The organism is Vreelandella titanicae, from assembly GCF_014697095.1.
Lineage (GTDB): Bacteria > Pseudomonadota > Gammaproteobacteria > Pseudomonadales > Halomonadaceae > Vreelandella > Vreelandella titanicae.
Genome location: NZ_CP059082.1, coordinates 4,420,569 through 4,478,239, shown reverse-complemented (window position 1 = coordinate 4,478,239; position 57,671 = coordinate 4,420,569). Strand labels below are relative to the sequence as shown.

Below are 57,671 nucleotides of genomic sequence, written 5' to 3'. Positions count from 1 at the left end.
ATCGAACCGAAGTGCCGTTTATGATTACCGAACGCTTCCCCGGCGAGAAAGAGCAAACCAAGCTTTATCGTGAGCAGCTCGAAGGCTTTGCCCCGTTGCCGGTGGTGATGCGCACATTGGATATCGGCGGTGACAAGGATCTGCCCTATTTCCCCATTGAAGAGGCGAATCCGTTTCTAGGCTGGCGCGGTATGCGGGTAACGCTGGATCACCCGGAAGTGTTAATGGTGCAACTGCGCGCCATGCTCAAAGCCTCGATCGACCTGGATAACCTCTACGTTCTCTTCCCGATGATTACCAACGTCGAAGAGGTCGATGAAGCGCTGCGCCTGCTGGATCGCGCCATTCTAGAGCTGGGCGAAGAAGGGATTACTGTCGTCAGACCTAAAGTGGGCGTGATGATTGAAGTGCCCGCCACTATCTATCAAATGGACGCGCTGGCGAAGCGAGTCGACTTTTTCTCAGTGGGCAGCAACGATCTAACCCAGTACTTGCTGGCGGTAGACCGTAACAACCCGCGCGTATCGAGCCTTTACGATGCGCTGCACCCGGCGTTGCTCGGCGCTCTGCTGGAACTTGCTAACGATGCCACGCGGCTCGATAAGCCCATTTCGCTCTGTGGTGAATTGGCCGGAGACCCGGCTGGAGCGCTGTTGCTCATGGCCATGGGCTTTACCAGTCTTTCCATGAATGCGCCAAGCCTGCCCAAAGTGCGCGCGGCCATTCGCCGGGTGCCGTTCAGCGATGCTGAGCAGTTGCTCAAAGAAGTGATGGAGCTAGACACCCCTGCCCAGGTGCATACCCATCTAGAGGGGCGCATGGATGAGTGGCAGCTATCGCATCTGATGCCGCCCCGTGACTAACTTTTTTTTGCAAATACTAGAAAGTGGATTCAAGCGAACTGCTGGGCAACGCTAAAGAGGTTTCACCCTCAAAGCGCCCCAGCGGCCCAAAGCGCTGTTCGGTAACTTCGATGTGCCCGTCGCTATCCAGAGTGAGCCACGAGGTGGCGCGGGTGCCATAGCGCTCGCCGACAATAAACGCCGCTGAAAGCTGGCGCTCCAATTCAAGCCCCACGCCGGTATCCGGCAACTCCTCGATAGCCGCTTCTTGTGGATTTTGCATAGCGCGCTGAACGCCACTAGGCCATGCCTGGAACGGGTCTGGCTGTAAAAGAGTGTGCTCAAGCGCAGTGCGTACATGTAGAAGCTTTGGCCAGGGTGAGTTGAGATCAGCGTTGGAGAGGCCATGAACCCCGGGAGCTACCTCAGTGAGAGCCAGACGATCTCTGCTGCGGTGTAGGTGCCAAAGCCGTTGGGGCGTGGCGACCAATAAATTAAAGCCCGCGTAGCGCATTGCCTCGCCCTGGCTGAGCGCAGTTAGCCACGCTTCTATATCGCTACATTGCAGGGCATCGGCGACCAGTTCCCCCCTGCTTGGCGCGCCGGGTGGTGTGCCCAATTGCGGGTCACGTACGTTGGTTAACGCGGCCACTACACCGCCGCGCTTGGCTGCCAGCCACGAGCCACCGGCCTCTAAATCGCGGCCACCGACAATGGCCGAGTTATCTTGCCACTCACCCAGCGGCGCGGTGGGGCGCGCATGGAACTCATCACGGTTACCCATTAGCCGCAAAGGCATGGGGGTGCCGGGTTGCCAAGCAAACGATATCAAGCACATAACAAACTCGCAGGCGATAAGGATGAAAAACGTTCAACGCAAGAGCCGCATGACAGTAACGAAGCGTAGACGTACACTGACATTAGTATCATGTTTGTAGCATAAATCGTCACACCGAATGGGTGTGGGGCCTTAAACAGCGGTCACGTTATCAGCGGCCATACGGCCAATAGGAAGGCGAGATCATGCAGCGCTATCAAAGGGAGCACTTTTGGAATGCCATTGTTTGGCCTCTGCTGTGGCCACTGCTGCTTGTGCAAGCAGCATTAATCGTGCTCTGCGTGGTGGTTGGCGCCATGATGTGGTGGATGTCGCCCAGCTACGTCTCTTGGAGCACCATGTTGTGGCTAATGGCGGCGCTGCTTATCGGCAGCAGTTTGAATGTCGGCGCCTTCCTGATGTTGGTTAAAGCGCATGCTCGGCGTCAAGATAATCGCTTTATGCAAGAACTCACCGAACTTGAACGGCACAGTCAAGCACTATGCGCTACCGCTGCGCGTTCACTGCCCGAGCATAAATGTTCCCCGCCGGATGTCGCCGACGAATCTCATCTACCCCTTCAGCGGCTGGCCAGCGTTAATGAAATCCTCGCCGGTCTTGAGCGCTGCATGCACTGCTCCCAAGTGGCCACTGCCGCTACTAAGAACACCCGGCAGGAGCATGAGCAAACCCTGCTGGACGATCTTCAGCACCAGCAACGGCAGCTCAAGCACTTGATTGCCGGTCGAGAAAGGGCACGGGAAGAGTCACGATTAAAATCAGGCTACTTAACGCTGCTGCAGCGTGAAACGGATAGCTTGTTAGACCATTTAAACAGCATGGTTGATAAAGAGCTCACCGATAACGGTGGGCAAAATATCATGGAAGTGTATGAGCACCTATCGGATATCCGCGCGCTACTGACCAATCTTGTTCAACAAAGCGCTGAGGGAGGAGTTGAACCAGGTTCTGAACAAAATTCTTTGAGTGGTGAGGCACAAGGGAGGAGTGGTGATCGCCCGGGGGCGCCGCGAACTTTACGCGTATTGGTCGTCGACGACGGGCCGGTAAATTTGATGCTGGCCCGGCAGATGCTGGAAACCCAGGGCCTACAGGTGGAAGGCGCTAGCAGCGGTGAACAGGCGTTGGAACGCCAGCAAAACGCGATATTTGATCTGGTATTTATGGATATTTTTATGCCCACTCTGGACGGGCTCGAAACCACCCGGCGCTGGCGCGAGTACGAGCGCAATCATGGCGTTAGTCAAAGCGTGTTGGTCGCACTAACGGCCAACGTCGACAATGCCGGGCGCGACGCCTGTCTAGCCGCCGGTATGGATGACTTACTTGCCAAGCCTTACCAACCCCAAACCCTCATGAATATGATTGCTTACTGGTTTCCAGGCACGATTGAAGCGGTTCCGTCTGAATGACCATCGTCACGGCGCTATCGATTTATTTAACCTTAGGCGCCGTTGCGGGCACCATGGCAGGTGTATTTGGCGTGGGCGGTGGGCTCATTATCGTTCCTGTCTTGGTCTTCGCGTTTGGTCTGCAGAACATCGCCTCTGAAATTGTCATGCATTTAGCCATTGGCACCTCTCTCGCCACCATTCTCGTCACCGGTTCATCGTCCACCCTTGGCCATTATCGGCGCGGCAGCATTCACCGTGGGTGGCTTAAAGCGTTGCTGCCTGGCTTAGTATTAGGTTCCATCGCTGGGGCGTTTATTGCCGACAACCTCTCCGGCACGGCGCTGGGAACTATGTTTGGCATCTTTGTTCTACTCATTGCCGCTAAAATGGTGTTTGGATTAACGCCTAAGCAGGGCAGTGCCTCACCCGGCAAATGGATAATGACGCTCGCCGGTGGCGTGATCGGCGCTGTTTCAGCACTGTTCGGGATTGGCGGAGGCGCCATGACAGTACCGCTACTATCACGCTGTGGCGCCAGCATGACTCAAGCGGTGGGCACGGCAGCGGCGGTAGGGCTACCCATCGCGCTGGTGGGGGCTCTGGCGTTTATCATGGTGGGCTGGGGTAATCCTCTGCTGCCTGCCTGGACAACTGGCTTTGTTATGTGGCCAGCGTTTTTCAGTATCGTGGTCACCAGCGTTCCATTTGCCCGCTTAGGCGTTAAACTTGCCCATGTTTTGCCCGCTCATGTGCTACGTCTCTCCTTCGCGTTACTGCTGGCAGTGGTAGGGGTGCGTTTCCTGCTCACCTAGGCTTTGTACGAAAAGTCGGCGAGCGAAGACTAGACAAGGCAAAAATCAACGAGAAAAGGACCGGGCTCGCGCTCGAGTTTACGGGGTGTAAATGAGCATTTTGAGTTGATTTTTAACGCAGTATTGTCGAGCGCAGTCAGTTTTCGTACAAAGCCTAGTCTGTGACCGTTTTACGTGCTGAGTGGGCGTCTTGCATATTTCCTTTGGTCAGATTAGAGAGTGTAAATGATTAATTACCCAACGATTGACCCAGTGGCTATCTCCTTGGGGCCGCTGCAAGTCCATTGGTATGGCCTTATGTATGTGGTGGGATTTGTCGCTGCCTGGTGGCTTGGCTGTCGGCGCGCATCGCGTATTGGTCTCAATAATGACGATATCGGTGATTTGCTCTTCTACTGTGCCATTGGTGTCGTGGCTGGAGGGCGCTTAGGGTACGCGCTGTTCTACGGGCTAGGGCAGTGGACAGCCGACCCGCTGTGGATCTTCCGCGTATGGGATGGCGGCATGAGCTTTCACGGCGGCCTACTCGGGGTACTCCTCGCCGCTTGGATATTCGCTCGGCGTAAGCAACTGGCTTTTTTAACGCTCACCGACTTTATCGCTCCTCTGGTACCGATTGGCTTGGGGGCCGGGCGTATCGGTAACTTTATTAATCATGAGCTACCGGGCCGCATGACCTCGCTTCCTTGGGGCATGCCGTTTCCCGGCATGGGGCCTGAGCCGCGTCATCCATCAGCACTCTACGAGGCGTTGTTAGAAGGCGTCGTGCTGTTCGCCATTCTGTGGTGGGTCTCCGCCAAGCCGACCGCACGAGGCTTTTTATCCGGGCTGTTTTTAGTCTGCTACGGCGTGTTCCGCTTTATGGTCGAATTTGTCCGCATGCCCGACGCCCACATTGGTTTTATCGCCTTCGGCTGGGTCACCATGGGCATGCTGCTCTCGCTCCCCATGATCGCGCTGGGCCTCGTCGTCATAGCATGGTCACGCTCCCAGCCTGTGGATGTTAAGGTTTGATGGGGTCATAGAGCCTTGCCTGATTCAGTTGGAAATAGCGGTATTACGTCAGGTTGTCATTAGAACCTATTGGGAAATAGTTGTTCATGACAAAGCCAAATTGAGTTAATACAGAGGTGTGGTATGAGACTCAGTGAAGAGCAGAAAGCTATCGTAAAGCAGGTAGGCCAGGAAGTTTTCGGTAATAATGTTCAGCTTGCGCTCTTTGGTTCCCGCTTAAACGACCATGTCAAGGGCGGGGACATCGACATTCTAGTCAAGAGTGACAAGCCAATGACGGGCAAAATGATCAAGATGTTGACCATGACGGCTCGGTTACAGATGCGCCTGGGCGACCAGCCAATCGACATATTGATTTATGATCCAGAAACACCCTTGTCACCTGTGTATGAGCAAGCGCTTACTAATGGAGAGCTAATATGAGTGGTCTTCTTCCGGTTGAGCGCTTCGTGGCGACGCTTAGCATAGTAAAGCGTGAAGGGAATCACTTAGCATACAGTTGGCTTACGCTATTTGCTGAAGGGAAGCTGATTACCCAAACATGGGTAGAGGTGCTAGACGAACAGCCAGAAGAGGCGGTTCTTTTAGAAGCTTTCGTTTCCAGGTTTGGCCGAATGCAAGATACGTTAGCCGACAAGTTATTACCTCGCTGGTTACAGGCGCTTGCGGAAAAGCCTGGAAGCCAAATTGAAACACTAAACCGGGCTGAGCGCTTAGGTGTAGTAGAAAGTGTTGAAGGGTGGCTGATTGCCAGAAAACTTCGTAACCAGTTGGTTCATGAGTACATGGAAAATGCATGCGAGTTTGCAGAGGCGATCAATATTGCGCGAGATTCGAGTCTTATGCTTATGGGTACCTATAACCAGCTCCACAATTATGCTGAAAGTAAAATGGCCTTAGCTGATTTGCCGGGGTTGTTGGATTTACCTAATAGCTAGTGTTCTTGGACGATGAAGGAACTCAACTATCTGATAATTGGGGGAGTACACCAGCGGGTGCCTCAAACGCTCGCTGAACTCGTACGGGGATGTGCACTCGCTCGCTTTCGGTGGTGTGATTACGTACCGCAGCCATATCATAATGTGCACAGTGCATTGGATCCCCCGTATTCATGTGCATGCGAGATTTAGTAGCGCGTGGTAAGCGAAGCGCACCCGCGAAAGCATCGCGAAGCGGTGCCGGGGTTAACTGGATAACGTTAACGGGGCGGCATTGCTAGACCGGGCAGCTATGGGCGCCTAGAATAAACCGCTACATCGCCTGTTAATTTGGAAATTCTGTGACTGCACCAACGCCCGCGCTTGAGCAACCCTATTTAGACTTGATGCAAACCGTTTTGGAGCATGGCGTTGACCGCCACGACCGTACAGGCGTCGGCACGCGCTCCGTGTTTGGCCATCAAATGCGCTTTGATTTATCGCGTGGTTTTCCACTACTGACCACCAAAAAACTCCACCTGCGCTCGATTATTCACGAACTCCTGTGGTTCCTGAAAGGCGACACCAACATCGCCTATCTAAAAGAGAACGGCGTGCGGATCTGGGACGAGTGGGCGGATGAAAACGGCGATCTAGGCCCCGTTTATGGCTACCAGTGGCGCAGCTGGCCCGACCCAAAAGGTGGCAGCGTTGACCAAATTGCCAAGGTGCTCGGTCAAATTCGCACCACACCCCAATCCCGCCGCCTGATTGTTTCTGCATGGAACCCAGCCCAGGTCGATGAAATGCAGCTACCACCGTGCCACTGCCTGTTCCAGTTCTATGTGGCCAATGGCAAGCTGTCGTGCCAGCTCTATCAGCGCAGCGCCGACATTTTCCTCGGCGTGCCGTTTAATATCGCCAGCTACGCTTTACTACTGACCATGGTCGCCCAGGTGACCGGCCTGCAGCCGGGTGAATTTATCCACACCCTAGGCGATGCGCACCTGTACAGTAACCACCTTGAACAGGCCAAAGAGCAGCTATCGCGTACGCCTAAAGCGGCGCCTAAACTGGTGCTCAATCCAGAGGTAGACGACTTGTTCGCATTCCGTTTTGAAGATATTCACATTGACGCTTACGAGGCGCACCCGCACATCAAGGCCGAGGTAGCGGTATGAGCCAGCAAAACGATACGAGTAACCAAAACGGCGCTTTCGACTCTCTGGTGCCGGTGGCAATGATCGTTGCCATGGCTAAAAATCGTGTGATCGGCGTAGACGGCAAGTTGCCCTGGTACCTGCCCGAAGATTTAAAGTTCTTCAAACGCATTACCCAGGCAAAACCGCTGGTCATGGGGCGTAAAACCTACGCTTCCATTGGCAAGCCGTTGCCTAATCGGCTTAATGTCGTTGTCACCCGCAACGCCGAGTTTTCCCACGAAGGCGTACGCGTGTGCCACGACCTGCCTGCAGCGCTAGAGCTAGCCGACCAGCACGCCACCATAGAAGCGGCGGAAGAGATCATGGTAATGGGGGGCGGAGAAATTTACCGCCAGGCGCTTCCCTTTGCCCAGCGGCTTTACATAACGGAAGTGGACATAGAGGTAGAAGGCGACGCAACGTTTCCTGACTTCGACCCCAGCGAGTGGCAAGAAGTACAGCGCGTAGCGGGGCAGCCAGCAGAAGGGCAGCCAAGTTATGATTTCGTCGTTTACGAGCGCATCGCCGACTAAAAAGGGCAAAGGAGAAGGCTATGGCCGCCAGCTTAATGAATATATTAGATGATTTAGAAGCGCGTCTTGAACGCACACAAGCTGAGCTACATGCCCTGCGTGAAGAAAACCAGCGGTTAAAGCAGCAATTGGCATTGAAAAGCGCCCAATCGCAAAGCGTGCCAAGCTCCGAAGCCACGACTAAAATAGACAATGAAAGACATAACGAAGAAGCTGTCGATGCAAAGGTTCTCGACCCAAAAGCGCCTGAAACGCCACCACCCAGCGAAGTAGCGCCAGATCAGGTCGAGCCAGTAGAAGCCAAGCCAGAAGAAACCAAACCAGAAGAAGCCAAACCAGAAGAAGCCAAGCCAGAAGAAACCAAACCAGAAGCAAAAGTTGAATCATCGGCTACCGCTGAAACGGCCAAAGCACCTTCACCGCACGCCCTGTTGAATCAATGGTACGAGCGCTACCCCAAGGCGTTTTTTAAAGGCCACACAAAGCCCTTAAAAGTGGGTATTCATCAACAGCTTGCAGAGCGCGAAGAGTGGCCTAGTAAGCTAATTCGTCGAGCCTTGGCCAACTACGTGAACCTCCCGCGCTATATAAAAGCAGTGCGCGAGGGCGCCGAACGGGTAGATTTGGATGGTCAACCCGCAGGCAAGGTAGATAAAGAAGCGGCGCTACACGCAGCAGAAAAACGTGGTGATCAGAAAGTAGCTGGGCAGCCAAAAAAAGCGCAACCTAAACCATCGTCTGCCGCTAAAAACACCCGTCAAGAAAAACCGAAACAGCCTGATTTAGCGCCGGATGCAGAACCGAAGGCAGAAAAAGGTGAGCCGCGTAAGTCGCTTAGCTTGGAAGATAAATTGTTAGATTTACAGCAGAAATTCAAAGGCCGCTGAGACCGGGCCCAGCAGCAGGGGTTCCATAAAAAAGCACAAATAGTAAAAAAACACTGTTTTTTTCTATTGCGTTCCCTGGAGTCCCGGTATAGAGTTTGTTCTGCGAGCATTGGACTATAACAAGGCTTAGTTGAGGACATGCCGCATACCACCGGGAAAAAACCGGCGGATGGCAAAAGAGCATGGCCCGCAAAAGCCAACTGCCAACTTATTAAGAGTTGAGCAGCAACGATCGAAACAGTATACGAGTTAAGGAACTTACATCATGAAAAAGACACTTTTAGCGACTGCTATCGTTGGCGCCCTGGGTGCCTCTGCTGCAGCCCAGGCAGCAACCGTTTATGACCAGGATGGCACCAAGCTTGACGTCTATGGCCGTATCGCCATGGGTGTTGCTGGTGGCGGCCCTGAATACAACGGTAATGATGAAAAAATCAATAACGACGCTGAGTTTGTAGACGTATACTCACGTCTTGGTCTGCGCATGAGCCAAGAAATTTCACGTGACCTGACTGCTTTCGGTCGTGTTGAGTGGCGTTTCGACGGTGACGAGCGTACCGGTCCTAGCGGTAACGGCAACACTGGCTTTAAAGAAGTTCGTCAGAGCTACATCGGTTTGCAAAGCGACCAGTTTGGTACTTTCCAAGCGGGTAACTTCGACGCATTCTACAACCAGTTCGTTTCCAAGCCGTTCGATGTTTACATCGACCGTGGTCTGGAATTCGCTGGTCACCCGACTCAGTCACGTGGCGACTCTATCGGTTACTACACGCCTGACCTGAGCGGCTTCACTGCCTTCTTGCAGCTGAAACACTACAGCGAGCGCGGCCTGACTGAAGCTCAAGAAACTTCTGAAGGCGACGTAATCGCACCGCAAGGTGGTGTTCGTTACGCACAAGGCCCTGTAACTGTAGGTCTGGGTTTTGTTGAAGACGTTGCACGTGGCGGCGGTAACGCTGAAATGCTGTACGGCCTGATCGGTTCTTACGACATTACTGACCAGTTCTCTGCACGTCTGGGTTACGAAACTCGCGACGACAACAATGTTCGCGGTGGCGGCTTCGATAAAGTTGGTCTAGGTGGTACTTTCACCACTGGTCCTTGGGCATTCGCTGCTGACATCTACGACGTAGATCCTGAAGATTCCGATAGCCGCACTTCTTGGGCCCTGGGTTCTTACTACAAAGTTTCCAGCAACTTTGACGTATTCCTAGAGCTGCAGCAAGCTGACCAGCAGTCTATCACTCTCCTGGATGATGATGAGATTGTTAGCACTGCCGATGGCGACGACATGTATTGGCTGACAGGCGCTCGTTACCACTTCTAAGCTTGGTTTAATTACCACGCATGAAGGGTTAACTGCCTAGCAGAATCAAATAGAACCGGCCTCTTTAGAGGCCGGTTTTTTTGCTTTTTGGTCAATATTATTTTTAATACAAATAAGAATTGTTTTCCTTTAATGCATCCTTGATATTGTATAACATTGGTTTGCTGCATATAGCTGAGAATAGCTGAATAGCTAAAGCAGCGAACAAGATTAGCGTATCAAGGGATTATTTCTAATGCAGAAGAAGCAGTTAGCGGTGGTTGTAGCAAGTCTGTTAAGTATCTCCTCGGTTCAAGCCACAACACTTTATGATCAGGACGGCACGAAGCTGGATATTTACGGCCGTATTGCCATGGGTATTGCGGGCGGTGGCCCTGAGTTTAATAGCGCTGGCAATAAAGTGGATGACGGCGCGGAATTTATTGATGTCTACTCCCGCCTAGGGTTTCGAATGAGTCATACGGTTACTTCAGACCTAACGGCATTAGGACGCTTGGAGTGGCGGTTTACTGGCGATGAGCGCAACACGGATCAAGGGTTCAACGAAATACGACAAAGCTACATCGGTTTATCAAGTAAGCAGTATGGCACGTTGCTGGCAGGTAATTTTAATAGCATGTATGCCCAGTTTGTCTCGCTGCCGTTTGATGTTTATCAAGACCGCGGATTACTGTTTAAATCATCGGGTTTGCAGTCTTGGGGTGATTCTATTGCTTACTACACGCCTGAGCTGAACGGCTTCACTTCTTTTCTCCAGGTTAAGCACTACAGTGAGCGGGGGTTAACGGCTTCAGAGCAGAGTAGTGAAGGTGAGGTTGTTGCCGCGCAAGGTGGTATTCGCTATCAGCAAGGCCCACTCAAAGTTGGGTTTGGTGCAGTGGAAAACGTAGTGCGTGGTGGTGGCAGTGGAAATGGTGAAACGCTGTATGGCCTTATTGGGGCATACTCGCTATCTGATCAGCTATCAATGCGCTTAGGTGTTGAGACTCAAGACAACAGCGATACTTATGGCAAAGGGTTCGAAACGGTCGGCCTAGGTGGTACCTACTCCACAGGGCCTTGGGCTTTTACCGCAGATTACTACAATGTAGACCGTGACGAAGGCGAGGAGAGTAACGCCTGGGCTGCAGGCGCTTACTATAAAGTCACCAGTGCATTTGACGTGTTCGTAGAGCTAGCCGATGGTGATGCGCCAAGCATGCGGAAAGAAAGTTCGGCAGACAGGACATATTGGCTGACAGGCGCACGTTATCACTTCTAACGTCGTTTTAAAGAATTTGTTTATATCAAAACGGCCACATTTATGTGGCCGTTTTTTTGCTTTTCAATGGCTGTTATTCTCACAATAAGAATGAATAGGTTGTACAAGAGCTGTCTATGTAGAGCCGCTGGCGGTATTCCCCTACAATGGGCGGCTGGCAAAAGTGCTTTGCGCTTGTGCCAACCACTTTCATCCACCCAGAGAAGTAGGGCAAGGGAATACGCCCGTTATAATCCCTGGGCGGTAGCGTGCCTTTTATTTGGAAATAACTATGTCGATATCTCAACGTTCAGTGGTCTCTCCAGCACGCATGCTGCTGGCAGCGCTGAGTTTAGCCGTGGTGAGTGGTTGTGCCTCGTACCCCTCCAGCTCAGCTCAGCAAGAAGCGCAGTATGTATTGAATAACGACCCGGCCACCTTGCTGCAAGACGACAACCTCAATGGCTTTTTAACACAAGCGCCCGCAGGTGCCGTGATTAATGTTTCAGACAGCCCATGGGGTAATAATGTCGAGATTGTGGCTGACGCCGCCTACCTTGCCGCCAGTGGGCGCGAGTGTCGCAAGCTAAGAGTAGTAGCCGTCGACTCCAATAACGCGCGTTCTGCACTCGTCTGCAAAACACCCAATGGTTGGGTTAATCAACGCGTTGTGGCACAAACAACACAGGGGCGCAATTAATGAAAGTGACCACACTGCTTGACCGCGCTACGCTAAATCGCTCGTTAGCCGTTGCTTCCATAGCGCTTGTCAGCGTTTTTGCAGTGCCCAACACATGGGCGCAGGCGCTAAGCCTTTCCGACAGCATTTTACCTGAGCAGGCTAACCAGCAAGGCAGCCTGCAGCAGCAAGAAGTCAATGATACGCCCCGAGCCAACTGGGATAGCGGCACATATGGCCCGGTTTCGCCCAAGGTACAAGATCCCGATGCGCTACCGCCATTTGGCGCCAACTTATTCACAGGTGGGTTTCGTGGCGCGATGGGGGATGGTCTCAACCCTGACTACCGGATTAAACCCGGCGACCAAGTCACGGTTCGCGCCTGGGGTGCATTTGAACTTGATCGCGTGTTACCCGTCGACGCCCAAGGAAATATTTTCATTCCTGGCTCAGGGCCGCTCAAAGTAGAAGGGCAGAGCAGCCAACAAGTTGATGCCAGCGTGCGTCAAGCCATTACCTCGGTATACCCAGATAACGTCCAGGTCTATACCAACCTGCAAGGTGTGCAGCCCGTAGCCGTCTACGTCACAGGCTATGTTGAAAACCCCGGCCGTTACGCGGGCACACCCAACGACTCCCTGCTCTATTTTCTGGATCAGTCCGGCGGCATAGATCAAGACCTAGGCAGCTATCGTCAAATTCGTGTAATGCGCGACGGTCGCAATGTCGCCACCGTCGACCTCTATGACTTCTTGATCAACGGCAATATACCCCGCCCGCAATTTCAAGATGGCGACACCATCGTAGTCGAGGAGCGTGGCCCCGCAATTGCGGTAGGTGGAGATGTTCACCGTGAATACCGTTATGAAATGACAGGCACAAGTTTGAGTGGCGCTGAGCTGGTAAATCTAGCGCGGTTAAGAAGCGGTGTTTCACATGTTCTGCTACGTGGTGACCGTGAAGAAGGGCCTATTGCTCAATACTTCCCCATTGATATGTTTGCCGGTCAAACGATCCGCAGTGGCGACGAAGTGCTGTTCAGCTCAGATAAGCGCAGTGAAACCATCGTTGTGGAAGTAGAAGGCAGCTATTACGGCCCTTCACGGTACGCACTGCCAAGGGATGCTCGTTTAAGCGAATTACTAGACGCCATCGCCGTGCCAGAAAACATGACCGCCGTGGAAAGCATCTCAATACAGCGTGAAAGTGTTAAAAAGCAGCAAGCGCAGTCCCTTGAAGAAAGCCTACGCCGTCTAGAGACCACCTACTTAGGCGCACCCTCCAGCACCAATGAAGAAGCTCAGATTCGTGTACAAGAAGCGGAGCTGATTCAGGACTTCATCTCTCGTGCCAGTGAGCTAGAGCCCAGTGGCCGTTTAGTCGTTGCTTACGATGGGCGCATTTCCGATATTCGCCTGCAGGATGGCGATGTGGTCACTATTCCGGAAGTGAGTGACTCCATGCTGATAAGTGGTGAAGTGCTTGTGCCCCAAGCCGCTGTTTATCGCCCAGGCATGAGCGTGATCGATTACATTGAAGGCGCAGGCGGCTTCACCGACCGTGCAGATGACGACCATATTCTTGTGGTTCGCCAGAATGGTGCCGTTGAGAACGCCCGTAACGTGAACCTGCGTCCCGGCGACGAAATCCTCGTTATGCCCGCTGCTCCCACGCACAACCTTCAGCTAGCCTCTACGCTAACGCAGATCCTCTACCAGATTGCCGTAGCAACCAGAGTAGCGGTTGATCTGTAATAGGAGAAGGGTGAGGAGTTAGGGGGTTGGAGTGAAGAGTAAGGAGTGAGGGGTGAAGAAAGTCCCTCTCACACCTCACAATTTACACCTCACCCCTTACCCTTCACCTCTCACCCCTTACACCTCACTTATTCAAGAAGTAGCGCTATGGATAACGTAAACAGTGGCCCACGGCGGAGTGCACGAACACCGTGGCAAGTCACGCGCAGCGTGTGGTACGCCATGTTCATGCGCGAAGCCATTTCGCGCACCATGTCGGATCGCATGGGCTGGTTTTGGATGATCTTCGAGCCAGTCGCCTTTGTTGTTATTGTGGTAGGCATTCGTAGCTTTGTTAGTGGCAATCGCCTAGTAGCGAATGCCGAATTTATCCCTTGGATGATTACGGGCTTAATGGGCTTTTTCTTGGTGCGGGAAGGCATGATGCGAGGGATGGGCGCCATTAATGGTAACAAAGCCCTGTTCGCTTACCGGCAAGTGCTGCCCGTAGACCCCGTGCTTGTGCGCAACTTTCTAGAAGGCATGTTGCGCAGTTTTATCTTCCTGCTCTTTATAGGCGGTGGGCTAATGCTGGGGTTAGATCTCTACCCAGATAACGTCATTAGGGTGATGGCTGCCTGGCTTTCGTTATGGAGTCTAGGGCTTGGTTTAGGGTTGATAACCTCAGTAGTGGCAACATTGGTACCCGAGCTTGGCCGGGTGATAACCATGCTCTCTTTACCGCTGCTAATAATCTCCGGGGTGATTTTACCGCTTAATGCCTTGCCCCACTGGTTGTTGGAATACCTGATGCTTAACCCAATACCCCATGGCCTCGAAACGCTGCGCCTGGGCTTTTTTGACAAGTACCAAGTCGTCCAGGGCACCAGCATGCTCTACCTCTGGCTCTTTACATTTACGCTAATCGCCCTGGGGCTATTGATGCACCTGCGCTTTATTGATCGATTGAAGGCACAATAAACTATGCAACGTTCTTTTCGTCATTTTATAAAAACATCGCCACACTGGGCCGTGGCGATAGTCGCGATAGCTTTGGTCTCGTTTTATTGGTTTGTATTGGCGGAAGATCGCTATGTATCCCGCGCAACCGTAGTGTTAGAAAGCCCGCAGGTAGCAACGCCAGAATTTAGCCTATCTTCAATTATGGGCAGTGGCGGTGGGGGAAATACCCACGACCTGTTGCTGCTGCGTGAACACTTACTCTCTGTAGACATGCTGCGCTTACTGGACGAAAAGCTGAATCTGCGTGAGCACTATTCTGAGAATGGAGATATCTTCGCCAAACTGCTTAACCGTGATGCCCCCATTGAAGACTTGCACCAATACTACTTGCGCCGGGTAGAGGTAGAGCTGGATGAGTATGCAGGCGTGCTCAATATCCACGTGCAGGCGTATACGCCAGAGTTTGCCCATGAAGTGGCTACGCTGCTGCTGGAAGCAGGTGAAGACCATATGAACGAAATGGGGCACCGTCTAGCAGATGAGCAGGTGAAATTTTTAGAACAGCAAATGGTTCGACTTGAAGAGCGCTTTGAAGAGACCCGGGCCAAGCTGCTTGAATTCCAAAACGAATATGGTTTGGTTTCACCAACCGCAACGGTGGAAAATATTAACCAAGTGGTGGCAACACTTGAGGCTGATCTAGCCCGCCTGCAAGCGCAGCGCAGCGCATTAGCCAGCTTCCAAAGCTCCCAGTCTTCTGAATTGCGCCAAGTCGAGCGTAATATCACGGCATTGCGCGACCAAATTATTGAGCAGCGTGATCGAATCGCCCAAGCTTCAGGCGACTCGCTCAACAGTGTGTCAGCGCAATATGAAACACTAGAACTGCAGGCACAGTTTGCTCAGGAAACCTACTCAAGTGCGCTGGCTGCGTTAGAAAACACCCGCTTAGAAGCTGCCCGCCAGCTCAAGCAGGTAAGCGTGCTGCAAAGCCCGCTATTCCCGGAGTACCCCACAGAACCCAATCGGCTCTACAACAGCAGCGTATTCGCCATCATCACCATCTTCCTAGCCTTTATCTTCAGCATGCTGATGATGATCATCAAAGATCACCGCGATTAAGGTTGGGGTGAAGGGTGAAGGGTGAAGGGTGAAGGGTGAAGGGTACGAAACGATTCACCATTTACCACTCACGATTCACATTTTTGTAGCGCGTGGTAACGAGTCTGCGAGGAACGAGCAAACGAGGCACCCGAGGGAGGCGTCGGAACGACGCCCAACGGCACGTAACCAACCCCGGCATGCGATCGCGGGTGTCGATTCAGTTGTCCAAACTAAGTATGTAGTTTGAGAATATGTACAGTCACCGTTTCAAGGTAGATATTTACATAACACGCCATGCCCGTGAGCGCATGGCTACTCGAAATATCACAGAAAGTGAACTGCTAGAATTGATAGAGCGGGGAACAGTAAAGTACAAAGATGCTACGCGGTTTTGGATAGCGATACATGTTGAAAGTCGCCAAGACAACCTTTTGTCTATCGCAGCTGTCTTAGAAGACAAACTGGTTGTCAAAACCGTTATGCATCACTTTGAGTGGGAGGATAAGTAATGCGTACAACCTACGATGAAGCGGATGACATTCTAGTTTTGCATCTTTCAGATAAACGTACGGTTAAAGAAATTTCTCAAGACTGGAATACGCATATTAGTTACGCGGAAGATGGCACAATTACTGAAATTGTCATCCTTGACGCTTCTAAGCAGGGGGCATGGCCGCTCTTAAAGAGCCAAGCAGCGTAACCCAACCCCCGGCACCGCTCCGCGCTGCTCTCGCGGGTGCGCCTGAGGCTTACCACGCGCTACTAAATCACGCATGCACAGAACATTGTGGAAGCACGACCCGTAGCGCGTGGTAACGAGAAAGCGAGTTCAGCGAGCGTTCGTGGGCACCCGCGAAAGGCGTCGGAACGACGCCCAACGGCACATAGCCAACTCCCGGCACCGCTCCGCGCTATTCACACGATTGCGCCGACACCAAACTGTTCACGATTCACGATTCACGATTCACGATTCACGATTCACGATTCACGATTCACGATTCACGATTCACGATTCACGATTCACGATTCACGATTCACGATTCACGATTCACGCCTCACACCTCACACCTCACACCTCACAATTCACCACTAACGGTTTACCAATGCTCGAAATAATTCACCACGGCGGGGCCACTGGGGTAACTGGCAGCTGTCACCAACTGCTACTCAATCGACACGAATCCCTACTGGTGGATTGTGGCCTCTTCCAAGGGGAAGACGCCGTGGAAGATAGCTTCGAGCAGCTGCAAATTGAATTCGATATCAGCACCGTTAAGGCGCTCATCATTACCCACGTCCATATTGACCACGTGGGCAGGCTGCCTTACTTACTGGCGGCGGGTTTCGCCGGCCCGATTATCTGCTCGATCCCCACGGCCAGGCTGCTGCCCCTGGTGATTGAAGACGCGCTAAAAATTGGCTTCACCCGCAATGCCCAACTGATCGAGCGCTTTCAAGCGCAGCTCGAAAAGCAAATCGTGAGCGTGCCCTACGGCAAATGGCACAACATAGGTAGGGTAAGCGAAGTAAGCGGTCACACCGGCGCTAGCGCAAGCACGACTGAAAACGCAGAGATAGGCACAGGCACCACACGGGTAAAACTAAAACGGGCAGGGCATATTCTAGGTTCCAGCTACGTTGAAGTGAGCTACCAGGATGTTGAGACCAGTGAAAAAGAGCGCATCGTATTCTCCGGCGATTTAGGCGCCCCATACGCACCGCTACTACCTGCGCCTAAATCCCCCTACGGCTGCGACCAACTGGTACTCGAAAGCACCTATGGCAACCGCCAACACCCAGACCGCCGCCAGCGCCGCGCCACCCTAAAAGCCGCCGTAGAGCAAGCACTCGCTAGCGGTGGCACGGTGATGGTGCCTGCGTTCAGTATCGGCCGCACCCAAGAGCTGCTCTACGAGCTAGAAACCATTATCCATCAAACGCGCTCACCGCAGTGGCAGTCACTGGAAATCATTGTCGACTCACCGCTAGCCGCGCGTTTTACAAAGGTTTATCGCGAGCTAAAACCCTACTGGGATAAAGAAGCCCAAGGGCGCCTGCGCAGTGGCCGTCATCCACTCAACTTCGCCAATATCTACACCGTGGATAGCCATGCAGAGCACGAGCAAACCGTTGAGTACCTGGCCAAAACAGGCCGACCGGCGCTAGTCATTGCCGCCAGCGGCATGTGTGCAGGCGGGCGAATCATGAACTACCTAAAAGCCATGCTCGGCGATGAACGCCACCAAGTGCTGTTTGTGGGCTACCAAGGCGCAGGCACCCCCGGGCGGGACATACAGCAATACGGCCCACAGGGCGGCTGGGTAAACATCGACGGCGAACGATTTGATATAAAGGCAGGCGTAACCTCCATCAGCGGCTATTCAGCCCACGCCGACCAAAAAGACCTGCTCAACTTCGTAAAACGCATGCGCCGCTGGCCCCAAACCATCCGCCTGGTACACGGCGAACAAACCGCCCGCGCAGCGCTCAAAGCTGAACTCGAAAGCCTCTATAAACGCAAAGGCAGAAGTGTAACGGTAAGGAGTTAGCTGATAGCAGTGAGGTGTTCCCCCTCACAAGCGAAGCGCTAACCCCTTACCCTTCACCAAAAAACCAATGATTGAAATCAAAAATCTCTACAAACGCTACCACAACCACCACGGCAGCGATTGGGTGCTTAAAGACATCAACCTCACGATCCCCAAAGGGGTGAGTGTCGGCTTGATTGGTGCCAACGGTGCGGGTAAATCCACGCTGCTGCGTTTAATTGCCGGTATGGATACGCCAGAGCGCGGCGAAGTCATTCGCCACACCCGCGTTTCCTGGCCTGTAGGGCTATCGGGCGGTATGCAAAGCAACATGACCGGTCGCCAAAACGTCAAATTCGTAGCCCGTGTTCAGGGCAGTGGCTCAGAAGAGGTTGCGCGAATAATCAAATTTGTCGAAGACTTCGCTGAAATAGGCGAAGCCTTTGACGAACCGATCCGCACCTACTCTTCAGGCATGCGATCGCGTATTTCGTTTGGCCTCTCTTTAGCGTTCGATTTCGACGTCTATATCTCCGATGAAGCCACCGCCGTTGGCGATAGATCTTTCAAAGCCAAAGCAAAAGAGCTATTCGAATCGAAAGTGGGCCAGTCATCGCTAATCATGGTGTCTCACTCAGAAGGCATTTTGAAGGATTTATGCCAAGCCGGTGTTTACTTAAAGCACGGGACTGCGCACTGGTACGATGACGTAAACGAAGCTATCGCTGCCTACCATATTGATGTAGATGCTAAAAACGACGGCACCGCACTGCCTACCGATGTGCCCAGTGCCAGAAAACACCTGCAAGAATGTCATCAGGTGCTTAAAGCCGCACAGGAAAACCTAGAGGATTATCGAGAGCGCCAAGCGCCTCAGCAAGACATTGCCATTGCTCATCAAGAAGTTCAAAAGGCGGTAAAAGCGTCGAAAATTGCGCGCGAGCACCTGGAAATGCTGGAAGAGCAGCAGCGCAAGGCAAAACGCAAATCTGCCTAGTGTTTAAAGATATCAGGCCACAGCGAAAAGCCCATTAACATCGGCTATTAAGAGAACTATGAACACCAAAACCTTTTTAATTACCGGTGGCGCAGGCTTTATCGGTTCTGCAGTAGTGCGGGAACTTATTCAAAACACTGCCCATAAGGTGGTGAACGTAGACAAACTTACCTATGCAGGCAATTTAGAATCCCTGGCAAGCGTTGAAGCCAATGAGCGCTACACCTTTGCCCAGGCCGATATTTGCGATGCACAGGCCATGCAACAACTGTTCGAGCAGCACCAGCCTGATGTGGTGATGCACTTAGCGGCGGAGAGCCACGTAGACCGCTCCATCGATGGCCCGGCAGAGTTTATTCAAACCAATGTGGTGGGCACTGCCGTACTGCTGGAAGCCGCACGCGCTTATTGGAATAGCTTGGAAGGCGAGCGTCGCAACGCTTTTCGATTCCACCATATCAGTACGGATGAGGTTTATGGTGATCTGGCTGAATGTGAGGAGTCAGGAGCGAGGAGTGAGGAGGAAAACTCACCCCTCACAAGCGCGCAGCGCGCTCACGCCTCACTGTTTACAGAAACGACACCCTATGCGCCCAGTTCGCCTTATTCGGCCAGTAAAGCCAGTTCTGACCACTTGGTACGCGCCTGGCAGCGTACGTATGGCCTGCCCACGCTAGTCACCAACTGCTCGAACAACTACGGCCCGTTCCATTTCCCGGAAAAGCTGATTCCGCTGATGATTCTCAACGCCCTAGCCGGTAAGCCGCTTCCGGTGTACGGCAATGGCCAGCAGATCCGCGATTGGCTGTATGTAGAAGACCACGCCCGCGCATTGATCAAAGTCGCCACAGAAGGGCAAGTAGGCGAGACCTACAACATCGGCGGGCACAATGAGAAGGCGAATATCGAGGTCGTAGAAGCGATTTGCGAAATCCTGGATGAATGGGTGCTAGGTGAGGGGGGAGGAGTGAGGGGTGAGGAGTTAGGAGTGAGGGGATCCTCCTTACCCCTCACAAGCCCGCAGGGCGCTCACCCCTCTCAAGCGAAGCGCTCACACAAAGATTTAATTACCTTCGTCACCGACCGCCCCGGCCACGACCTCCGCTACGCCATCGACGCCAGCAAAATCGAACGCGAGCTAGGCTGGGTACCAGAAGAAACCTTTGAAACCGGTCTACGCAAAACCGTGCAGTGGTACCTCGCCAACGAAACCTGGTGGAAACGCGTCCAAGACGGCAGCTACCAAGGCCAACGGCTAGGTAGTTTGTGAGGAGTAAGCGCTTCGCTTGTTAGTGGTAAGGGGAAGAGTTGTGAGAAAGCATCAGCAACTGCGGGTATGGCAAGAAGCAATGGATCTCGTTGTCGCTATTTACTCAATGACCTCATCCTTTCCTTCAGTTGAGCGATATGGGCTAGCTAGCCAAATGCAACGTGCTGCTGTATCTGTGCCAAGCAATATAGCCGAAGGCGCGGCTCGTGGCAGTAAGCCCGACTTTTTAAGATTTTTGCATATAGCACGTGGTTCGCTCAGTGAACTTGAAACTCAATGTCAAATTGCCCAACGCTTAGGGTATATGGATGATATTTCAGCACTGGAACTAGCGATTAACTCTGTATTTTCACAGCTAGGCGGGCTGATCAGGCATTTAAAGGCTTCACTATGACATCTGAACATGCACACCTCACACCTCACGCTTCACCCCTCACTATTTTCATCACCGGATCAAACGGCCAGGTCGGCTTTGAGCTACAACGCCAATTTTCCCTATTCGGTAATGTGTTAGCCCCTACACGGCATGAACTTGATTTAACAGATGCCAATGCAGTAGACGCCTACTTGGCTGAACACCAGCCGGCGTTGATCCTCAACGCCGGCGCTTACACAGCGGTTGATAAAGCCGAAAGCGAACCAGAGCAAGCCAAACGCCTCAATGCCGAGCTGCCAGCACAATTAGCCGAGTATGCGGCCAAGCACAATATTCCGCTGGTGCACTACTCTACTGATTACGTCTACCCAGGGGATGGTGAAACACCTTGGCAGGAAGACAGCCCCACGGCACCGCTGAGCGTATATGGCCAAACCAAGCTGGAAGGCGACCAAGCGGTTACCCAAAGTGGTTGCCAGCATCTAATTTTCCGCACCAGCTGGGTATACGCCGCCCGCGGCAATAACTTTATGAAAACCATGTTGCGTCTGGGCCGCGAGCGCGACGCACTGAGCATCGTTAACGACCAAATAGGCGCGCCCACACCCGCACGCCTAATCGCCCAAGTCACCGCGCTAGCGTTCACGCCTCACAATTCACCCCTCACCCCTCACATAACATCAGGCATCTACCACCTGGCGCCAAGAGGGGAAACCAGCTGGCACGGTTTCGCCAGCGAGATTTTCAAGCAAGTACAGGCACTTGGCGAAGAGTTAGCGATCCAATCCGGCACCGTGAGTGGCATACCCACCGTGGAATTTCCAACCCCCGCCCAGCGCCCGCTCAACTCACGTATGCGCCTGACTAAACTTGAGGCCGCGCTTGGTGTCACATTACCGGTTTGGCAACACCAGCTAGCGCTAACGCTTGCAGAATGCTGTGAGGAGTGAGGGGTGAAATGTGAGGAGTAGACCTCCCACCTCACCCCTCACTCCTCACAACTACTACTTGTTTCATCACGGATGATAGACCATGACCACCTCACACCTCACACCTAACCCTTCACAAAGAAAGGGCATTATTCTAGCCGGTGGCTCCGGCACTCGGCTGCACCCCATTACCCGCGGTGTATCCAAGCAGCTCCTACCCATCTACGACAAGCCGATGATCTACTATCCGATCTCGGTGCTCATGCTAGCGGGCATTCGTGAAATACTGATTATTTCCACGCCAGAAGACCTCCCCCAATACCAGAACCTACTCGGCAACGGTGAAGATTTTGGTATCAGCCTGCAGTACGCCGAACAACCAAGCCCGGATGGCCTCGCCCAAGCATTTATTATCGGTGAAGAGTTTATTGGCGAAAGCCCCGTCTGCCTGGTGCTAGGCGACAATATCTTTCATGGCCAGCACTTTTCAGACCAACTAAAGCGAGCTAGCCAGCAGGCTAGCGGTGCCACCGTATTTGGTTACCTGGTTAAAGACCCAGAGCGCTTTGGCGTGGTGGAGTTTAACGAAAACGGCAACGCGATCTCCATCGAAGAAAAGCCACAAAAACCCAAATCGGCGTATGCCGTTACCGGCCTGTACTTCTACGATAACGATGTCGTTGAAATTGCCAAAGCCGTAGAGCCTTCCGAACGTGGCGAGCTGGAAATCACCAGCGTCAATAACGCCTATTTAGAGCGTGGCGACCTGCGCGTTGAACGCTTGGGCCGCGGCTTTGCCTGGCTAGATACAGGCACTCACGACAGCCTGCTGGAAGCCAGCCAATACGTGCAAACCATTGAGCACCGTCAAGGCCTCAAAATCGCCTGCCTGGAAGAGATCGCCTGGCAACACGGCTGGATCGATGACGACCGCTTAGCCACACTCGCCAAGCCCCTCGCCAAAACCCAGTACGGCCTATATCTCCAACGCCTTTTAAAAGTGAAGGGTAAAACGTGAGGAGGGAGGAGTCTTGCTCCTCGCTTTTAACGCCTCACACCTAACTCTTCACCTTTCACGAGCTATCTATGCACTACGAAAAACTCGCCATTCCCGATCTAGTCCTGCTCACTCCCAAAGTATTTGGCGACGAGCGGGGCTTCTTCATGGAAACCTTTCGTCAAAGCGAATTTGAAATCCACTGTGGTAACTACCAGTTCGTTCAGGACAACCACAGCAAGTCCGTTCAAGGTATTTTGCGGGGCCTGCACTACCAATATAAGCAGCCCCAGGGAAAGCTAGTACGCGTTACCCAAGGGGAAGTATTCGATGTCGCCGTTGATATGCGCAAGAGTTCACCGACGTTCGGCCAGTGGGTAGGGGTAACCTTAAGCGAAGAGAACAAGCAGTTGCTATGGGTGCCACCTGGGTTTGCCCACGGCTTTTACGTGACCAGCGAAAAAGCCGAGTTCCAGTACAAATGTACGGATTACTACGCGCCTGGTAACGAAGTGAGCATTAGCTGGAATGACCCCCATCTTGCGATTGAGTGGCCGCTAGTAGAGGGCAAAGCGCCCCAGGTGTCAGATAAAGATGCCGATGGTGTGCCGCTTAACGAAGCCCCACAATTTACATAACAAGGAGCCAATACACGATGCCACGGGTAATCTATCTTGGCCTTTTTGCGTTGCCAGAACATACGCCAATGACGCTCTCTGCGCTGCAACAAGCACCTGAAGATGTGGGCGCGCTAACGTTGGAAGCACATTCCACCAGTCAGTTTGAAGTTCTCAGTAATTGGTTGCAGCAAGAAAGCAAGCCAGAGGCCGTGCTGATATGGCCCAAGCCAACTGGCTTCATTGCCGATTGCCTAGCGCGAGAAGAACCTATTGACGGCTCTCTTGCACAGTGGAAAGACATGGCTAAACGGCTACTAAAACTATTTCGTCGCCACCGCAGCCAACTAACATTATTAGGCATGGCACCGGGAGAAACGCTCACGCTTTCAGACGAGCTGCCCGACAACATTACCGATGTGATTCTGCAAGCCGAAGCTGCAGTAAAGCGTCTGCCTGAAGCCACGCCGCTCTACCGCCTAGCCGCAGCACAGTTAGTTGCTGAAGATGCTGAGCTACAAGACGAGTTGGCTTTCCTCAGCGCAAGTAGTCATGCCTGTAGTGCTTCCACTGAGCAAACAAGCGAAACCGTGCGTTCGGCTCTACAAAGCGCGAAAGAAAGCCATCACGCAAAGCAGCAGCTTAAAGTGCTAACTAATGAGCGTGATAGAGCGATGGAAGAGAGCAAGCTATTACTCACTCAACTAAATAGCGTACAGAAAGCATTGGAAGTAGCTCAACATCAAGCAAACAATGCAGCTTCAAGCCAACAAACCGAACAGCAGCTTAGAAAAATGGTTGATGAGCGCGATAGCGCCCAGGAAGAAAATGAGCTGTTATTGACACAATTACACATTGTTCAAGAAGCACTGGAAGAAGCTTATATAGAACTCAAATCGGGAATCGGCGAATCAGAAGGTAAAAGGTTGAAAGGTATCATGACCTGGCTGCGAGCTCATGCTCGCCGTCAGTCTGCCGCCGTTTACAAAGGTCGCGATAACCAAGCATTAAAAGAGCTAGTCGACTTGTTAGAGCAAAGCGAACTATTTGATGCCGATTGGTATCTTACGCAGTACAAAGATATTGCCGAAGCCAATATTAACCCTGCTGAACACTTCATAAAGTTCGGCGCGATTGAAGGACGTAACCCAGGCCCCCGGTTTAATACGGAGTTTTATGTGGTGACATATCCTGATGTAGCTGCCTCTGGCCATCACCCGCTACTGCATTATTTGCGTGATGGCATTAACGAGCAGCGTAAAACACAGGAGTCGCCTACATGAACGCTCCAGTAAAACCGCGGCTTATACACATTGGGCCGATGCGCCAGGAGAGCGAAGCCCTTCTTAAGCATATTGCTCTTCCTTCGCTTGTTATCACGCCCATGCCCGAGCGTACAACGCTCAAAGGCATGCAGGAGGTTTTGAAACATGTTAGCGCCGCAGTTGCTCCACAGGCAGGGGAAGCTACGCGCTATAGCTACAACGTGCCTGGATTTGATAGCTTATCGCCCGCGTCGGGGCTTAAATCGCTATATCCCGGAGTTGCTGAAACACAGCGAAAACCAGTGGAAACACAGCCGCTAAATGAACTGATAAGTGAGCATTGCCCATCGGGTACGTTAATGACCCACTTGGTTCTGGAGCAACCCGAGCAGGCCTTGTCACTACTGCAAGCGTGGCAAGAAGAAGGCATGTTAGATAACCTCGAAGAGCTTTTTGTGCGCACCAGTCCAGTCAGCCTTTATGAAAGTATGCCAACTCAGGCCGAGTTAATCGCTTGGTGCCAGCAGTATGGTTTTGATACTAGCGCAGAGAATATTGACCCTGCTAGCAGTGAAGACCCGGAATTTATACTGTTTGAATTCAAACGTAACGCGCTACACGTACCGTTAAAAGCCGCACAAGAAGAAGCGGATGCGCTCAAGCAAGAGTGTGACAGTCTCAAAAAGAAACTTTCAGAATACGAAAAACTTCTAAAAGAGAATGCCAATCAGCTTAGCGAAGCAGCTGCAGCATTGCGTGAGACAGATGCACAGCTCAAACAGAGCACGAAGCAGCTTGATGAGAAAACAATACAGGCGGAGAGCGTCAGTAAAGAGTGTGCCACACTCAAACAGCAATTTAGCGAAGTAGATGAAACGCTTCGTGAAACACGAGTACAACTTGAAGAGTTAACAAAGCAGCGCGATGAGAAAACCTTACAAGCGGAGAACGCCAGCAAAGAAGGTGCCACGCTCAAACAACAGTTGAGTGAGAAAGAAAGCACCATCACGCAGCTCCGTGAGGAGTTGGTTTCCCAGCAGCAGAATCAGAAAGTTATCCAAAGCCGTTTCGAAGCGCTGGAAAGTAAAATGGAAGGCAAGCTGGAATCGCTATTAAGAGAACAGCGTAGCTATATTCAGCAGACCAGCAATGCGCTTGGGCAGCATGTGACTAGACTGGCCCATAAGCAACGCGATGAACGGGCGCTGACCCACTATCTTCATCATGGTCAGAAACCAGTAAGCACAGAGCTAGATCCGGGTTACGCTCTAGCTTTATTAGAGCAGTATCATTCGCAACGCTACGATGTGGTGGTAGTGTTTGGTAGTGCAGCCGCCACGGAGTTACTAGCAAAATCGGAGGTAAACTCCCAAGGGTACCGATCCCAGCATATGCTGGCAGAACAGCATAATGATATCGTTACACCCTCGGAACATGATCTACCGACTTCTATTATTAGCATTGAGCACCAAAAGTCACGATGCAAAATGTTAAAAAATAGTTTAGAAATTAATCGTTGCTCCCAAATCGTAAACGTAGTTCACTCGCCTTGGATTGAGTATCAGTATCAAGGGAGGGTGACTCTTTTTTACAGTACTGAAGATATATTAAAAAGAATTAATCAATGGTTGCCAGAAGAGGCTAGTGTTTTAGTTATAATTGGTTCCAATTTAGCTGACAAAGAGCTCGGCTGTAAGATCGCGCTTACACAGCTACTTCAGTACTTACCTACCCAAGCTTTAGATGTCGTTGTAGAAAAATTAGACTCAATGGAAGAGTGTGAGATTGAAAGTTTTTGGAGTATGTTGATAAGCTCTCAAGAAAGAGATCCTGATGTTTACAATTTTCTCGGTGCTTTCAAATTCAAGGACTGAAGTTAATTCTAAGTTTTCGTAGTTGGTAGGTAGGAAATTAAAAATTGAGCTTGTTGTTGTTCAATGTTTTTTAATTGATATATAAGGTATAACATTTAAGGATAAATGATATGAAACTAACTTCAACAGGTCGTGAGTTTTTAGAAATACATTCACTGTCATTAGAAGAGAATTACCTCAAAATTGATGAAGTTCTGTTAAGTGCAAAGAGGCGAGGTGCAAACTTAGAAATTTTAGCTAAACTATTGCTATTAAAAAAACCAGATGATCTGCACGTTGCTAAATATAATGCTTTGCTTTTTTTAGAACACTTCGAAGACAATAATAGTGAGGTGGCTGAGTTAAATGTTCTAAATAGTTATTGTGAGGTAATCTCGTTAATTTTTAGAGTGTGTGCTGGTTTTAAGAAAAAAGAGCTTGCTGAATTTGAGACGTTCTTAAATGCAATGCTAAGTTTCTATAAAAATAAGAAAATATATAGTGAGATTAATATTAGTAATTATGTAAAGAAAATGGCTATATTGAAGGGGGTGATTAAAGCTGTTGATTTGTTAGATAGTAATGAGTTGAAAAAGGACTTTGAAAATAAAGTTAAAAGCAAAAACTTCATAAGTAGTTTGGTTTTTAATAAAGCTGTCGGAGATGCAAGAGTTATAAAAGCAGCAAACTCAATTTACGAATACTGTGAAAATAGTTGTGTTTTTGGTTACGATGTTAAAAATGAATTTGAAGAAACTGGGGTTTATGATAAAGATAAAGTATCTTACTTTGTGTTAGAAAATATAAAAGTTAATAATAATGACCTAATAAGAGCATTGCCTGATTGGGAAAACAAGTATCGGGTTCAGCAGCTTTTCTTTGCGTCATTTTCATTAAGTTTAATCAGTTATTTCATGGGCAAGAAAGTTGATGAAGATGCTCTTATTTATACACACGACATGCATAGTATTGCTATTGGTAAATCGCTGAAACTTAGTTTAAATCAATTGTATTGTATGAATACTGTTTCTTGGATTCATGATTTTCATGAATATGTATCTGGAGTTGAATTCCCAATAGAAGAAAGGAAGCAGTTTTTTATTAAAGATGAAGCGGGTAGCGTTGATCATATTGATGGATCAGTGACGGTTAGTCCTGGTCTTGCCAAGTTACTAAACGACAAATATGGTTTAATACCTATTGTCGTATATAATAGTAATGTAGAAAAAAACATACCTAACAAGGTGATGCATCAAAATATTAGGAGTTGGTTAGAACTGAATGATACTACTCCGCTAATTATTTATTCAGGCGGTATTACTAAACAAAGAAGAGTTGGTTTACCATTAGATGCAATGACTGAAATAGATGATTTAGTCTACTGCCTTGTAACGAATGATACTCCCGAATCTAATGTGGAGTTGAAAAATATAATGGAGAGGGCTTATCAATTAGGTGTTGAAAAACGAATTTATTTTCACCCATATGTTGATGCAGACGAAGCTTGGGAACTAATGGTAGGGGCAACTGCTTGTTTGTCTATGCTACCGAGATATGAAAATGGCGACATCGCTTTACCTAATAAGCTATTTGATTCATTGAAAGCTGGTGTTCCATTTTTAGCTAGTGATACCCCAGAGCTTAAGGGATTTATAAGCTCGTATAAGTGTGGGGTAAATTTTGTTGCGGATAATTCAAATTCCTTTACTAATTCATTAAAAGAAATTATAAAAAATCCTCCTAAGGTTAATCCAGTTGATTTCTATAAGTTCTCATGGGGTGCATCCTTTAAGGAAGTTTTAAAAATTATGGATAGACGGTTATCAAATCCGATATCTATAAAAGATGAATACAATACATTAACTACACTTGAAAATAGCGATAGAAAATTAGATGAGTCCGAAATTGTTAGAATATTAAATGAAGTAATAGAGTCTGATAGTAATTTATGGACTTTCTATAGAGTTGACGGTTTTTTTGAAGATGGGTATCCACGACACAATTCAAAAATTTTCGAAGATAAATATGTAGCTCACCCAATGCATGGCGCTTATTTCATTAGTCGTCTGGTCGCATTAGGAAATAAAAATAAAAATAATAGCTATTATAGGGTGGCGCATATGCTTGTTAAGTCTGCCGCTGAAAGAATGGAAGATGTCGATGGTGCTTTGTGCTTTTATTACAAGCCAGGGGATGGTGTTAATAAATACGGACACTCTTTTTATTCTGGCTTAACTCAGTGTCGATATTTAGAATCAATAACAATTTTAAATGAAATTTATTCTGATATTAATACTTCTGGAATTTTAAAAAAAATTGCTAAAAGCATGACTGTAACTGTAGAGAATGGCGGAGTGATTCTTGAAAATAAATATGGAGTTTTTATTGAAGAATATCCATCTGATATGCCAAAGTACGTTTTAAATGGATGGCTTACAGCATTAAATTCAATGTTCAAATATGCAAAACAGTATAATGATGAACGTATTTTGCACATCTGCAATAGAAGTGCGCAGACACTAGAGGATGTACTTTCGAAATTTGATATGCCTGAGAGGTTAAATACTGCATATTCACTCACATCTCATGCCTATGTAGAAATATTCACAGATAGAGATAATGCATTAGATCTAGATGTTATTGAGGTGAAGTCAGGAGGAGCTGTTTTAAGTTATGACTTTAAGAAAAAAACAACTAAAAAGGATAATTTCTTTATATACAAAGGTGATAAAAAAACTATAAAGAAAAAGAATCAAAAAATGAAGATATCGTTTGAATTGAGCGCTATTGATGAAGTCAACTCAGATGAGTTGACTTTAAAGTTTAAAAACGATAATGATGTTTTTGATGGAAATGTGTATATGCAAACATTTGTCCCAGAGTACGATGTGAAATACCCTCATCCGATCTCTAAATATGCGAATGATGTCTTTTCCTTTGAGTTAAAGAGACAAGATAATGGTTTGTCACTTTATTCCGTTTTCTTAGATAAAGAAATATTCCACCCTTGGTTGAAAAAACCTGTTCCTTTTGGTAAAAAAATCAATGATTTACACTTTAATGTTTATCACTTCATACATGTAAATGGATTAAGCAAACTGCTTGAATTCTACGATTCTGAAAGAATTGCCTTTTGGAGAGACAGGTGGCTTGCTTATACTAAGCAATGGCCATTCTCCGAGTACCAAAAGATTGAAAATATTTCTACAGTGGCTTACAAGTCAAAATCAAACAAGGATTGATAATGAAAATTGTGACAATTCTAGGGGCTCGCCCACAGTTTATTAAAGCAGGTTCTGTCAGTAGAGAGTTTCTTCATCAAGCAAAACTTGGTGAAGAAGTAACAGAAGTTATTGTTCATACTGGACAGCACTATGATTCGAATATGAGTAATGTTTTTTTTGAAGAAATGCATATACCAAAGCCTAATTATTCTTTAGGTATAGGCGGTAATTCTCATGGTGCCATGACAGGACAAATGATTGAGAAAATTGAAGAAATTTTGCTTCAAGAAAAGCCTGATTATGTATTGACTTATGGGGATACTAATTCAACCTTAGCTGGGGCCATATCTGCTTCTAAATTAAATATCAAAGTCGCTCATGTTGAAGCGGGGCTACGCTCTTTCAACATGTCTATGCCAGAAGAAATCAATCGAATTTTAACTGACCGTATAAGCACTCTCTTATTCTGTCCAACTTCGATAGCTGTTGATAACTTGAAAAAAGAAGGTATTTATAATTGGAAAAATAATTCAGAATTGGTTTTTTCTGGTGATGTAATGAAGGATGGCGCAGTATTTTACAAAGATTTGGCTGTAAAACCATCCGGGGTTGAAATCGATGATAATTTTATTCTTTGTACTATCCATAGAGCGGAAAATACAGATAATATAGATCGTTTAACAAATATTATCTCAGCACTTAATGAGATTGCTGCTACTAATCAAGTTGTCTTACCATTACATCCTCGTACTAGAAAAATTATTCGTGAAAGAAACCTTGATATTAACTTTCTAACAATAATTGACCCCGTTGGTTATTTGAACATGATTTGGCTGATTAAAAATTGTTCTTTAGTTATGACAGATAGTGGTGGACTTCAAAAAGAAGCTTATTTTTTTATAAAACCTTGCATTACAATGCGAGATGAGACGGAGTGGACAGAATTAGTTGAAAGTGGAGCAAATAGACTTGTGGGGGCAGAAAAAAACAGCATACTACATGCCTTTAAAGAAACAAATGAGTTTTTGAAAATTGAGCACAATATGAATTTGTATGGTGATGGGAAAGCTTCAAAGATTATTTTTGACTCTCTGAAAAGAAATTTAATCAATAATTCTTAAATTATTGAATTGATATTTTAATCTCTCGATTTTGAATTTAACATAAAGCCAGGACGTTTTATGAATACTGTCAATATTGCCATAATTGGTTTAGGTTACGTTGGGCTGCCGCTTGCAGTAGAGTTTGGTAAGAAAAGAAATACTATAGGATTTGATATTAATCAAAAGCGAATTACTGATCTTAATAAAGGATACGATTTTACATTAGAAGTTTCGAGTGAAGAGTTGAAAAAAGCTTCACAATTACAGTTTTATAGTGACGTAAAAGAACTTGAGAATTGTAATGTCTATATTGTAACGGTGCCTACACCTATTGATGATAACAATGCCCCTGACCTTAATCCATTGCGCAAAGCTTCAGCTATGCTAGCAACTGTGATAAAGAAAGGTGATGTGGTGATTTATGAATCCACTGTTTATCCTGGTGCTACAGAAGAAGTGTGTATCCCTGTAATCGAAAAAGGTTCAGGGCTGAAATTTAATGAGGATTTTTATGCTGGTTATAGTCCTGAGCGAATAAATCCAGGTGATAAAGTTAATACACTAACAAAAATTAAAAAGATCACATCGGGCTCTACGCCTGAGATAGCTAAGTTTGTTGATGAGCTCTATTCATCTATTATTTCTGCAGGTACACACCTTGCTAGCTCCATCAAGGTGGCGGAGGCTGCGAAAGTGATTGAAAATACACAGCGTGATTTGAACATCGCCATTATTAATGAATTTGCCAAAATATTTAATATTTTAGGTATTGATAGTCAAGAAGTGTTGGAGGCTGCTGGAACCAAGTGGAATTTCTTACCTTTTAAGCCGGGTTTGGTTGGAGGGCATTGTATCAGTGTTGATCCTTATTATCTTACCTATAAAGCCAAGGAAGTTGGGTATCAACCTGAAGTGATTCTAGCGGGGCGGCGTATTAACGATGGCATGGGGCAATATACAGCTACGCAATTAGTTAAAGCTGTTAGCCGTAAAAAAATTCATATTGATGAAGCTCGTGTGCTGGTTCTGGGTTTTACCTTTAAAGGTGATTGCCCTGATGTGCGTAATACCAAGATTATCGATATGGTTAAAGAGCTAGAAAGTTTTAATATGAATGTGGACGTCTATGATCCATGGGCGGAGCCTGAAGAAGTTCAAGAAGAGTATGGCCTTAAACTTGAAGCTGATTTAATTGAAGGCGTGTACGATGCCATTGTTCTGGCTGTTGACCACTCTGACTTTAAAGAATGGGGGGCCGAAAAAATACGCTCTTTTGGTAAAGAGAAACATGTTCTCTATGATGTGAAGCATGTGCTTACTAAGAATGAATCAGATCTACGCTTATAATGGAGCAGGTATTTAATATGAGAAATTTTGCTTTAATCGGTGCTGCTGGTTATATCGCCCCCCGTCATATGAAAGCGATTAAAGAGTTGGGCCATAATTTAAGTATCGGCTACGATACTAATGACTCCGTAGGTATCATCGACAGTATTTCTCCTGATAGCGAGTTTTTTACTGAATTTGAGCGATTTCAAGAGCATGCCTACCGTTTGAAACGTAATCCATCAACTGCATTGGACTATGTGGCTGTTTGCTCTCCCAACTATTTGCACCATTCACATATTGCAGCTGGCCTTAGGTTGGGGTGTGATGTTATTTGCGAAAAGCCGCTAGTGCCGACACCTGAACTCCTGGATGAACTAGCTGAAGTAGAGAAAGAAACGGGCCAGCGTGTTTATAATATTTTACAATTACGGCACCATGAAGCTATTTTGAAGCTTAAAGAAAAAGTAGCGCATGAAAATCGCAGTGAAAAATATCAGGTAGATTTAACCTATATTACTTCACGCGGGAAATGGTATATGGAAAGCTGGAAGGGTGATCCGCGCAAGTCGTTTGGTGTGGCTACTAATATTGGTGTTCACTTTTTTGATATGCTGCATTTTATTTTTGGTAAGTTAGAGAAAAATGTCCTGCATTATGCTAACGACTATAAAGCATGTGGCTACTTAGAGTATGAAAAAGCCAGGGTTCCATGGTTTTTATCAATAGACGCGAATGACCTACCCGACGAAGTAAAAGGCAAGCAAACCACGTTCCGTAATATAAGCTGTGAAGGTGAGCAAATAGAATTTTCCGCTGGGTTCACAGATCTTCATACAATTAGCTATCAGGAGATTCTTGCTGGCCGCGGTTATGGTATTGAAGATGCTAGGCACTGCGTTGAGACCGTACACCATATTCGAACAGCTCAGCCTGAGGCTCCTGCTGAAAATGAGGCACATGCTTTTCTAAGAAAACTCATCTAGGAGCAACGCATGGATTATCAAGTACATGAATCTGCAATCGTTGATGAAGGTGCCCAGATAGGTGAAGGCTCCCGAGTTTGGCACTTCGTGCATGTGTGTGCTGGCGCTAGAATCGGTAGGGGGGTTTCCCTTGGCCAAAATGCTTTTGTTGGCAATAAGGTCACAATAGGCGATAACTGCAAAATTCAGAATAACGTTTCAGTTTATGACAACGTTCACCTTGAAGAAGGTGTTTTTTGTGGCCCTAGCATGGTGTTTACCAATGTTTATAACCCTCGCTCACTGATTGAACGTAAAAGTGAGTATCGTGATACTTTGGTAAAAAAAGGTGCCACTTTGGGTGCCAATTGCACCATAGTATGCGGGGTTACCATTGGTGAGTATTCCTTTATTGGTGCTGGCGCTGTCATTAATAAGGATGTCCCGGCTTATGCATTAATGGTAGGCGTACCTGCGCGGCAAATTGGCTGGATGAGTGAGTATGGTGAGCAATTGGATTTGCCATTGGAAGGCCAAGCAGAAGTCGCCTGCCCTCATACGGGTAAGGTTTATCATCTTAATGGCAAAACTTTAACTAAAAGTGATTGATTATCATGCAATTTATTGACTTGGCTGCCCAGCAAGAGCGCATCAAAGATAAAATAGACGCCAATATCCAGAAAGTACTTGCGCATGGTAATTATATTCTTGGCCCTGAAGTCTCTGAACTTGAGAATAAATTAGCTGCATTTACGGGTGCTAAGTATTGCATAACATGTGCTAATGGTACCGATGCGCTGCAGATTGCACAGATGGCATTAGGTATAGGCCCTGGTGATGAAGTAATCACCCCAGGCTTTACTTATATTGCAACAGCAGAAACGGTTGCCTTATTAGGCGCTAAGCCAGTCTATGTGGATATTGACCCAAATACCTACAACCTTGATCCCGCCCAATTGGAGGCGGCAATTACGCCGCGTACTAAAGCTATTATACCGGTATCATTGTATGGGCAGTGTGCGGACTTTGATGCGATCAATGCGATTGCTGAAAAACATGGCATTCCTGTAATCGAAGATGCTGCTCAGAGCTTTGGCGCTAGCTACAATGGCAAAAAATCCTGCAATCTCAGTACAATAGCATGCACGAGTTTTTTCCCTAGTAAACCTTTAGGCTGTTATGGTGATGGTGGTGCTATTTTCACGAATGATGAAGACTTAGCGAGACTGCTTCGTCAGATAGCGCGCCATGGCCAGGATAAGCGTTATCATCATGTGCGTGTTGGCGTAAATAGTCGCTTGGATACACTACAGGCAGCTATACTGCTACCCAAGCTTGAGATTTTTGCTGATGAGATCATAAAACGCAATCAAGTTGCTACTTCCTATACGCGTTTACTTAACGATGCAGGTATTGTTAGCACGCCTTATGTTGATGAACGGTGTGTTTCAGCCTGGGCGCAATATACTATTCTTGTCGAAGACCGTGAAAAAGTCTTAGGGAAAATGAAAGAAGCTGGTGTACCGACTGCAGTTCACTATCCGATTCCTTTAAACAAGCAACCCGCAGTGAAGGACGATACGGTTAACCTGCCCATTGGTGATGAAATCGCTAAACAGGTAATGAGTTTACCAATGCATCCTTACTTGTCTACTCAAGATCAAATAAGTATTGTTGCAGCTTTTTAGTCATTTTCTTTCTGAGTATTTTATGAACAATAAGAACGATAGAAAAAAGGGATATATTAACACTGACTCATTGATGAAGTTGGCTAAAGGCTATCTGGATAATGGGGAGTATTCTAAAGTTGAAGATACTTACCATGATCTGTTAGGCTTTCAGAATGTAACAATCAATTTTATTGTGGCTAAATCTCAAGCCTTGAGAAACCAGCATCGTCTAAAAGAAGCAATACAATTGTTAGAAAAAGCAGTAGAAATTGGTGTATTCAATAGTAAGGTTTTATATGTTTTAGCCGCTTTTTATAGGGATAGGAAAAATTGGTGTAAAGCCGAGAAATGTATTTGGGATGTTGTGAAGAGCGATAAAGAGTATTCTACTTCAATTGCTTTTGCTAGCTTTGCAGCAGATATTCTTCGCAAACAAGGTTATGTCAATTCTGCTCGTAGTATCATAACTTCTGCTATTTATTTGGCGGAGTCATCTGAAAAAAATGTACCTCTGTCTGCGTTTGCTATTCAGTATGAACTTGAGTACGAAGCCACTGTAGAATTTTCAATTGAAGTTTCTCATCGCTTTTATGATGCTGTTTATGAGAGTTCAGAAAAATATGCATCTAATTCAAGCGACTCAGTTTATGTATCAGTTTGGGATAAAGTGCTTAATATTTTAAACGAAAAAAAGTTTAAAAGCGTGGTTGATATAGGTTGTGGGCCAGGTCAGTTTGCTGAGTATGCAATTAAACGCTTGCCTAATCTTAATTATACAGGGTTTGACTATAGTTCTGTTGCCATTTCTCAGGCAAAAAATAGAACAAAGGGGGTTGAGTTTATAGAAGGCAATGCTTTTTCTTCTTCCTTATTAACTAAAAATGCTGCTGATGTATATATATTGCTTGAGGTGCTGGAACACATAGAGAAGGATTTGGATCTTTTAGGTAGTATGCCAAGTAGAGCTTCTGTAGTTTTTTCTGTTCCTAATTTTGATTCTTTTGGGCATGTGCGTTTTTTTTTAGATGAAGACGAAGTGTACGATAGATATAATCACCTATTCTCCAAATTAGAAGTGAAGAGTGTTATTCTCAAAGGGTACTCTACTATTTATCTTGCATTTGGTAAGTTGAAATGAATATTCAGTCCTAAAAGGTTGGCTATAAATAATGCGATTTGATATTGTTTCTGCTAACCAAGCGGAAATGGCACTTAAGAGTGGAAATTTTTTTCGCAGTTTTGATATATGTAGAAACTGCCTTAAAAAAACACCTGGCGATGCACTGCTTTATATTATTATGGCGAGAACGATTAGTCGTTCACCTACGGCAGTTGATTCATGGGAAGATGTAGCAGAAATTACAGCTTCTTTTCTTGATTTCAATAGGCAAAAAAATATTCAAACTTTCTCACTATGGCACACACTTAGCTTTATTAATTCATGTTTAATTAGTAATCATTTTTCTCAAAGTGATGGGTCTTTGATAAATTTTTTAAAACAAAACGGTCGGCAAGTATCTGAGAATAAAGTTAAATTGTTAATCTTGACTTGTGTCTGGAAAAGGCATGAGTTAAGCCGTTTGTTTTTTTCTTACTATGAGGAGTTGGGGAAAAAACTCAGCCCCGATATCGATATTCAAATAATTGCTGTGGGTTCGGAAGGTGAAATTAGTCGCAGTATTTGCGAGGAATATGGTGTTCATTATTTGGAGTACCCTAACCAGCCATTATCTGATAAATGGCAAGCTGGGCTTAACTATGCACGCTCATTTGCTTTTGATGCATTAGTGGTTTTAGGTTCAGATGATTTTATATGTGAAGACACATTTAGATTTTATTCTAAGCAGGTGTCTAAAGGTGCTCTTTTTTTAGGTTTTCAAGATTGTTATTTGCATGATTTCTCTAGCCAAAAAACAATTTATTGGAAAGGTTATGGCGCTTCTAATGAACAACAAAGTCAACCGCACAGGGTTGGCGAAACAATTGGCTTGGGGCGTGTGCTCAGAAGAGAACTGCTAGAGTTTATGGATTTTGATTTATGGGAAGGAATGGGTGCAAATAAATCGTTAGATGGAATCATGAAAAATAAAATTATAGGCAAAACAGGATTTCTCCCAGTCAAGCCTGTTCATGGTTTCGATTTGAAGTTGAATGGTGATGATTATTTGTTGGGTATGTTGTCTTTCCGATTAAAAGACCTTGGGCTTTTCGACGTTGATGTTAAGGTGAGCGATAATGTCACTGCCTTTGAAAAGTATATAACATCTACTAATGTTTATGATGATGTGACTTTAGAGTTCTCTAAAAATGATCGCCTTGATTTCTTGAATAATCTCTAACGTGAGTTTTTATGACTAGTAAAGTTAATGATGAAAGTGAAGTCGGCGCTCTTAAAAAGCGTTTGGAGGAGTTGGTTCATATTCAAGCAAATGAGAGAGCTGAACTAGCAGCGAAAATTAGTAGTCTTCTAAAGGAAAATGATGGTCTAAAACGTCAAGTGCGTGAGTTAGAGGCGAAATGCAAACCTCATGCTGCTACTTCAAATGTCAAGACTAAGTCGCCAGAAAATGAGTTTGGCTTGGATTTTTCTTTGCCTGAAGAGCGGAAATGATTAATTATTTAATGTTAGTTTTTCATTAAAGTCGTGTTTTTCATGATTTCTGAGCAGTGTGTGTGTTGATGGGCGAATATCACCCTACGTTATGGTTATGTGTAAGACATTGTATCGTTAGGGTTGGTGTTTTGTTTGCTTTTATTCTGTCTGGAATAAGCTGTATTTTTCTGCTTTAGTAATTTTTAATCAATAATTGTAGGAATACTTATGTGCGGAATTGTTGGCGCGATTGGCGCAAAGGATAGCACCGCCTTTCTTTTGGAAGGCTTATCTACATTGGAGTATCGCGGTTACGATTCAGCAGGATTGGCGTTGCTATCGGGTGAGCACAGCAGTGGTTTGCAGCGTGCCCGCTCTAAAGGCCGTGTGGCTGAATTGGCCGCTTTAGTGAAGAAAAAGTCGCTAAGTGGTCATTTGGGTATTGCCCACACCCGTTGGGCCACTCACGGCGTACCGGCAGAACGTAATGCCCACCCGCATATCTCCGGCGGGTTGGCGGTAGTGCATAACGGCATTATCGAAAACTACGAAGCGTTGCGCATTCAGCTACAGGGCTTGGGGTATGAGTTCACATCAGATACTGACACCGAAACCATCGCCCACCTGATTCAGGCCTGCTTTAAAGGCCAAATTGGAGAGCCCGCTGAAAACCTCTTTTCTGCCGTGCAGTGCGCGGTTGAACACCTGAAAGGTGCCTTTGCCCTGGCAGTGATCAGTGAAGAAGAGCCGGACTGCTTAGTGGTTGCCCGTGAAGGTTCGCCGCTAATGCTGGGCGTTGCGGATGATGGCTATTACGCTGCGTCTGATGCTTCTGCGCTGCTCTCTGTTACCAAACGCATGATGTATTTGGAAAATGGTGATGTGGCTCGATTAAGCCGCGAAGCGGTGGTTGTCGTTGATGGTATTGGCCAACCGGTCGAGCGTAAGGTCATTACTTCAAACCTAAGCGCTAATGCGGTAGAGCTGGGTGACTACAGCCACTTCATGCAGAAGGAAATCTTCGAGCAGCCCCAGGCCCTTAGCAACACCCTGGAAATGATTAGCGGGGCAGGGCAACTGCATCCGGGCATCTTCGGTGCGGAAGCCGCTGATATTTTCGACCAGGTAGAAGCCGTGCTGATCCTGGCCTGCGGCACTTCCAGCTATGCGGGCATGACCGCCAAGTACTGGATTGAGCAAGTGGCGGGCATTCCTTGCAACGTCGAAATCGCCAGCGAGTACCGTTACCGCCAAAGCGTCGCTAATCCTAAACAGCTGGTGGTGGTTATCTCACAGTCGGGTGAAACGGCGGATACGCTGGCGGCGCTGCATCACGCTAAATCGTTAGGCCATACCCATACCTTAGCGATCTGCAACGTCCCGGAATCCGCCATTGTGCGTGAAACAGCGCTGCGATTTATCACTCGCGCTGGGCCGGAAATTGGCGTTGCCTCTACCAAGGCATTCACCACTCAGCTAAGCGCGCTGTTCCTGCTTACTCTGCTGCTTGCCAAAGCCAACCAACGCTTAAGTGAAGCAGATGAAAAAGCCTATCTGGATGAGTTGCGTCATCTTCCCATTGCGGTAGATAAAGTGCTTGCGCTTGAACCCAGCATTGAAGCCTGGGCGAAGCACTTTGCTAATAAACATCATGCGCTGTTCTTAGGCCGTGGGCGGCATTACCCCATTGCATTGGAAGGGGCGCTTAAGCTTAAAGAGATCTCCTACATTCATGCCGAAGCTTACCCAGCGGGTGAGCTGAAGCATGGCCCCTTGGCGTTGGTCGATGCAGAAATGCCCGTCGTCGTGGTGGCCCCCAACGACGAGATGTTGGAGAAGTTAAAAGCCAACATGCAGGAAGTCAGCGCCCGTGGCGGCCAGCTGTATGTGTTTGCCGATGGCGACAGTGCCGTGAAGTCCTCTGAAGGCGTCAATGTGCTGATGATGCCAGAGCATTACGGCCTGCTTTCGCCGGTCTTGCATGTGGTAGCGCTTCAGTTGCTTTCCTACCACGTGGCGCTGGTGAAAGGTACTGATGTGGATAAGCCGCGTAATCTTGCTAAGAGTGTGACGGTAGAGTAGTGCCCATGGGCGTCGTTCCGCCGCCACCCGCGGGTGCCTACGAACGCTCGCTGAACTCGCGTTCTTCGTTACCCAATGGGATGGACTCCTCCTCACCCTACTCCGGCGTCAGTGCGCCATACTGGTAGGTGGTTGGAAAACTATCAGCTTGAGAGTCAGGAGAAGCCCATATGAACATTAGCCGAGTTGGTGTGGATATCGCAAAGTCTGTCTTTCACGTACATGGCGTTGACCGGCATGAGAAGCCTCAATGGCGAGGTAAATATACCCGGGCCAAGTGGCTGGAGGCTGTCTGTCGGCGCGTTCCTCAAGGCGCCACCATCGGCATGGAAGCATGTGCAGCGGCGCATGATTGGGCGCGCGAACTTCAAGCGCGTGGCTACCATGTGAAGCTCATTGCGGCCCAATTCGTGAAGCCTTACGTTAAAACGAATAAAAATGATCGGGCAGATGCTGAAGCGATTTGTGAAGCATTAGGCCGTCCCACGATGCGCTTCGTGGCCGTCAAAACCGTTGATCAACAGGACAGCCAGGCCACCCACCGGATCCGTGAAGAGCTGATTAGCCAGCGCACAGCGAAGGCCAATCAAATCCGTGGCCTCATCGGTGAGTATGGGTTTATTGCCCCCACCGGTATTCAGCAGTTACGGCGGGCGCTGCCTCTTTGGCTGGAGGATGCCACCAACGGGCTCAGTGACCGCTTTCGCCGCCTATTGGCCGACTTAGCGGATGACTTACGTTATTTAGACGAGCGTGTTGCGCAGTTAACGTCCGCCATTGAAACGCATGCCAACACCGACCCGGTTGCCAAGCGCTTGATGACCCTCCGCGGCATTGGCCCCATCACCGCCAGTGCCTTATCGGGTGTGCTGGGTGACGGCGCTATATACAAGCGAGGACGCGACTTTGCCGCCTCGTTAGGGCTGACCCCGCGTCAACATAGCACGGGCGGACGAGAGCGCCTGTTGGGGATCAGTAAACGTGGCAATAGTTACTTACGCAAGCTGCTGGTACATGGCGCCCGCGCCGTCCTTCGTTATGCGGTGAAAAAAGACGACGGACTCAGCCAGTGGATCAAGCACCTTGCCGTGCGCAAACATCGCAACGTGGCGATCGTGGCTCTCGCCAATAAGACAGCGCGTATGGCGTGGGCCGTCACACGTTACGAGGTCCCGTATAACCCTGAGTTGTCCGCCGCCGCTTAAGCAGGCGACGCGACCATCAATGTTGAACCTTTAACCGGTGTTCCTACCGCCCCGACTGCACCACCAAAAGAGAGATGGCGAACAGGTCGAACCGACGTCGGGCCATACCGTGTAGCGCGTAGAGCCATAGAGCTCGTTTACGCTGAGGGTACCCGACGTGCGAATAGCCCATTAAGGTCCGATGCCCACACGTTAGGCATCTTTTACGAGACCGGATATACGCTAGCAGTCGACCGTGCCGCTATGACCTTTTGTGCTTGCAGACGAGGAGGAGTCCATATACGCGCTACGTTAAGCACGCACTTGATTTTGTGGGTTTCGTAGCGCGCGGCGTAAGCGTCAGCGCACCCGCAGCGGCGGCCCGGCGCGAAAGCAGCGCGAAGCGGTGCCGGGGTTGGCTCGCTTTTTGGCATTAGCTTAAATACCATATAGAAAAGAGACATTAGATATAAAGTCGGTTTTGTTGGCGTGGGGCAATAATGGGTCAATGGAAGTATGAGCGCGGTGAAGGGCGTCATAAGCATCGTTGGCAATATGATTACGCAGGTTTTGTTCCCGGCCAGAAGGGGGCCGTTGGTAAATGCCCCAAAAGCATCACAGAAGAGATCGCTACTGACATATTAAATAATGGTGAGCCATACTTCGAAAATGATGACGATGACATGCCCGTGAAAATTTATTCGGTGTACAAGGGAGTGGTGTATGAATCAGTGCCAACCCAGCCAGGAGTGTCATGGCACGGTTATCCATGGCGCGGTGATCTAAAAGGCAGGTTACCCCTTTCGCGGAAGATGAAAAACCGCCTTAAGATCAAGGCTGACGCCGAGGGTTATGGAGACGAGTATCTGAAATGGCTAAAAGATTACAGTTAGGTAGCAAAAAGGGCTTGTTTCTCAGCCTAGACATCAGTTCTTCAAAGCGCAGAGACCATGGTCTGCTTTGGGGGAAAGGTGTTTTGTCTGTCGATGGGGTTCCCATTATTTCCTCTGATGATAATAAGCCAGTGGAATGGACTTGGGTTGATTTGCTTGAATGGCTTGCGCGCAACTGGGCTTCACTCCTTCTTGAGCAAGGCTTTCCTTTCCATGTTTCTTCTTTACATATAGGTTATGTTTTTAGCGATCTAGAAAAACGTTGGGACAATATGTCGGAGTGGCGGGTAGAAGAGGAGGAAGAAGAAGCATTGCGCTTTTTGTCTCGTCATGACTTTGCAAGTGCATTTAAAGGCATCTACTTTCCTAGTGCCTATTTTATGCGGCATGGCAACTTGGTCGAAATAGTTAGTGCTGAGAGCTTTGATATAAAATGCTTAACATTGAATCAAGCTGTGGAAGATTTAGAAGAAATAGGTAATGCATTGGCGGAAAGAGTTCGATCTTTTGCGGGTGCTGTTGAAGAGGGTTCTAGAGGTTTGCTAGCGGTTAGCAATTGGGATAGTCGTGGTGTGAATCTTCAAAAATACGCGTTAACTAAATTAACAGGGATGTCTGCCGAAAGTTTGGATGCGTTTTCAGTGGCTAATGACAATGATTTTTGGGAATATGATACTAGTCAGCCGCTTGTAGATACGGAATTAATGGCTGCTGCACGTATGACTGGTGGCTCAATATCTTTGCAGGATAAGAAAGAGTTATTGGAGAAAATTAGAAAAGTTGATAAAAGATCGACTCGTTATTTAGATAAGTTAACTGATTCCATAGTTGAAGAGTTTAAAGAAATTGGTAAACCTCACGATCAAGGTTATTGGGCTGCGAATTGGTTGCGTAAAAAGCTTAAGAAAGATGAGAGCTCTGCTGTTAAGCCCAAAGAAATTTTAGAGAAATGGGATGTTCTTGTACAGGAGATAAGTTTGCCTGGGGCACAGTTTGATGCATTAGCATGTTGGGGGCCTAGGCATGGGCCAGCGATCTTAATTAATCAATCTAGTGAAAGTGTTCCTTCTCATGCTCATAGGGAAAACTCTACGTTAGCGCATGAAATATGTCATTTGCTTTTAGATCGTAATGGCGCTTTGCCAGTCGTAGAAGTATTAAATGGAAATACACCTGAGCGGCTTGAAAAACGTGCAAGAGCTTTCGCTGCAGAACTAATGTTGCCAAGAGAAATAGCTTCAAATCAGGTGCGTAATTCAACATCGTTAGAAAAAGCGATCACTACTCTGTCGCAGGAATATGAGGTAAGCGAGTCTTTAGTATGTTGGCAAATTATAAATTCTCCTGGTTATGATTCTTTAAGTGAACATGAGCAGAGCTTCTTGCAGTCCAAAAATAAGCAATAATCCAATATTTAATCGCTTTCGATATGTGTGGCAGTACTCAACTTTAGAGAAGAACTCGTGAAAGGCGCGGGTTTAGATAAGTCGCGTAATATTGCCTGGAGTGTAACGTTGGAGTAGTGCCATTAGGCGTCGTTCCGCCGCCATCCGCGGGTGCCTACGAACGCTCGCTGAACTCGCGTTCTTCGTTACCACGCGCTACGATTAGTGGCACCACTAGCCTTTGTTTGCGAATTTTACCCAGTAACAGTGAATACCCCAGGAATACTCATTCGGGAATGGACTCTCGCCAACTTCACGCGGAAGTGATTGTGTAAAGTGGGCGTTGTATTAAGGAGATGTAATAGATGTCACTTTTTTTTGTGCACATACCTAAAACTGCCGGGACAAGCTTTCGGCAGGGTGCTGAAAAGTATTTTACGCCAGAGCGCATTGTTTATGATTATGGGGTGAACTCCAATGCGACGTCTCCTTTTGTTAAGGAGTCTCTGCATGGCGATCAACCTGATTTCTGGCAGTTCAAACAGGCACTTGATAATCCCGCCATGATCGTGGGGCATGTGACTATCGCGCGCTTTGTTTCCCTGTGGGGCGCGGGAAATACCGTTACCTTTCTACGTGAACCGCTGCAACGTATTGCCTCTGAATATGCCCATTTTGTCAGGCATATGGATTACCAAGGAAGTTTTAAGGAGTTCTATTTAGACCCAGGAATGCGTAACCGTCAACGCAGGGCGCTTTACGGGGTGAATCTTGAGGCTATCGGGTTTATCGGCTTAACAGAACGTTATTCTGAAAGTCTGGAAATGTTGAATGACCGCTTTGCAACGCGCATTCCCGAGCGCGAAGACAATCAGGGTAAACCTCGTCTGGAGGATGAGTATGAGTTTGATGAAGAGGATCTCGTTGAACTCAGGAAATTGAATAGACGAGACATTGAGCTTTACCAGTATGCCTCCGGATTGTTTGATTCACGTTATGAGATGTTCAAGTCGAACCAGCCTTGGGCGCATGCTTGTCTGGTAGAGGCCACCACGGAGAGTGTCAGCGGTTGGGCCTGGTGGGCGGATGAACGCGATGCGCCATTAGAGGTCGAACTGTTGGTTAATGGTGAGCTTGCCAGCACCGTGCGTGCGGTGGAGTTTCGCCAGGAGTTGTGTCGCTTGCTGCCGCCACGTGGCGGATATGTGGGCTTCAACCTGCCAGTGAAACTGTCCCCACTTGATACGGTGCAATGCCGTGTTGCTGCAACGGGGCAGAGGTTTCCGCCAAGCCCGCACCGTATCGAGGAAACGGTTAAGTAATATCTTCAGGGTCAAACGTCAGAAAGCCAGGGCCGAGTGATTGGTAACGGTAGCGCGGCATCCATGGAGTTGAAGCAAGAGAGGTATTTTTAATGTCTCACTCATCTGACCTGATTGATGACGATGTCGAAGGTTACTTGAAAGCCCATGAGCATAAGGACTTGTTGCCCTTTCTGACCTGCGGAAGCATAGGTGACGGTAAAAGCACCCTGATTAGCTGCTTGTTGTTTGAGTCCAAGTTGCTGTTTGAAGACCTGCTTGCGGCCACTGAAGCAGGTTCAAAAAAGTATGATTCTCAAGTTGGTGAGATGGATCTTGCGCCGCAGGTGGATGGCTTGGCCGCTGAACGCGAGCAAGGTATTACTATTGATGTGGTATATCGTTTCTTCTCTACCGAGAAACGTAAGTTCATCGTGGCAGATACCCCAGGGCACGAGCAGTTCACCCGCAACATGATCACCGGGGCTTCCATTGCCGACACGGCTATTTTGATGGTCGATGCCCGCCACGGTATTTCGACGCAAACCCGCCGCCATAGCTTTTTGATGTCGATAATGGGCATGCGCCACGTGGTATTGGCCATTAATAAGATGGACTTGGTCGACTATTCCAAAGCGCGTTTTGATCAGATCGTCGAAGAGTACCGTGCTTTCGCCAAACAGCTGGGGTTGGAGGACATCACCTTCATTCCTATGTCGGCGCTGAAGGGCGACAACGTCATAGAACACAGCGCTAAAATGCCTTGGTACCAAGGTACGACGCTTCTAGGCTACCTGGAAACCGTCGAGCTGGATGTAGAGCATCTTCAGCGCTCTCCCTTCCGCATGCCGGTGCAGTGGGTCAATCGGCCCAACCTGGATTTCCGAGGTGTTACCGGCATGGTGGCCAGCGGTGTGGTGCGCCCGGGTGATCAAATCCGTGTTCAGCCTTCTGGCAAAACCAGCATTGTCTCGCGTATCTATACCCCGGATGGTGACTTGGACGAAGCTGTCGCTGGGCAGTCCATCACGCTGTTGCTGGAAGATGAAATTGATATTTCTTGTGGTGATGTGATTTCCGGCATAGATCAGCCAGCCCACACCGCCGACCAGTTTGAAACTACGCTGGTAGGGATGCATGAAGCGCCGCTGTTACCGGGCCGGCCTTATTTGATGAAGTTGGGCGCCCAAACTGTCTCAGCGACCGTGACGGATATCAAGTATCAGGTCAACGTGAATACTTTGGAGCATACGGCGGCCAAAAAGCTACCGCTAAACAGCATTGGTGTATGTAACCTGAGTCTTAACCGTGCGGTTGCCTTTGATGCCTATAAAGACAACCACGATACCGGTGGCTTTATTCTTATCGATCGTATGACTAACAATACGGTTGGCGCGGGCATGCTGCACTTCGCCTTGCGGCGTAGCCAAAATATCCATATGCAGTATGTGGATATTGATAAGCAGGCGCGTGCGTTGGCCAAAGGCCAGAAGCCAGCCGTGGTGTGGTTCACTGGGCTTTCCGGGGCGGGTAAATCGACCATTGCTAACCTGGTTGAGAAAATACTCTTTGCCCACGGTCAGCATACCTATCTGCTGGATGGCGATAACGTGCGCCATGGCTTGAATCGTGATTTAGGTTTTACTGATGCTGACCGCGTGGAAAACGTGCGCCGGGTAGCGGAAACCGCCAAGCTGATGGTGGATGCCGGGCTAATTGTGATGTCAGCATTTATTTCGCCTTTCCGCAGCGAGCGCCAGTTGGCGCGGGAAATGCTGGAAGAAGGCGAGTTCATCGAAATTTTTGTCGATGCGCCGCTGGATGTTGTTGAGGCACGCGATCCGAAAGGCCTCTACAAAAAGGCCCGCCGCGGGGAGCTGAAAAATTTCACAGGCATTGATTCCGCTTATGAAGCGCCTGAGACGCCGGATGTGCATTTGAAAACATCTGAAATGGATGCGGAAGAAGCAGCTGACGCTGTTATTGCTGCATTGCGTGAGCGTGGAATGATCAGCTGATTTGAATGCACTAGCTGTCAGGTGGTGGCGAGGTTAGCTGCTACTTGGCAGCTTTTTTTATGCAAGGGCTGGGTCTTAAAGACTAAATCTTAAAGGGATAAGTCTTTAAGGACTCAGTCTTTAAGGACTCAGTCTTATAGAGGGATAGATTATGGCGCTTATTGATCAAGCACTGCTGGATGCCGTTGAACGCATTGCCCGCGAAGCTGATGTCGCCATTATGAGTGTTTACGCTCGCGAGTTCAGCGTGGAGGAGAAGGAAGATAAAAGCCCGTTAACCGAGGCCGATATGGCGGCGCACAACGTTATTGTGCGCGGTTTACAGGCGCTTCCGGTTCAGTTCCCAATCCTCTCTGAAGAGGACATCGAGGGTTTTTCCGGTGCTGATGCTGAGGGTCGCTACTGGCTAGTCGACCCGCTGGATGGCACCAAAGAGTTCATCAAGCGTAACGGTGAGTTCACCGTCAATATTGCCCTGATTGAAAACGGTAAGCCGGTGCTCGGCGTGGTGACTGCGCCAGCGCTGGAGGTGGGCTATGTGGCCGCGCGGGGGCTGGGCGCGTTTAAGGTTGAAGCCGATGGTAGTCGTAAGGCCATTTCCGTGGCAGGCAAGCCTAAAGAGGGCGTAACGTGGCGCGTGGTGGGTAGTCGTTCGCACCCCAGCCCTGACTTGGCCGCTTGGTTGGAACAGTTGGGTGAGCACACCATGCTGCCCATGGGCAGTTCGTTAAAATTGTGCATCATTGCCGAAGGTTTCGCCGATGCCTACCCACGCTTGGGCCCCACCTGTTTGTGGGATACCGGCGCCGCTCATGCGGTAGTGCTCGAAGCCGGCGGCCGGGTAGAAACCCTGGAAGGCACCGCGCTTAGCTACGCCAACCCCAGCGAAAAGCTCAACCCCTATTTTGTGGTGTGGGGGCATTAAGCCAAGGCGCCACCGGTCTTTGTTTTGCCAACCTTCTCGGTATCGGTGGTTTTCGTAGCGCGTGGTAAGCGAAGCGCTCCCGCGGAAGCAGCGCGAAACGGTGCCGGGGTTGGCCCATGTAGGCGATGATGGTTCGGTGCCATTGGGCGTCGTTCCGACGCCTCCCGCGGGTGCCTCGAAACGCTCGCGGAGCTCGCTTTCTCGTTACCACGCGCTACGGTATGTGCACTAACTTGGTATCGGTGGTTTTCGTAGCGCGTGGTAAGCGAAGCGCACCCGCGGAAGCAGCGCGAAGCGGTGCCGGGGTTGGCCCGTGTAGGCGATGATGGTTCGGTGCCATTGGGCGTCGTTCCGACGCCTCCCGCGGGTGCCTCGAAACGCTCGCGGAGCTCGCTTTCTCGTTACCACGCGCTACGGTATGTGCGCTAACTTGGTATCGGTGGTTTTCGTAGCGCGTGGTAAGCGAAGCGCACCCGCGGAAGCAGCGCGAAGCGGTGCCGGGGTCGGTCCGTGTAGGCGATGATGGTTCGGTGCCATTGGGCGTCGTTCCGACGCCTTTCGCAGGCGCCTCATTATGTTCGTTTCAATCACAAACTCGTTGCCACGCTATACGAGACCTATAATCCTGTATTCACGATTCACGATTCACGATTCACGATTCACGATTCACGATTCACGATTCACGATTCACGATTCACGATTCACGATTCACGATTCACGATTCACGATTCACGATTCACGATTCACGATTCACGATTCACGATTCACGATTCACGATTCACGATTCACGATTCACGATTCACTTTTAAGGTTACTAAATAATGCGTAAATATTTCGGTACTGACGGTGTACGCGGTCGCGTGGGGGAGTTTCCCATGACGCCTGATTTTGCTATGAAGTTGGGTTGGGCCGCAGGGCAGGTGTTGGGTGCTGAAGGTGTTAGAGAAGTGTTAATTGGTAAAGATACCCGTGCCAGTGGGTATATGTTGGAATCCGCGTTAGAGGCGGGCTTTTCCGCGGCGGGTGTTAATGTTGCCCTGGTGGGGCCGTTGCCGACCCCTGGCGTTGCCTATTTAACCTCTACCTTCCGTGCGGATGCGGGGGTAGTGATTAGCGCGTCGCATAATCCTTTTGATGATAATGGTATTAAGATTTTCGGGCAGGGTGGTCAGAAGCTTAATGATATCCAAGAGCAGGAAATAGAGCGCTGGTTACAAGTAGCCATTGACGGCGGCATGACCTGTGTTAGCTCCGAGAAACTAGGTAAAGCGCGCCGTATTGATGATGCCGCTGGCCGTTATACCGAATACTGCAAGGCTAACCTGCCAGGGCACTTGAGTTTGAATGGCCTGAAAATTGTGTTGGATAGTGCCAATGGCGCGGGTTACCGAGTGGGCCCAGCGGTTTTTCGCGAGTTAGGCGCCGAGCTAATTAGTATTCACGATAAGCCCAATGGCCTCAACATAAACGAAAACTGCGGCGCTACCTCTATGCAGAGCCTGTGTGATGCAGTGCTCGCCCATCAGGCGGATATGGGTATCGCTTTGGATGGCGATGCTGACCGCCTGATGATGGTGGATCATACGGGGGCCGTGGTAGACGGCGATGAGCTTTTATACTTGCTTGCGAAAGATGCGAAGCGCGCGGGCTACACCGGCGGTGTAGTGGGTACCCAAATGAGTAATTTGGGGCTTGAGCAGGCGCTTAATGGATTGAATATTCCTTTTAAGCGCGCCAAAGTAGGCGACCGCTATGTGCTGGAACAGTTAAACGCCATGGGCTGGCGGTTAGGTGGGGAAGGCTCTGGTCACTTGCTAAGCTTGGATCATGCATCCACTGGCGATGCGATCATCGCCTCACTGCGCGTGCTGGCTAGTTTGTTAGAGCAACAGGCAACGCTGTATGACGCCAAACAGGGTATGCACAAACTCCCGCAAACCTTAATTAATGTGCGTTATACCGCCCAAGCAGGGCATGATCCTCTTGATACCCCAGCGGTACTGCAAGCCGTCGCACTGGTAGAACGGCAGCTTGGCCAAGCGGGCCGCGTGCTGCTGCGCAAATCTGGTACCGAACCATTGATTCGTGTGATGGTCGAGGCTGTAGATGCTAATCAGGCGCAAAGCAGTGCCCAGCAAATTGCTGATGCGTTTTCTTAGGCGAACACGGTAGGTTCTCCTGTTACACGAGGTAATGACTTTTGACATCATCTTCAACGCTTAGCTTGCCCCCTGAGCATAAGACAGAGAGGCATTTGTCAGATATCGCGGACATCGAGCAAAGCCCTTGGTTTGATGCTGACTGGTATATGATGCAATACCCCGATGTGGCTGTTTCCGGTATGTCGCCCGCGCAGCACTACTTGCTGCTGGGGGAGGCCTGGGGTCGAAAAGCTGGCCCGCGTTTTGATGCCGAGTATTACCGTAATCAACATCAGGATATCGCTAAGGCGGGCGTTAGCCCCTTGCTCCATTTCACGCGTAATGGAGAAAAAGAGGGGCGCATGCCGGTTGATCTACTTGCGCACCAGGTTGAGGATCTACTTTGGCAACAGGCTGATACCTCGACGCAATTATCAACACTGAATGGCCTGCTTACTCATCAAGACCCCTGGGAAGTCAGCTATGCAGCATGGGCGCTGGGGCGTTGGTATGCTTGGCAAGGTGAGTGGCAGCGCTGCGCTGAGGTATTGTCACGCCGCCATCAACTACACGATGTTAAGCCCGCTACGGCGGCTCCCTGTTTATTAGAGGTGGAAGCCCTGATCAACGACGGTCAGCTCGTGGAATCTTGGCAGCGTATCCAGCAGTTAATGGCCGCATTCCCCGACTACCCTGATACCTCCCTGGTGCTCGCTAATTTGTTGGCAGTGCAGGCCGCTGCTCAAGCAGGGGGGGCAGCCACGCCTCCAGCGTCTTCACAGGCCCACGCGCTAACGGAGCAGTTTCGTTTACAGCACATTAACGCGCTGTTTAGCCGTGCCAATCACTATCCGCTCGTGCTTAAAGATGCTAACCAGCCCTTAACGCTCGATAACTTAACGCACGAAAACACAGCAGAGGCTCGTTCTTCTGCGCGCGAGAGCGGTGAATTGGTCAGCGTCATTGTGCCGTTATTTAATGCAGAGGCTCACTTGGCAACGGCACTGCGCAGCCTGGCTGCGCAGTCTTATGCCAATATAGAGGTTATCGTGGTCGACGATGCGTCTACAGATGACTCGTTAGCCGTGGCCAGGGCATTTAGCCAGCAGGATTCTCGCTTTCGGGTGCTAACTCAGCCCACCAATCAGGGAGCTTACGCGGCGCGGAACCGTGGTTTGGCGGCAGCGAAGGGAGCATTTATCACCGTTCACGATAGTGATGATTGGTCGCATCCTCAAAAGCTTGAAGTGCAGGTAGCAGGCTTGGAAAGCAAGCCAGAGTGGCAGGCATGCTTTAGTGATTGGGTTCGCTGTTCTACTGAAATGCTCTTTACTCGTTGGCGTGTTGAAGCGATGGATGGGTGGATTTATCGCAATACGTCATCATTTATGTTTCGGCGGAAGGTTTTTGAAACATTAGGGTTTTGGGACGTTGTCAGAGTGGATGCTGATGCTGAGTACTTTCAGCGCTTTACGACTGCCTTTGGCGCTAAATCCTTTGGTGGCGTTAAGAGAGGCGTTCCGCTGGCCTTTGGCCGTAGCTTGCCCACCTCGCTTAGCCAGGCAGGCCCCACGCACTTAGTTACCCAGTTTAACGGGGTGCGCAGTGATTACCGCTATGCGGCGGCTCAATGGCATGAGAGTGCCAAACAGCCAAGTGATTTGTACCTGCCGGCCAACCCCGATGTTCGTCCCTTTCCAGCACCGGCTGCCAACTTGCCCGGTTGAGCTGGTATCCTATTGCCCATTTATTACGTGTTAGGAATTCATTGTGAGCCAGCAACAGCATTCGGTAGCGGCCAACGCTACACAAGACCTTGCTATCAAGCCTTCTATCAATACGTTAGCCCAGGGATCCATGTTTTGGCAGCCTGATTACCGTGAGGCATCTCCCTGGCTGGAACATCTACCGTTTCTGTTTTGGTTGGTAGAGGCGTTGCGGCCACAGCAGGCTGTGGGCTTGGGGGTCGAGAGCGTCGCGCACTTTGCGGTTTGCCAGTCGGCCTCCCGGCTTCGCCTGGGCACACGTTGCTTTATGGTGGGAGTGCATGAGGAAGATGCAGCAAGCAAGCAGGATGCCGAGGCTATTCGGGCCTATGCCGCTGACCACTTCTCTACAATCAGTCAGTGGCTAGAGGCGACTCCCATCCGGGCGATTGACCAGTTTGATGAGGGCTCAATCGACCTGTTACTGCTACATGTAGAAGCCGATGACAACAGCGTGGATTATCTGCTGGATCGCTGGTTATCCAAGCTTTCAACTCAGGGTGTCGTGGTAGTGCCAGGGGTTGCCCGCCGCGAGCCAGGTTGCCTTGTGTTCCGTGCTTTTGAAACCCTTAAAGCTCGCTACCCGCACTTTGTGTTTCACCATGCCGGTGGGCTGGGGATTATTGCGGTAGGTAATAATCTGTCCCCGCTGCTTAAAAACCTTTTAGGCGCGCTGGAGTCGGCGGCCTCTACGCAGGTGGTGCAGGATGTTTTCGCCCGCCTAGGGCGCAGTTGCCAGGATAAAGTGACTGTGCGCCACCAGCAGGCGCTTTCACAGGCCCTGGAAACCCGAGTTAACGAACAGGCGAGCAATCTGGCGGCTGCCGAACAGCGGGTAAATGAGCAGGAAGAGCATTTACAGCAGGTGGGTGAAGAGCGCGATAAGCTGAAAGCGTGCCTTGAACAGCAAGAATCTCGGTTCGCCCAGGAACGTGGCCGTTTGGCCGAGCGGGTGAGTTCGCTGGAAGAATTTAACGACGAGCTGAAAAAGGAGCTGATGCGCCAGCGTGAACAGGGCGAACGCCAAGCGAATGAGGCCCGTGAGCAAAGAGAGCGCTACGCTGCTGAGTCTCGTGAGTATGCCCAGGCGTTGAAAGCCAGCGAACAGGCGCTCAACAAAGCTCAGCAAGAAGTGGATGAACATAAGCGGACGCTGGAAACTCGCTTTAGCGAACTGGCAAAACTTACCAGCCTACTTGAAGCCAATGAAAAGAGCTTGCGTAGCGCCCATGAAGAAAACACTGGGTTAACTAACAAGCTGCAAAAAGCTGAATCGTCGCTTCAGGCTCGCTTTAATGAAATGGGCCAATTGACCCGTAAGCTACAAGAAGCGGAGCAGAGTATTGGCGATGCTGAAAAGAGCCGTTCAGATGTTGAACAACAGCTGGCGCAGCAAAAGAAAGGATACGCCACGCTTTCTGCTCAATTGAAAGCGACCACTGAGCGCGAAAAAGAAGCGCTTAGCACTGTTGACGAGCTAACCGAACAGCTCAAGAAAAACGAAGCGCAACGCGGGCAGTTGAAACGAGAGCTTGATGATACAAAATCTGCTAACCAGAAACTTGAAGTGGACGCTAAAGCCAACCGCGAAACGCAGGCCCAGCAGCGTCGCGAAATAGAGCGTCAATCTCATGAGTTAGCCAATCTAGTGGATCAGCTAGAAGCTCTGCGAGCAGCAGCACCTAGTACTGATACGTCTACTCAAGCGGAGTTAACCGCCCCCAAAAGTGTTGCTAAAGCCCCACCGCTGACAAAGCGAGCGATCAAGCGGCAGGTTGCGTTAATCGAAGCGAGTCAGTGGTTCGACGCTAAGTGGTATTTAACGCAATACCCTGATATTGCTCGTGATAGCAAAATGTCGGCGAATCCTGCCCGCCACTACTTGCTAATGGGCGGTTTCGAAGGGCGTAACCCAAGCCCGGGGTTTGACTCGGCGTACTACCTTCAGCACAACCCCGACGTGGTAGAAAGCGGAATCAACCCGCTTGTGCACTACCTTAAGTTTGGTGAGAAAGAGAAGCGAAGTACTAAAGCAAAGTACTAAAACGTAGCACTAAAGCGTGGTACTAAAGCCTAGTACAAAGGAACTGTAATGAGCGATGCTAATCGTAAGTTGTTATTGGATGCAGAATTATTTAATGCGTCGTGGTATGTAAACCGTTATCTAGATGCTCAGCATAGTCAGCTTTCTCCGCTGGAGCATTTTTTAAATTATGGCTGGGCACTGGGCCGCTGCCCGGGGCCTGGTTTTGATCCTGAAGAGTATTCCCGACGCTATCCCGATGTTGCCACATCGGGGCTGAGCCCGTTGCTGCATTACCTTCGTCATGGCCGCAGTGAAGGGCGGCGGGCAGTAGTGGGGGAAGGGGATTCCCCCGCTGTTCCACAGCTGGCGGTCGTTTTGCATGCTTACCATCTTGAATTGGTGGCACTGCTAGGTGACAGGCTTGCCTTGCTGAAGGAGCCCTTCGATCTGTTTATTACCACGTCCCATGCGCCGAATACGCGGGAAATTGTGGCGCTGAAGAAACGCTACCCTGGTGCAAAAGTGGTGCACTGCCCTAATCGGGGGCGGGATATTGCGCCGTTTTTTTCGCTAATACCTCATCTGCAACAGTATACGCTGTGCTTGAAGCTGCACACCAAGCAGGGTGTAACGCCGGTGGCTAAACAGTGGCGGGATACACTTTTGAGCAGCGTATTGCCGAGTGGCGGCGGCGTGCAGGCGTTGCTGCATAAGCTACGCAGCGACCCCCGCTTGCAGTTAGCAGGCCCTCAGCGGCTGTTTATGAGCCAACTGTCAATGCGGTTTGGCAATGGCCCTTGGTTGGAAAAGCTTGCACCACGGGTCAATGTATCGCTGGAAAGCGACTGGGGCTTTTTTGCTGGCAGTATGTTTTGGTGCCGCCCCCAAGCGCTATCTGCTTTGGCCGCCGAAGTGGCGCCATTAATGTTTGAGCCAGAAACCGGCGAGCAGGATGGTGAGTTGTCCCATGCGTTGGAACGTTTGGTGGGCGGTGTCGTGCGCCCCCAGTCAGAGCGGGTGTTGCTATTACCCCATGGGTCTAATGGCGAGCTTTCGCCTTATCAGATGGAGACCGGGCTGGAAAGCACCATGCCATCAGAGCTGCTGATCGATAGCAGTGACCTTCAAGAATTGCAGGTGCTTGGTACTAGTGGTGTGAAAGCGGCCAGAAAACAGGGGTTGAATGGCGATCTTAACCTCAACGGTGATCTCGCGATTTGTGGCTGGCTGGCGGACAGTGGTTCCAGCGCGCCGCGTTCGGCGTTGATCCGTATTGATGGTCACCATGAGATTGAAGTGATCGCTAACCAGTTTCGCAATGACCTGCGTGATAACGGCATTCATGAAGGGCGCCATGCCTTTGAGACATATCCGCCGGTTGAGTTGGTAGACGGCCAAAACCATCACCTTGAGTTAATCGACACCCTGAGTGGCCATGTGGTGGCCAGTGGCGATGCTGTCTGGGAGTTTCAGCGTTCCTTTAGCGATTTTGCGGGTTATCTTGCCCATGGTTTGGTTGATCCTTATCTGTCGCGCCCGTTTCGCGAGGCTGATAAGCGATGCTTGGCCGCCATGGAGAACGTGGCGGATGGGCTGACTCGTGATGCGCAAGCACTCGCAAAGGCGCCGCTAGTTACCGTCATTATGCCTTGCTTTAACCGTTTGGATACCATTGAGGCAGCGGTCGAGTCGGTGAGTAGCCAGGTGTATGCCAACTGGGAATTGCTGTTGGTAGATGACGGCAGTACCGATGGCACCCGTGAGTGGTGTGAGCGGCAGGCCGCCAAAAACGAACGTATTCAACTGATTGCTCTGAAAAAAAACCGAGGTGTCTCCCATGCGCGCAACCAAGGGCTGGAGGTAGCGCAGGGGGCTTATATCGCTTACCTGGACTCTGATAACGTTTGGGATCCACGCTATTTGGCTGCCATGGTGGGGGCTTTTAGCCGCGAACCCACAGCTCAGGCGTTTTATTCAGGCTTATATCGCTACACCGGCAATGCCACAGAGCCTTCAGGCGTGCTGTTTGGTCCTTTGAATCGCGCATTGTTGTTCAATAGGAACTATGTAGACCTCAATGCGTTTTGTCACACTCGCGAGGCCTATCAACAGTGTGGGGGCTTTGACGAGACGCTGCCGAGGTTTGTGGACTGGGATTTGATCCGCCGCTATAGCCAGCGGGTACGGCTTTGTTCAGTGCCAGTCGTATTAACCCACTATTATTATGGCCGTGCCGCTAACACGTTGACGGCTAACACGGAGTACGTGGGCTATTTAGACCAGGTACGTGAGGCAACTGGGCATCAGTGGTCTGCCGCTAAATCAACTGCCTCTACTGCACTGCAGCGAGGGGTGTCGGTGGTTATCCCCAGCTATGAGTCGTTGGAGGATCTGCGTGATTGCCTCACTAGCCTGGAAGCGTTGGCGCTGGGCGATAAGCTGGAGGTGATCGTTGTCGATAATGACTCTTCGTCTCCGGTGAAGAAGTTCCTTGAAGAGGCTCAGGCTGCCGGGCGCCTGAAAGCAATTTTTAATTCCTGCAACTATGGCTTTACTCACGCAGTTAACCTGGGATTGGCAGCGGCTAAAACAGACCACGATTTGATGCTGCTTAATAATGATGCGCAGGTTGAGCCAGGCGCGTTGGAAGCTATGCAACTGGCAGCGACTCAATTGCCAGAGTGCGGCCTGGTCGTTCCCCAGCAAATTTTACCTGGTGGTACGCCCACTTTAACCACCCACGTGCCTTATGCCGACGCCGATCAACCCTGTGATGTCAATCTTTCGGCTCATCACGGTAATATTGTGACTCCGCCGTTATTGCATGACGGAAGAGTGCTGGAGATCAGCTTTGCACCGTTCTTCTGTGTCTATATTCCCCGCGAAACATATCGTAGCGCTGGGCCTCTGGATGCGCAGTTTGGCCGCCATTACCGTTCTGATCGTATTTACTGCGATGTGGTAAGACACCTGTTAGGGCTGCGGATTTACCATGTCAGCGATGCTTGTGTCGTGCATAAACTGCAGAAGTCTACTCGGGTGCTGTCTGGTCGTTCCAATAGTCAATTCGATCTAATGTTCAGGAAAAATCAGTGGGATGAACCAACGCGACATACCCTTGGCTTTCGTAAAGCGGTGTGGGATCTCTGACTGGAAGAGCGTCGCTTATGACACTTCTGCACTTTCCCGTAACGGGGTTGTCTGAGTGTCCACTTGGCCCATCGTTATGGGCCTGATCAAGCGTTCTTACAGTCAGCTATGGACGGTTTCACTGAGAATGATTGAAAGCATAGTCCTTCAAAGCAGAGCTCTTCAAAACAGAGCTCTTCAAAACAGAGCCCTTAAAACCCCGTGGGAGATGCCAGCCATACGTTTCGCTCGCTTTGTTAAACGGTTTGTTGGGCGGGACACTTTAAACCGCTATACCTCAGGGCTCCGCTGGCACCTTGATTTCCCTGATGCGCAACGCCCCCCGTGGTTGCTCCCAGGGGGGTGGGTCGTGCAGGGGTGGGTAGTGCTGCCTGAAGCGTTAGCCGAGTGGGTAGGCAAGGCTGAAATAATTGCTCGCTGGAGCAAAACCTTTGAGCTTTGCCACCCTCTGTCGGTGCGCCGTCCTGATGTCATTGAAGCGCTTTTTGGAACCGCTGATGAGTCACACCCTCAAGTGCAGTGTGGCTTTCGTTTTACGGTTCCTCACCGTTTGGAGCAGTTCTCACTGTTTCTGCGCTTAGGAGATATGCAGTTTCCCCTTTCCCAGGTAGATATACCGTCTGATGTTCATTTAGATGATGCACTGCCTCCTTCCCTTAAAGTGCTTGAGGGTAAGCAGGGGTGGTTGTTTTTGGATAATGATACCAATGGGAGTGTTGATCAGTACCGGGGGCGGCTTCGTCTAACGGAAGGAGGGGTAGAGCAGTGGCAACAGTACTTTCAAGCCGTTGAGCAACTGGCTGACAGTGCCGAGGCCGCTCATGCGGTGTTGGTGGCACCGTCTAAAGAGAGTGTCATGGGGCCTAGCTATCATCCGTTTACTGAAGGTAGCAATGGCCCCATACAACAGTTAATGGCGTTGCCGGAAGCACACAGCATTGTGTACCCCCAGGCGCTTTTGACCCAGTTGGGTGATGAGGCCTTTATTCGCACGGATAGCCACTGGTCCCAGCAAGGTGCGATGGTGGCTGCAAAAGCGCTGGCAACGGCGCTTGACCTTGATCCCAATGCGGTTAACGCGCTTTTTGCCGAAGATGAGTACGTGCAACGTACAATTGTCGGCGACTTGGGCAATAAATTTACGCCGGAACGCCATTGCAACATAGAGGTGCTGCGCTCGTTTAGCTATATGAAGTGCCGCTATTATGATAATGGCTTGCCCAACTTTGGGCGTTTGTCGGTGTTAGTGAATGACCAGGCACTGATGCCTAGTGTGTGTTTACTCTTTGGCTCGTCTTCCAGCTATTCAATGCTTAACTACTTATGCCGTCTGTTTCAACAAGTGGTGTTTGTACACAGCGCGGGAAGCCTCGACCCTGAGCTGGTGAAAGCGGTTAATCCGGCTTATTTGGTGATGCAAACCAATGCACGGTTTATGGTGCAAGTACCTGAGGTGGATCAGTCACTTTTGAAGTTAATCGATGAAAAACGCGCCAGGCTATCTGAAGATGAGTGGGCTTCAGTGGCTAAGCGAAAGATCTCCGTCGCACGTGATGATGCCTTGATTCATAAACTTAATTTAACACCCTGGCTAGTCTAGGC

Annotated in this window: 48 protein-coding genes (1 of these 48 only partly in view); 47 read left to right on the top strand and 1 reads right to left on the bottom strand. The window is 49.3% G+C overall.

The features are described from left to right. Positions 1 to 863, top strand: the final stretch of a protein-coding gene (gene ptsP / locus HZS52_RS20655; protein WP_039860909.1) for a phosphoenolpyruvate--protein phosphotransferase. The gene continues 1,399 nt to the left of window position 1, outside the view; the window shows 863 of its 2,262 coding nt (coding positions 1,400-2,262); its start codon lies off the left edge, out of view; it ends in the stop codon at positions 861 to 863. A gap of 16 nt (positions 864 to 879) precedes the next feature. On the opposite strand, the gene HZS52_RS20650 is transcribed toward ptsP, so the two are convergent. Further along, positions 880 to 1,680 carry an NRDE family protein gene (locus HZS52_RS20650; protein WP_190373556.1) on the bottom strand — a complete coding sequence of 267 codons (801 nt, stop codon included), beginning with the start codon at positions 1,678 to 1,680 and terminating at the stop codon, positions 880 to 882. Between the two features lie 185 nt (positions 1,681 to 1,865). On the opposite strand from HZS52_RS20650, the gene HZS52_RS20645 reads away from it, so the two are divergent. The 46 genes from HZS52_RS20645 (at position 1,866) to HZS52_RS20420 (ending at position 57,669) form a co-directional block, all read left to right on the top strand. After that, the gene (locus HZS52_RS20645; protein WP_009288660.1) at positions 1,866 to 3,092 is read left to right on the top strand and encodes a response regulator; all 1,227 of its coding nucleotides are present in this window, start codon (positions 1,866 to 1,868) and stop codon (positions 3,090 to 3,092) included. After that, positions 3,089 to 3,886, top strand: coding sequence for a sulfite exporter TauE/SafE family protein (locus HZS52_RS20640; protein WP_190373555.1), 798 nt, complete (start codon positions 3,089 to 3,091; stop codon positions 3,884 to 3,886). Before HZS52_RS20645 ends, HZS52_RS20640 begins: the two co-directional genes overlap by 4 nt. Before the next feature lie 225 nt (positions 3,887 to 4,111). Continuing rightward, positions 4,112 to 4,900 (top strand): prolipoprotein diacylglyceryl transferase, encoded by a 789-nt coding sequence (gene lgt / locus HZS52_RS20635; RefSeq protein WP_190373554.1) that lies wholly within the window; start codon positions 4,112 to 4,114, stop codon positions 4,898 to 4,900. Positions 4,901 to 5,023: 123 nt separating this feature from the next. Further along, positions 5,024 to 5,323 (top strand): nucleotidyltransferase domain-containing protein, encoded by a 300-nt coding sequence (locus HZS52_RS20630; RefSeq protein ID WP_022519678.1) that lies wholly within the window; start codon positions 5,024 to 5,026, stop codon positions 5,321 to 5,323. Beyond that, complete coding sequence (locus HZS52_RS20625) at positions 5,320 to 5,838, top strand: hypothetical protein (protein WP_190373553.1); 519 nt, start codon at positions 5,320 to 5,322, stop codon at positions 5,836 to 5,838. Before HZS52_RS20630 ends, HZS52_RS20625 begins: the two co-directional genes overlap by 4 nt. Positions 5,839 to 6,224: 386 nt before the next feature. After that, positions 6,225 to 6,998: a thymidylate synthase gene (locus HZS52_RS20620; protein ID WP_053857259.1), complete on the top strand. Its 774-nt coding sequence runs from the start codon at positions 6,225 to 6,227 to the stop codon at positions 6,996 to 6,998. Further along, the gene (locus tag HZS52_RS20615) at positions 6,995 to 7,552 is read left to right on the top strand and encodes a dihydrofolate reductase (RefSeq protein WP_190373552.1); all 558 of its coding nucleotides are present in this window, start codon (positions 6,995 to 6,997) and stop codon (positions 7,550 to 7,552) included. Before HZS52_RS20620 ends, HZS52_RS20615 begins: the two co-directional genes overlap by 4 nt. A 20-nt stretch (positions 7,553 to 7,572) precedes the next feature. Next, positions 7,573 to 8,439, top strand: a complete 867-nt coding sequence (locus HZS52_RS20610) for a ProQ/FINO family protein (protein ID WP_190373551.1) — start codon at positions 7,573 to 7,575, stop codon at positions 8,437 to 8,439. A 265-nt stretch (positions 8,440 to 8,704) separates the two neighbouring features. Beyond that, positions 8,705 to 9,766, top strand: a complete 1,062-nt coding sequence (locus HZS52_RS20605; RefSeq protein ID WP_190373550.1) for a porin — start codon at positions 8,705 to 8,707, stop codon at positions 9,764 to 9,766. A gap of 235 nt (positions 9,767 to 10,001) precedes the next feature. Next, on the top strand, positions 10,002 to 11,027 hold the full coding sequence (locus tag HZS52_RS20600) for a porin (protein WP_190373549.1): 1,026 nt from the start codon (positions 10,002 to 10,004) through the stop codon (positions 11,025 to 11,027). 271 nt (positions 11,028 to 11,298) lie between these two features. Next, on the top strand, positions 11,299 to 11,706 hold the full coding sequence (locus HZS52_RS20595; protein WP_089691503.1) for a DVU3141 family protein: 408 nt from the start codon (positions 11,299 to 11,301) through the stop codon (positions 11,704 to 11,706). After that, positions 11,706 to 13,439: a polysaccharide biosynthesis/export family protein gene (locus HZS52_RS20590; RefSeq protein WP_190373548.1), complete on the top strand. Its 1,734-nt coding sequence runs from the start codon at positions 11,706 to 11,708 to the stop codon at positions 13,437 to 13,439. Before HZS52_RS20595 ends, HZS52_RS20590 begins: the two co-directional genes overlap by 1 nt. 147 nt (positions 13,440 to 13,586) lie before the next feature. After that, positions 13,587 to 14,399 carry an ABC transporter permease gene (locus HZS52_RS20585; protein ID WP_190373547.1) on the top strand — a complete coding sequence of 271 codons (813 nt, stop codon included), beginning with the start codon at positions 13,587 to 13,589 and terminating at the stop codon, positions 14,397 to 14,399. Between the two features lie 3 nt (positions 14,400 to 14,402). After that, on the top strand, positions 14,403 to 15,503 hold the full coding sequence (locus HZS52_RS20580) for a KpsE/RkpR family capsule polysaccharide export protein (protein WP_190373546.1): 1,101 nt from the start codon (positions 14,403 to 14,405) through the stop codon (positions 15,501 to 15,503). A gap of 233 nt (positions 15,504 to 15,736) precedes the next feature. Further along, positions 15,737 to 15,994 carry a DUF4258 domain-containing protein gene (locus tag HZS52_RS20575; protein ID WP_190373545.1) on the top strand — a complete coding sequence of 86 codons (258 nt, stop codon included), beginning with the start codon at positions 15,737 to 15,739 and terminating at the stop codon, positions 15,992 to 15,994. Continuing rightward, positions 15,994 to 16,185, top strand: a complete 192-nt coding sequence (locus HZS52_RS20570) for a DUF2283 domain-containing protein (RefSeq protein WP_022519665.1) — start codon at positions 15,994 to 15,996, stop codon at positions 16,183 to 16,185. The genes HZS52_RS20575 and HZS52_RS20570 overlap by 1 nt, the downstream gene beginning before the upstream one ends. A 403-nt stretch (positions 16,186 to 16,588) precedes the next feature. Beyond that, on the top strand, positions 16,589 to 18,034 hold the full coding sequence (locus HZS52_RS20565; protein WP_190373544.1) for an MBL fold metallo-hydrolase RNA specificity domain-containing protein: 1,446 nt from the start codon (positions 16,589 to 16,591) through the stop codon (positions 18,032 to 18,034). A 67-nt stretch (positions 18,035 to 18,101) separates the two neighbouring features. Further along, the gene (locus HZS52_RS20560; protein WP_190373543.1) at positions 18,102 to 19,010 is read left to right on the top strand and encodes an ABC transporter ATP-binding protein; all 909 of its coding nucleotides are present in this window, start codon (positions 18,102 to 18,104) and stop codon (positions 19,008 to 19,010) included. A gap of 58 nt (positions 19,011 to 19,068) precedes the next feature. After that, the gene (locus HZS52_RS20555) at positions 19,069 to 20,280 is read left to right on the top strand and encodes a dTDP-glucose 4,6-dehydratase (RefSeq protein WP_190373542.1); all 1,212 of its coding nucleotides are present in this window, start codon (positions 19,069 to 19,071) and stop codon (positions 20,278 to 20,280) included. 40 nt (positions 20,281 to 20,320) lie between these two features. After that, positions 20,321 to 20,674 (top strand): four helix bundle protein, encoded by a 354-nt coding sequence (locus HZS52_RS20550; protein ID WP_223827981.1) that lies wholly within the window; start codon positions 20,321 to 20,323, stop codon positions 20,672 to 20,674. Next, positions 20,671 to 21,606: a dTDP-4-dehydrorhamnose reductase gene (gene rfbD, locus HZS52_RS20545; RefSeq protein ID WP_190373541.1), complete on the top strand. Its 936-nt coding sequence runs from the start codon at positions 20,671 to 20,673 to the stop codon at positions 21,604 to 21,606. Before HZS52_RS20550 ends, rfbD begins: the two co-directional genes overlap by 4 nt. A gap of 82 nt (positions 21,607 to 21,688) precedes the next feature. Further along, the gene (rfbA, locus tag HZS52_RS20540; RefSeq protein WP_009288279.1) at positions 21,689 to 22,603 is read left to right on the top strand and encodes a glucose-1-phosphate thymidylyltransferase RfbA; all 915 of its coding nucleotides are present in this window, start codon (positions 21,689 to 21,691) and stop codon (positions 22,601 to 22,603) included. Between the two features lie 68 nt (positions 22,604 to 22,671). Next, positions 22,672 to 23,220 (top strand): dTDP-4-dehydrorhamnose 3,5-epimerase, encoded by a 549-nt coding sequence (rfbC, locus tag HZS52_RS20535; protein WP_190373540.1) that lies wholly within the window; start codon positions 22,672 to 22,674, stop codon positions 23,218 to 23,220. Positions 23,221 to 23,237: 17 nt separating this feature from the next. Continuing rightward, positions 23,238 to 24,482 carry a coiled-coil domain-containing protein gene (locus tag HZS52_RS20530; RefSeq protein WP_190373539.1) on the top strand — a complete coding sequence of 415 codons (1,245 nt, stop codon included), beginning with the start codon at positions 23,238 to 23,240 and terminating at the stop codon, positions 24,480 to 24,482. Continuing rightward, positions 24,479 to 26,338, top strand: a complete 1,860-nt coding sequence (locus HZS52_RS20525) for a hypothetical protein (RefSeq protein WP_190373538.1) — start codon at positions 24,479 to 24,481, stop codon at positions 26,336 to 26,338. Before HZS52_RS20530 ends, HZS52_RS20525 begins: the two co-directional genes overlap by 4 nt. A 110-nt stretch (positions 26,339 to 26,448) precedes the next feature. Beyond that, the gene (locus HZS52_RS20520) at positions 26,449 to 29,559 is read left to right on the top strand and encodes a D-glucuronyl C5-epimerase family protein (protein ID WP_190373537.1); all 3,111 of its coding nucleotides are present in this window, start codon (positions 26,449 to 26,451) and stop codon (positions 29,557 to 29,559) included. Positions 29,560 to 29,561: 2 nt separating this feature from the next. Beyond that, on the top strand, positions 29,562 to 30,662 hold the full coding sequence (wecB, locus tag HZS52_RS20515; RefSeq protein WP_223827980.1) for a non-hydrolyzing UDP-N-acetylglucosamine 2-epimerase: 1,101 nt from the start codon (positions 29,562 to 29,564) through the stop codon (positions 30,660 to 30,662). A 60-nt stretch (positions 30,663 to 30,722) separates the two neighbouring features. Then, a complete protein-coding gene (gene tviB, locus HZS52_RS20510) occupies positions 30,723 to 31,991 on the top strand; it encodes a Vi polysaccharide biosynthesis UDP-N-acetylglucosamine C-6 dehydrogenase TviB (RefSeq protein WP_190373535.1) in 1,269 nt (422 codons plus the stop codon). A 17-nt stretch (positions 31,992 to 32,008) separates the two neighbouring features. Beyond that, entirely contained in the window at positions 32,009 to 32,956 is a 948-nt protein-coding gene (locus tag HZS52_RS20505; protein ID WP_190373534.1) for a Gfo/Idh/MocA family oxidoreductase, read from the top strand. Positions 32,957 to 32,965: 9 nt separating this feature from the next. Next, the gene (gene wbpD, locus HZS52_RS20500) at positions 32,966 to 33,544 is read left to right on the top strand and encodes a UDP-2-acetamido-3-amino-2,3-dideoxy-D-glucuronate N-acetyltransferase (RefSeq protein WP_190373533.1); all 579 of its coding nucleotides are present in this window, start codon (positions 32,966 to 32,968) and stop codon (positions 33,542 to 33,544) included. A gap of 5 nt (positions 33,545 to 33,549) precedes the next feature. Continuing rightward, positions 33,550 to 34,623 carry a DegT/DnrJ/EryC1/StrS family aminotransferase gene (locus HZS52_RS20495; protein ID WP_317890271.1) on the top strand — a complete coding sequence of 358 codons (1,074 nt, stop codon included), beginning with the start codon at positions 33,550 to 33,552 and terminating at the stop codon, positions 34,621 to 34,623. Between the two features lie 22 nt (positions 34,624 to 34,645). Continuing rightward, the gene (locus HZS52_RS20490) at positions 34,646 to 35,743 is read left to right on the top strand and encodes a class I SAM-dependent methyltransferase (RefSeq protein ID WP_190373532.1); all 1,098 of its coding nucleotides are present in this window, start codon (positions 34,646 to 34,648) and stop codon (positions 35,741 to 35,743) included. 31 nt (positions 35,744 to 35,774) lie between these two features. Continuing rightward, positions 35,775 to 36,944, top strand: a complete 1,170-nt coding sequence (locus HZS52_RS20485; RefSeq protein WP_190373531.1) for a hypothetical protein — start codon at positions 35,775 to 35,777, stop codon at positions 36,942 to 36,944. Between the two features lie 11 nt (positions 36,945 to 36,955). Next, entirely contained in the window at positions 36,956 to 37,216 is a 261-nt protein-coding gene (locus HZS52_RS20480) for a hypothetical protein (RefSeq protein WP_190373530.1), read from the top strand. A 210-nt stretch (positions 37,217 to 37,426) separates the two neighbouring features. Continuing rightward, complete coding sequence (glmS, locus tag HZS52_RS20475; RefSeq protein ID WP_190373529.1) at positions 37,427 to 39,280, top strand: glutamine--fructose-6-phosphate transaminase (isomerizing); 1,854 nt, start codon at positions 37,427 to 37,429, stop codon at positions 39,278 to 39,280. A gap of 170 nt (positions 39,281 to 39,450) precedes the next feature. Next, the gene (locus HZS52_RS20470; RefSeq protein ID WP_190373528.1) at positions 39,451 to 40,485 is read left to right on the top strand and encodes an IS110 family RNA-guided transposase; all 1,035 of its coding nucleotides are present in this window, start codon (positions 39,451 to 39,453) and stop codon (positions 40,483 to 40,485) included. A 479-nt stretch (positions 40,486 to 40,964) separates the two neighbouring features. Then, entirely contained in the window at positions 40,965 to 41,357 is a 393-nt protein-coding gene (locus HZS52_RS20465; protein WP_190373527.1) for a hypothetical protein, read from the top strand. Further along, the gene (locus HZS52_RS20460) at positions 41,336 to 42,763 is read left to right on the top strand and encodes an ImmA/IrrE family metallo-endopeptidase (RefSeq protein ID WP_190373526.1); all 1,428 of its coding nucleotides are present in this window, start codon (positions 41,336 to 41,338) and stop codon (positions 42,761 to 42,763) included. Before HZS52_RS20465 ends, HZS52_RS20460 begins: the two co-directional genes overlap by 22 nt. A 344-nt stretch (positions 42,764 to 43,107) precedes the next feature. Then, positions 43,108 to 44,064, top strand: a complete 957-nt coding sequence (locus HZS52_RS20455) for a sulfotransferase family 2 domain-containing protein (RefSeq protein WP_190373525.1) — start codon at positions 43,108 to 43,110, stop codon at positions 44,062 to 44,064. A 92-nt stretch (positions 44,065 to 44,156) separates the two neighbouring features. Further along, on the top strand, positions 44,157 to 46,061 hold the full coding sequence (gene cysN, locus HZS52_RS20450; protein ID WP_190373524.1) for a sulfate adenylyltransferase subunit CysN: 1,905 nt from the start codon (positions 44,157 to 44,159) through the stop codon (positions 46,059 to 46,061). A gap of 151 nt (positions 46,062 to 46,212) precedes the next feature. Further along, complete coding sequence (gene cysQ, locus HZS52_RS20445) at positions 46,213 to 46,986, top strand: 3'(2'),5'-bisphosphate nucleotidase CysQ (protein WP_190373523.1); 774 nt, start codon at positions 46,213 to 46,215, stop codon at positions 46,984 to 46,986. 821 nt (positions 46,987 to 47,807) lie between these two features. Beyond that, entirely contained in the window at positions 47,808 to 49,145 is a 1,338-nt protein-coding gene (glmM, locus tag HZS52_RS20440; protein ID WP_223827979.1) for a phosphoglucosamine mutase, read from the top strand. A 95-nt stretch (positions 49,146 to 49,240) separates the two neighbouring features. Next, positions 49,241 to 50,854 (top strand): glycosyltransferase family 2 protein, encoded by a 1,614-nt coding sequence (locus tag HZS52_RS20435; RefSeq protein WP_223827978.1) that lies wholly within the window; start codon positions 49,241 to 49,243, stop codon positions 50,852 to 50,854. A gap of 43 nt (positions 50,855 to 50,897) precedes the next feature. After that, a complete protein-coding gene (locus HZS52_RS20430) occupies positions 50,898 to 52,937 on the top strand; it encodes a coiled-coil domain-containing protein (protein WP_190373521.1) in 2,040 nt (679 codons plus the stop codon). Positions 52,938 to 52,985: 48 nt separating this feature from the next. Beyond that, a complete protein-coding gene (locus tag HZS52_RS20425) occupies positions 52,986 to 56,069 on the top strand; it encodes a glycosyltransferase (RefSeq protein ID WP_190373520.1) in 3,084 nt (1,027 codons plus the stop codon). Between the two features lie 349 nt (positions 56,070 to 56,418). Then, positions 56,419 to 57,669: an alginate O-acetyltransferase AlgX-related protein gene (locus HZS52_RS20420; RefSeq protein WP_161609193.1), complete on the top strand. Its 1,251-nt coding sequence runs from the start codon at positions 56,419 to 56,421 to the stop codon at positions 57,667 to 57,669. Positions 57,670 to 57,671 lie beyond the last annotated feature (2 nt).

Excerpts from the sequence above, each read along its gene's own strand:
- HZS52_RS20460 (WP_190373526.1), top strand. The coding sequence starts at position 41,336 with ATGGCTAAAAGATTACAGTTAGGTAGCAAAAAGGGCTTGTTTCTCAGC.
- HZS52_RS20590 (WP_190373548.1), top strand. The coding sequence starts at position 11,706 with ATGAAAGTGACCACACTGCTTGACCGCGCTACGCTAAATCGCTCGTTA.
- lgt (WP_190373554.1), top strand. The coding sequence starts at position 4,112 with ATGATTAATTACCCAACGATTGACCCAGTGGCTATCTCCTTGGGGCCG.
- HZS52_RS20520 (WP_190373537.1), top strand. The coding sequence starts at position 26,449 with ATGAAACTAACTTCAACAGGTCGTGAGTTTTTAGAAATACATTCACTG.
- HZS52_RS20615 (WP_190373552.1), top strand. The coding sequence starts at position 6,995 with ATGAGCCAGCAAAACGATACGAGTAACCAAAACGGCGCTTTCGACTCT.
- glmM (WP_223827979.1), top strand. The coding sequence starts at position 47,808 with ATGCGTAAATATTTCGGTACTGACGGTGTACGCGGTCGCGTGGGGGAG.
- HZS52_RS20525 (WP_190373538.1), top strand. The coding sequence starts at position 24,479 with ATGAACGCTCCAGTAAAACCGCGGCTTATACACATTGGGCCGATGCGC.
- HZS52_RS20425 (WP_190373520.1), top strand. The coding sequence starts at position 52,986 with ATGAGCGATGCTAATCGTAAGTTGTTATTGGATGCAGAATTATTTAAT.
- HZS52_RS20530 (WP_190373539.1), top strand. The coding sequence starts at position 23,238 with ATGCCACGGGTAATCTATCTTGGCCTTTTTGCGTTGCCAGAACATACG.
- cysN (WP_190373524.1), top strand. The coding sequence starts at position 44,157 with ATGTCTCACTCATCTGACCTGATTGATGACGATGTCGAAGGTTACTTG.
- HZS52_RS20575 (WP_190373545.1), top strand. The coding sequence starts at position 15,737 with ATGTACAGTCACCGTTTCAAGGTAGATATTTACATAACACGCCATGCC.
- HZS52_RS20565 (WP_190373544.1), top strand. The coding sequence starts at position 16,589 with ATGCTCGAAATAATTCACCACGGCGGGGCCACTGGGGTAACTGGCAGC.
- HZS52_RS20465 (WP_190373527.1), top strand. The coding sequence starts at position 40,965 with ATGGGTCAATGGAAGTATGAGCGCGGTGAAGGGCGTCATAAGCATCGT.
- HZS52_RS20485 (WP_190373531.1), top strand. The coding sequence starts at position 35,775 with ATGCGATTTGATATTGTTTCTGCTAACCAAGCGGAAATGGCACTTAAG.
- glmS (WP_190373529.1), top strand. The coding sequence starts at position 37,427 with ATGTGCGGAATTGTTGGCGCGATTGGCGCAAAGGATAGCACCGCCTTT.
- HZS52_RS20555 (WP_190373542.1), top strand. The coding sequence starts at position 19,069 with ATGAACACCAAAACCTTTTTAATTACCGGTGGCGCAGGCTTTATCGGT.
- HZS52_RS20470 (WP_190373528.1), top strand. The coding sequence starts at position 39,451 with ATGAACATTAGCCGAGTTGGTGTGGATATCGCAAAGTCTGTCTTTCAC.
- HZS52_RS20650 (WP_190373556.1), bottom strand. The coding sequence starts at position 1,680 with ATGTGCTTGATATCGTTTGCTTGGCAACCCGGCACCCCCATGCCTTTG.
- rfbD (WP_190373541.1), top strand. The coding sequence starts at position 20,671 with ATGACATCTGAACATGCACACCTCACACCTCACGCTTCACCCCTCACT.
- HZS52_RS20595 (WP_089691503.1), top strand. The coding sequence starts at position 11,299 with ATGTCGATATCTCAACGTTCAGTGGTCTCTCCAGCACGCATGCTGCTG.
- HZS52_RS20640 (WP_190373555.1), top strand. The coding sequence starts at position 3,089 with ATGACCATCGTCACGGCGCTATCGATTTATTTAACCTTAGGCGCCGTT.
- rfbC (WP_190373540.1), top strand. The coding sequence starts at position 22,672 with ATGCACTACGAAAAACTCGCCATTCCCGATCTAGTCCTGCTCACTCCC.
- cysQ (WP_190373523.1), top strand. The coding sequence starts at position 46,213 with ATGGCGCTTATTGATCAAGCACTGCTGGATGCCGTTGAACGCATTGCC.
- HZS52_RS20490 (WP_190373532.1), top strand. The coding sequence starts at position 34,646 with ATGAACAATAAGAACGATAGAAAAAAGGGATATATTAACACTGACTCA.
- HZS52_RS20600 (WP_190373549.1), top strand. The coding sequence starts at position 10,002 with ATGCAGAAGAAGCAGTTAGCGGTGGTTGTAGCAAGTCTGTTAAGTATC.
- HZS52_RS20505 (WP_190373534.1), top strand. The coding sequence starts at position 32,009 with ATGAGAAATTTTGCTTTAATCGGTGCTGCTGGTTATATCGCCCCCCGT.
- HZS52_RS20580 (WP_190373546.1), top strand. The coding sequence starts at position 14,403 with ATGCAACGTTCTTTTCGTCATTTTATAAAAACATCGCCACACTGGGCC.
- HZS52_RS20570 (WP_022519665.1), top strand. The coding sequence starts at position 15,994 with ATGCGTACAACCTACGATGAAGCGGATGACATTCTAGTTTTGCATCTT.
- tviB (WP_190373535.1), top strand. The coding sequence starts at position 30,723 with ATGAATACTGTCAATATTGCCATAATTGGTTTAGGTTACGTTGGGCTG.
- wecB (WP_223827980.1), top strand. The coding sequence starts at position 29,562 with ATGAAAATTGTGACAATTCTAGGGGCTCGCCCACAGTTTATTAAAGCA.
- wbpD (WP_190373533.1), top strand. The coding sequence starts at position 32,966 with ATGGATTATCAAGTACATGAATCTGCAATCGTTGATGAAGGTGCCCAG.
- HZS52_RS20620 (WP_053857259.1), top strand. The coding sequence starts at position 6,225 with ATGCAAACCGTTTTGGAGCATGGCGTTGACCGCCACGACCGTACAGGC.
- HZS52_RS20495 (WP_317890271.1), top strand. The coding sequence starts at position 33,550 with ATGCAATTTATTGACTTGGCTGCCCAGCAAGAGCGCATCAAAGATAAA.
- HZS52_RS20610 (WP_190373551.1), top strand. The coding sequence starts at position 7,573 with ATGGCCGCCAGCTTAATGAATATATTAGATGATTTAGAAGCGCGTCTT.
- HZS52_RS20560 (WP_190373543.1), top strand. The coding sequence starts at position 18,102 with ATGATTGAAATCAAAAATCTCTACAAACGCTACCACAACCACCACGGC.
- HZS52_RS20625 (WP_190373553.1), top strand. The coding sequence starts at position 5,320 with ATGAGTGGTCTTCTTCCGGTTGAGCGCTTCGTGGCGACGCTTAGCATA.
- HZS52_RS20480 (WP_190373530.1), top strand. The coding sequence starts at position 36,956 with ATGACTAGTAAAGTTAATGATGAAAGTGAAGTCGGCGCTCTTAAAAAG.
- HZS52_RS20455 (WP_190373525.1), top strand. The coding sequence starts at position 43,108 with ATGTCACTTTTTTTTGTGCACATACCTAAAACTGCCGGGACAAGCTTT.
- HZS52_RS20585 (WP_190373547.1), top strand. The coding sequence starts at position 13,587 with ATGGATAACGTAAACAGTGGCCCACGGCGGAGTGCACGAACACCGTGG.
- rfbA (WP_009288279.1), top strand. The coding sequence starts at position 21,689 with ATGACCACCTCACACCTCACACCTAACCCTTCACAAAGAAAGGGCATT.
- HZS52_RS20630 (WP_022519678.1), top strand. The coding sequence starts at position 5,024 with ATGAGACTCAGTGAAGAGCAGAAAGCTATCGTAAAGCAGGTAGGCCAG.
- HZS52_RS20645 (WP_009288660.1), top strand. The coding sequence starts at position 1,866 with ATGCAGCGCTATCAAAGGGAGCACTTTTGGAATGCCATTGTTTGGCCT.
- HZS52_RS20605 (WP_190373550.1), top strand. The coding sequence starts at position 8,705 with ATGAAAAAGACACTTTTAGCGACTGCTATCGTTGGCGCCCTGGGTGCC.